This window comes from Desulfobotulus alkaliphilus, assembly GCF_007830435.1.
Lineage (GTDB): Bacteria > Desulfobacterota > Desulfobacteria > Desulfobacterales > ASO4-4 > Desulfobotulus > Desulfobotulus alkaliphilus.
Genome location: NZ_VLLC01000019.1, coordinates 1 through 57,671, shown reverse-complemented (window position 1 = coordinate 57,671; position 57,671 = coordinate 1). Strand labels below are relative to the sequence as shown.

Genomic DNA, 57,671 nt, shown 5'->3' with positions numbered 1-57,671 from the left:
GACAGCCTGTTCTCGTGGGAACCATTAACATAGATATTTCAGAATATCTGAGCAGGCTTCTTACAAAAAAAGGGATTCCCCATGAGGTGCTGAATGCCAAACAACATCAGAAGGAAGCTGAAATTGTGGCCCAGGCCGGTCAGAAGGGCAGGGTGACCATTGCTACCAACATGGCAGGCAGGGGAACGGATATTGTTCTGGGAGAAGGGGTCAGGGAGCTTGGCGGCCTGCACATCCTTGGTACGGAGCGTCATGAATCCAGGCGCATAGACAATCAGCTCCGGGGTCGTTCGGGTCGTCAGGGCGATCCGGGGTCTTCCCGCTTCTATCTGAGTCTTGAAGACGATCTTTTGCGTATTTTCGGTGGTGAACGCATCGGAAAGATTATGGACAGGCTGGGACTTGAGGAAGGCGAGCCCATTGAGCACCGTCTTATTTCCAGAGCCATTGAAAATTCCCAGAAAAAGGTTGAAGGCCATAACTTTGATATCCGCAAGCATATCCTTGAGTATGATGACGTGATGAACCAGCAGCGCGAGGTGATTTACCGTCAGCGCAGGGAGGCCCTGACCAGCGGGTCCCTGAAGGATTTCATCTCTGAAATGATAGAGGAAGTGGCTGAAGATACGGCTTATTCCTTCCGCTATGATCCTGTTCATGCGCCGCTTGTATGGGAGGATGTTGTGGAGGCCGTTGGACGTCGTTTTTTCTTTACCATTGAAAAGCCTGAAGAATTTGAAGAGACGGAGCATATACCCCAGGAAAAACTGGCAGAAATTATCAAGGATGCTGCTTTCAGGTTTTATGAGGCCAAGGAGGCCCTTGTGGGCGCAGAGGAAATGCGCCAGCTGGAGCGTTTCATTGTTCTCCAGACCGTGGATTCCCAATGGAAAAACCACCTCCTCAGCATGGATCATCTTAAGGATGGCATCGGCCTGCGGGGGTATGCCCAGCAGAACCCTCTGATCATGTATAAAAAAGAGGGCTTTGCCATGTTTCAGGATATGATTCAGCGGATCAAGAATGAGGTGACAGGCATTTTGTTCCGTGTCCAGATCCGCCGTGAAACGGAACTGGAGCCCCTGCCGGAACCAAAGCAGGAAAAACTTGTTTTTTCCCATGGTAAGGATGATGACAGCAAGGAGCCGCTGCGCCGGAAAGAAGCCAAGGTCGGGCGCAATGATCTCTGTCCCTGCGGCAGTGGGAAAAAATACAAAAAATGCTGCGGTTAAAAATACGCCTTAAAAATTAGTGAATAAAGAATGCGTCTTTGATCTTGCCCTTGACCTTGTTCCATAAAGGCTTAGTCTAAAAAGATCCCGGAAACAGATCCGGGATTTTTAACTGTACCTGTGGATACCGTAAAAGGTTGTAACTTCTGAGTAACTTCAAAAGTTACTTTATGACAAAACGCCGCAACACGGCGTGGGTTGCTGTTCAGCACAGTTTTCCAAGTACCATAGCTGCAAGACATATACACAGGCCCCAGGCTATTTGCCCGTGACGCAATCTTATTCGGGAGCTTCTTGTCCTGTGCGGAAGCGGCAAAAACTCCCCGCCACAGGCAGGATAAGCTTTTTGATTACCATGGCAGGCTTCAGCACGCTGCCTTTGTGGCGGCTCAGACAGTTTGCCGCTTCTTTCGCACAGGCCTGCAAAGCTCTGATCCGAAACGATTGCAATGTCACTTGCAAATAGCCACGGAGCCTTGCAACAGTACGAAGCTGCTGAATAATTACAAAAGGTTTTTAATAAGATAGTCTGTTTTTGTAAATTTTGAAAAAAGTTTTTTTAGTCTGTCATGGCATTGAGGAGCAGAAAACCAATGGGTGGGATGCATACGGAATTTGAAGAGTCTCTGGAAGAACTTCTTGGGGAAGAGCATGAAAAAGACCATCCCCCCCTTTATAAAGTGCTGCTGCACAATGATGATTATACCACCATGGATTTTGTGGTTGAGGTTCTCGTTGCAATTTTCCACAAGACACTGGAAGAAGCAACGGATATCATGCTGAGTGTCCATCGGAAGGGTGTGGGGCTTTGTGGTGTCTATCCCCATGAAATAGCGGAAAGCAAGGTTGAGGCCGTGACCCTCCATGCCAGGGCCCATGGATTTCCCCTGAGAACGACGATGGAGAAGGAATCATGATCAGCAAAGAGTTAAGTGCCACTTTGGGTTTTGCCGTACGTGAAGCAAAGAAACGCCGCCACGAATATGTCTGTGTGGAACATGTACTTTTTGCCATTCTTCACGATACCGAAGGGATTGAAATTCTGGAAGCCTGCGGCGGGGATATCCGGAAACTTAAAAAACGGCTGGAGACCTTTTTCCGGGAGCGTATGGAAAGTCTTCCCGATGATACGGACTATGTGCTGCAGCAGACCGTTGGTTTTCAGCGTATGATACAAAGGGCTGTCAATCATGCCCGGAGTGCGGAAAAAAACAAGGTCAGTGTCGGTGACATTCTTGCCTCCATTTTTCAGGAAAAGGATTCCCATGCGGCCTTTTATCTGGAGAGGGAGGGCATTACCCGTCTGGAGGTGCTGACCTACATTTCCCACGGTATGGAGAAAAATACTCCGGATGTCAGTCCTGATCAGAAAACGGCTGAGGCAGAAGGGGCAAAGGAAGATCCCCTTGGCAGTTATACCCTTGACCTTGTGGAACATGCGGCTTCAGGTCGCATGGATCCTCTGGTGGGAAGAAATGCTGAGCTGGAGCGGACCCTGCAGGTGCTTTGCAGAAGAAGGAAAAACAATCCGATTTTTGTGGGGGATCCGGGGGTGGGCAAAACCGCCCTTGCCGAAGGTCTGGCCCAGAGAATTTATAAAGGTGAAGTGCCTTTTTCCCTGAAGGAATGTCGGATTTTTTCCCTGGATATGGGTGCCCTGCTGGCGGGAACCAAATTCCGGGGGGATTTTGAGCTGCGCCTGAAAAAGGTCATAGAGGCTTTAAAAAAGCACAGGAATGCCATTCTTTTTATTGATGAGATTCATACCATTGTGGGTGCAGGGGCCACCAGTTCCGGTTCCATGGATGCCTCCAATCTTCTGAAACCTTCCCTTGGTTCAGGGGAATTCCGGTGCATCGGTTCCACAACCTATGAGGAATTCAAGAATCATTTTCAAAAGGACAGGGCGCTTTCAAGGCGTTTTGAAAAAATTGAGATCGCAGAACCCGACGAAGAAGCCTGCATCAAAATCCTTGAGGGGCTTAAGGACCGTTATGAAAAACACCATGAAATCACCTATGCACCGGAGGCCATAGAAGCGGCTGTCAAGCTTTCCGCACGCTACCTGAATGATCGCTTTCTGCCGGACAAAGCCATTGATGTGATGGATGAAGCAGGGGCCATGTATGCCCTTAAACGATCCGAAAGCCCGTCAGCCAGGCCGGTCATTACGGAAAAGGATGTGGAGGGTGTGGTATCCCGTATGGCTAGAATCCCGGCCAGAAGTGTTTCCGGTTCCGATAAAAAACGGCTCGGACGGCTGGAAGATCGTCTGAAGGATGTGGTATTCGGACAGGACACTGCCATATCAGCCCTTGTCACGGCCATCAAACGTTCCCGTTCCGGCCTTGGGAATCCTGAAAAACCCGTGGGGTCTTTTTTATTCACAGGCCCTACGGGGGTGGGCAAAACAGAGGTGGCAAGGCAGCTGGCTTCTGTCATGGGTATTCACTTTGTGCGCTATGACATGAGTGAGTATATGGAAAAACATGCGGTTTCCCGTCTGATCGGAGCACCCCCCGGCTATGTGGGTTTTGAGCAGGGCGGCCTTTTGACCGACGAGATACGCAAACATCCCCATGCGGTTCTTCTTCTGGATGAAATTGAAAAGGCCCATCCCGATGTTTTCAATATTCTGCTGCAGGTCATGGATTATGCAAGGCTTACGGATAACAACGGCAAGCAGGCGGACTTCAGAAATGTGGTGCTGATTATGACATCCAACGTGGGTGCCAGGGAAATGGCCACGGCTTCCATCGGTTTTGGTGCTTCAGCCAGAGATGATGCAGACAAGGGAAAAGCGGCTGTTAACCGTATGTTTTCTCCGGAGTTCAGAAACCGTCTGGATGATACCCTGACCTTTCTTCCCCTGGACCAGAAGGTGATGGAGCAGGTGGTGGAAAAGTTCATGGGGCTTTTGCGTACGCAACTGGCAGAACGCAGGGTGTCTTTGAGGCTCAGTGCCAAAGCCCGCCAGTGGCTTGCCAGAAAAGGCTATGATCCTAAATTCGGTGCAAGGCCCCTTGACCGTCTGATCCAGACGGAAGTCAAGGACAGGCTGGCCGATGCCCTGCTTTTTGGCGATCTGGCATCCGGCGGCACGGTTTCCATTGGTGTGAAGCAGGACAGGCTGACCTTCAGTTTTAAGGCTCTTCAGGCGGAAAGTCTTTAATACTATGCCTGTTTTCAGGTTGGACAGATCCTTACAGTTTCCACCGGTAGAATTTGCCGATAAAAGCGGTCTTCTGGCCGTGGGAGGAGATTTAAGCCTGCCACGTCTGCTGCTGGCTTACAAAGAGGGAATTTTTCCATGGTATGGAGAGGATGATCCCATTCTCTGGTGGTCTCCGGAGCCAAGACTGGTGCTTTTTCCCGATGCCTTGCATGTATCAAAAAGTCTTGACAAGCGTCTGCGCAGAAAAGATTTTTCCGTTACCATGGATAGGGATTTTGCAGGAGTGCTGAAAGCCTGCGCCACCATTCGAACGGAGCAGGGAGAGGAGACCTGGCTTCTGCCGGAGATGATAAGGGCATATCAGAAGCTCCATGAGGCGGGGTATGCCCATTCCGTGGAAACCCGTGACAGGGAAGGCCAGCTTTGCGGAGGACTTTACGGAGTCAGTCTGGGTCGTGTTTTTTTTGGGGAGAGTATGTTTGCAAGGGTGTCCGATGCCTCCAAGGTGGCACTGGTGCATCTGGTGCGCCAGCTGGATGCCTGGGGTTTTGATCTGATTGACTGTCAGGTGCAGACGGATCATCTCATGCGCATGGGAGCCGTTACCATGGGCCGCCGCCGTTTTTTGAGTATTCTGAAGGAAAGCCTGAAGCATCCCACCCTTAAAGGACCATGGAGACCGGACCTGGAGCCTGACAGTATGCATCGAAAAAGGGCTTAAGCGGTGAGATCTGTTCCGCTCATGTCCTTTTTGATATCATTAGAGGTGTCCGTCTGCCAGAAGGAGTGTCATGTCCAGCTATCTCTTTTATGACCTTGAGACCACAGGCCTGAATCCTGCCTTTGATCAGGTTCTGCAGTTTGCAGCCATACGCACGGATATGGCTTTTCAGGAGCTGGAACGCCATGAAATCCGTATTCGCCTGCGGCCCGATGTGCTCATTGCCCCCGGTGCCCTCATCACCCACAGAATACCTTTGGACGTGCTTGGCATGGGGGAGCTGGAATATGATGCCATACGAAGGATACACAGCCTGCTCAACACCAGAGGAACCCTTTCCCTTGGTTACAATACGCTCAATTTTGATGATATATTTTTAAGGTTTGCCTTTTACAGAAATCTCCTTCCCCCCTATACCCATCAGTTTTCTTCGGGTTGTTCCCGCATGGATGTGTTTCCCCTTACCATCTTTTACCATCTTTTCCGGCCGGAGGTTCTCAACTGGCCGGAGCTGGACGGCAGGGTCAGTCTGAAACTGGAAAATCTGAACAGGGAAAACGGTCTGGCTTCAGGCATGGCCCATGATGCCATGGTGGATGTGGAGGCCACTCTGGCACTGGCGAAGATTCTGGCTTCGGAAAAGGAGATGTGGGAGTATCTTGTTGCCGGTTTTGATAAAAAAAAGGACGGTTTGCGTCTGGATCAGCTGCCGGAGGCTTTTCAGTCTTCTCTTGGGATTCATTCCTATGGTGTGCTGACGGGCTCTGAACCCGGCTCAAAAAACGGGTATCAGGCACCGGTTCTGGGGCTGGGCCAATCCATTCCCTATTCCAACCAGAGTCTCTGGCTGCGTCTCGACACGGAGGATTTACAGAAAACGGATCCGGAGAATCCTGAGGCCACAAGCTTTGTCATCCGTAAAAGGAGCGGAGAGCCGCCCTTTGTCCTACCCCCTGCCTCCCGTTTCTGGGAACGTCTGGGGGACGAAAAAAACAGGCTGGCCGAAGAAAACATGGCGTGGCTGCGTTCCCGTCCAGATGTACTGGCGTCCATCGGTAAGTATCATCGTCAGTACCGTTATCCGGATATTGAGGGCATTGATCCCGATGCGGCCCTTTATCAGAAAGGATTTCTTTCAAAGGCCGAACAGATCCAGTGCAGTGATTTCCATACAATGGATCTTGCCGGAAAGCTGGCTTTTCTACCGGAAATTTCCATGGATCTACGAACTCTTGCGGCGCGTCTTCTTTTCAGGAACGGGCTGGGAGAGCAGCATCCCCTTGTGGAAGAAGCAGGCAGGCAACAGATGGCCAGCCTGACTGCCGGGGCTGGTGAGAGTCTGCCAAAGGACTGGCGGGGGGGGGGGCGCAGAACCGTTTACCATGTTTTTGATGAGATCAAAGAGATCCGGGCAGAAGGCAGGCTGGATGAAGAGCAGATACAGCTGCTTCATGCGCTGGAAGAAGATATGAAAAAGCGTTTTTCCCTTTGAAGCAGGCCTTGATTTCCATGCCTGTGTTGGTCCGTATCTGAGGGTTCAGAACCGTCTTTGCTGGATGGCTGCCAGACAGATGCACAAGTGCCACGTGGCTGCACAGGGATGTCCGTATAAAGATGAAAGGAGATGCCGGTGACTGAACCGGAAGTTTTGCATATGGAGATTCCCCCCAACGAAGGGGATCTTGGTATAACAGCCTTTATAGATGCGGAGCATCCGGAGATTCAGGCCTTTATCCGCAGACATGAAAAAAAAGGAGATCATAAGGCCACGGCCATTTCATTGTATACGGCGGTCCGGGATGACATTCGTTATGATCCTTATCGCATAGAATTTTCCGTTCATGGTATGAAAGCTTCCACAACCCTTAACCGGGGGTATGGCTACTGCGTGGCAAAAGCAGTCGTGCTGGCTGCCGCCCTCAGGGCTGCGGGTATTCCTGCCCGTCTTGGTTTTGCCGATGTTCGCAACCATCTCTCCACTGCCCGCCTGCGGGAGGTCATGGGAACGGATCTTTTCGTCTACCATGGCTATGTGGCCCTTTTTCTGACGGACCGCTGGATCAAGGTCACACCGACATTCAACCGGGAGCTTTGTGATCGCTTTGGTATTCAGCCCCTGGACTTTGACGGTGAAAACGATGCCCTGCTGCATCCCTTTGACATGCAGGGCAGGGAACACATGCGTTATGAAAAGGATCATGGTCTTTTTCAGGATTTACCCGTGACAAGAATTGTCAAAGCGTCTATGAAGGCTTATCCCCGGATGATGGCTTACCTTGAAAAGGGTGGGGCCGGGGGAGATTTTTATGCGGAAGCCGGAGGGAATTGACCGGGATGAACAATGAGTGTGTTTAGTTGCTATAATAGTCAATCTGATTACTACCCTGACTCAGCCACAGCTTGCTGGTCCGGTTATTGTCAGGCCCATGGTAAAGTTTTTTTGCACAGTCTGTGTAGATATTATTTTACTGTATCGTGTCCTGCAGTATGAAAGCAAGGAATCCTTATGCGTTTTACACATCTCAATATTCGGGATCTTATCCTTATAACACCAAAGGTATGGGGTGATAACCGGGGATATTTTATGGAAACTTTCCGTGAAGACCTCTTTCGAAAATATTGCTGGAACATAAATTTTATTCAGGAAAATGAGAGCCGGAGTAGCTATGGTGTGTTGAGGGGCCTGCATTACCAGCTTCCCCCCTTTGCCCAGAGTAAGCTAATCCGGGTCGTCGAAGGGACTGTTTTGGATGTTGCAGTGGATTTGCGTGAAGGCAGCCCCACTTTCGGGCAGCATGCGGCCGTTGAACTTTCTGCAGAAAACAGATGCCAGCTTTTCATTCCCCAGGGTTTTGCCCATGGTTTTCTTGTAACAAGCAGGATGGCCATTGTACAATACAAAGTAGATAATTATTACTCGGCAGAGCATGACTGTGGTGTTGCCTTTGATGATAAGGATCTTGGGATAGACTGGAAACTGCTTCCAAAGGATATTGTTCTGTCAGAAAAAGATAAATGTCAGCCATTGTTTCGTAATGCTGTTTATTTTAAAAGGGAAGATTTTTGATGCGCAGAGTTCTTGTTACGGGTGCTGACGGTCAGCTTGGGCATGCACTGGCCAGTATGTTGTACTCCCTTCCAAAAGAATTTTTTCCTGTCCTGACCGATCATGCCTCCATGGATATCACAGACGTGAAAAAAGTGAATGATATTTGTGAGCAGACGGACCCGGATATTATCGTGAACTGCGCTGCATATACTGCTGTTGATATGGCAGAAGTGGAAGCTCATCAGGCTTTTGCTGTTAATGAAAAAGGGGCTGCAAACGTAGCCATGGCTGCATTTCGCATGAAAATACCAATGCTTCATTTTTCAACGGATTATGTTTTTGATGGAAGTAATAATATTCCTTATACTGAAGAGGACTCAGCAGCTCCCCTTTCTGTTTATGGGCATAGCAAACTTGCAGGAGAATTTGCTGTTATGGCCACCTGCCCCTGGGCTGTTATTATCCGCACAGGATGGCTGTACTCCCCGTTCAGAAGTAATTTCTTTACGACAATATCAAGAATTGCCAGAGAAAGAGGGAAGCTTGAAATCATTTGTGATCAAGTTGGAACACCGACATATGCTAAGGATCTTGCCAGTGCTGCTGTTCATGTTTTTCGAAGCATGGATGGCCTGACCTGTGATGAGATGTATAAGTATAAAGGTGTTTATCATTATTCCAATGAAGGTGTGTGCAGTTGGTATGATTTTGCCTGTGCCATAGTTGATTTAGCAGGAATTACCTGTGTTGTTGATCCGATAGAGACAAAGGATTATCCGCAGACTGCACAGCGTCCCCATTTCAGCGTAATGAACAAGTCGAAGTTCAAAAACTGTTTTCATACAAAAATTTCTCACTGGCAACGATCTCTTGCTGCCTGCATGGAGTCTTCAGGTATCAGCAGTCAGTGATGGGGCTATTTAAATCTGCTGTATCAGGCAGGGATGTGTTCGAAAATAGAATAGGAATGTACTTACCCCAAAGCATTGAGTCGTCATAATTTATTATGATGGCCGGATGGAATCTGGGACACTGCTGTTAAATTTTTTTGGAGAGTTTATGGCTGTTTTCAGAATGAACTTTATAAAAATGAGCCGTTTTAACGAGCATGCTTTGCTTTTTTTGATTACAGGCTTCCTTGTGCTGATTCCCTTCGGTCGTTTGTCAGAAATTCCTCTGTTGCTGATGGCTATATATGGAGTCTTTGTTTTATCTGGTAAGGGCAGGCAGCTTATTCCCCGTGAGCAGCTGATACTTTTCAGCATAATATTTTTGGCCTTTTGGATACCCATACTTTTTTCTCTTTATGGCTCCGTGAATTCAGAAAGAACATTTCGGGTAGCATTGACTTTTCTCAGGCTTTATTTTTCTGGAATATTAGTGCTTTATGCATTTTGTTTTCCGGGCATGGCAGATCGGGTCCTGAAATGGTGCGCTTTCATTTTGGTAATATGGGTAGGAGATGGCCTGTTTCAGGCAGTATGGGGGTATAATCTTACAGGGAATCCACTCGGGACGATCGGCGGGCAGGTGACGGGTTTCTTCGGGAACAGTACCCATATGGGATCTTTTCTCGGGGTTCTTTCAGCATTGCTACTTGTTTATTCTCGTTTGAAATGGGCTTTAGTATGGCAGTTTTTGGTCTTTGCAGCCACGGCTGCTGTTGTCCTTATGGGTGGCAGCCGGATGGGCTGGCTTGGGTTTGCTTTTGTCGTTACTGGCTTATCGTTATGGATCCTCGCAAGGGGGGGGAGGAAAGTGTGGCCCAGGTTCGTTTTAATTATTGTCTGCGTGTCAGTCGTTTTTTCCGGAGCCTTTGTTTTTTCTCAGGCGGTATCGACCCGAGTTACACAGTCTTTGTTCTTGTTCAGCAAGGACAGAGAATTGGCAGATATGGCTTTGAGCGGTCGTTTGACCTTGTGGAGTACGACCATTGAAGTTATCAAGGCGAATCCTCTGAATGGGGTGGGTGCCAGAAATTTACGGGATGCTTATTCTTCGTATGCGGATCCGCACGACCGTTTCGTGGATAGAGCCTACCATGCCCATAATATTATACTTGATATAGCATCGGAAACAGGTATTATTGGTATCATTGGTTACATAATTGCCATGATCTGTATGCTGCGTGTATGGGTCAGGGCGAATTCCTATGAAAAAGAGCGGTTGCTTCCCTATGCACTGGCTCTTTTTGCGGTCTTTTTTCCCCTGAATACCCATTATGCAACCTATTCTGCTGCTTGGTCCACCACTTACTTCTGGCTTATTTCCCTGTTCTGTGCGGCTGCTGCCAAGTCTGGCTTTGCATTACCTGATGGGATGACTTCCCATGAAGCCGGGGAGACGGTAAGGATATGAAGGGAGGAGAGAATAAAACGATTCTTTGGTGGGGACGTTTCGATGCCTCCTACTCCAGGAACCGGATTTTGAGGAAAATTCTTCAAAATAATGGTTATAAAATTATTGATTTTATTCCTCGTATATCCAGACTAGGAGGTCTTGAGGCTTTTTTCAGGGTTTTGCCTGAAGTCGATATGGTATGGGTTCCCTGTTTTCGTCAGACAGATGTGGTTTCAGCCCGCAGATGGAGTGCCAAAAGAGGGATTCCGCTGCTTTTTGATCCCTTAATCAGCGATTATGATAAGCAGGTCTTTGAAAGACGAAAGTATGATGCACATTCTATAGTTGCAAAATATCTGCGTATGCGGGAAAGTACTTATATACAGTGTGCGGATATTCTTCTTGCAGATACGCCTGAGCACGCCTCTTTTTTTGTTGATGTTCTTGGGGCGGACAGGAAGAACACCTTTGTGGTTATCGTGGGGGCGGAAGAGGAGCTGTTTTTTCCTGACAGATCTGCCAGGGGGTTGAAGACGGAGCAGGATTTAAATCAGGAGCGCCCTTTAGATGTACTTTTTTATGGAAGTTTTATCCCTCTTCAGGGGCCTCAGTATATTGCCGAGGCCATTCATTTGTATGAAGGTCCCCCTGTTAGCTGGCATTTTTTAGGCGATGGCCCACTTCTTGAACAATGCAAGGCCAGGGTAAAAGAAAAAGACAATGTTTTTTTTGAAAAATGGACTCCCTATGATTCCCTTCCGGAAAGGATTCATAGGGCTGATATTCTGTTGGGAATATTTGGCGATACACCAAAAACTCAGCGGGTAATACCTAATAAAGTTTATCAGGCTATAGCATCGGGCAAGCCTGTGATAACGGCAAAAACACCAGCTTATCCTTCTTCATTGACAGCTGATGACGGCAATGGTTTTATCTGGGTACCTGCTGCCTCGCCTGAGCATATTGCCAGGGCTGTTGCCTGTCTGGCAAAGAATTCAGAGAAAATAAGGCTTGCGGGTCAGGCTGCCCGTGTTTCATTTGATCACCATTTTTCATATAAAGTAATCGATAAACAGTTATATGAGGCAATGGAGCATTTGAGCTGAAGCTGCTGCACTGCAGTTGTGTCCAGAGCCTGTAATAAAATATCAAACGCTCGGATATGGCAGTTGTAAATGTAATTCAGCTGACACTGAAATATGGCATTCGGTGTTTTTTTGTTTTAAAAGCTACTCATAATGCCTGATGACTCAGGTATAGCTTCTTTGCTTGTTTCTTTATTGCATCCTCACCACACGAAAACTGATATAACTGCGTTTTACACCGGGGTGAAAGGCCATGCGGTTGGCACTCCGGCTGTGTTCCGGGCTTTGAAAAAAGGCCCCACCCCGGACCACCCTGTGGCTGCCCCGCCTGGAAAGCGGGTCTTTGATGTCATCCACATAGGTGTCTGTGAAGACACCTGCCCTGCGGCTGAAACTGGAGCGGTTGTTGCAGGCATCAAGGCACCATTCCATGACATTGCCATGGACATCGTAAAGACCAAAGGCATTGGGTTTTTTAAGGGCTACGGGCCTGATGCTGAAGCCATGGGCAGGGTAGGCCTGCCCGGAATTTCCGCAGTACCAGCCGGATTCATTGAGTACGGGATCCAGAGGAATACAGGTGGTTTCTTGAATGGGACCATTGAAAAAGGCTGTCTGTGTTCCGGCTCTGGCCGCATATTCCCATTCCGCTTCCGTTGGCAGGCGGTAGCTGCGGCTGCCTTCCATGGCATTGAGCTGCTGGAGGAACTGAAGGGCATCATTCCAGGATACGTTTTCCACAGGACAGTCCCCGCCGCAGGACTGGGCGGAAGAAGGGGTTGTTCTCATCACATCAAACCACTGTTTCTGGGTGACCACAGTGGTGGAAATATAAAAGGCACGGGTAATGTGGACCGTGTGGAGGGCTTCATCCCAGTTTCTGCCCTTTTCCGTGGCAGGGCTTCCCATGGAAAAAGAGCCCGGCGGAATAAGAACAAATTCCATTTCCACGCTGTTGATGAAAGTTCCAGATCCATGGGCCTTGAGACATAAAAGGGACAGGAGAAACAGGCTCTGCAGGATTTTTTTGCGGTAATAAAGGGGCATATCCTGTCTCCTTTGTTTTAGTCACTGTTCAGCATATTTTGCCTATGCTAACCTTAATGATGACAATATGCCTGAAGAAACCTGACGGGTAAAGGTCTGAGTATGCAAGAGGGCAGAATGCTATTCCTGTCTTGTATTATTCTTAGTACTGGGAATTACATCTGGTTTTAGTTTTAAAAAAACGGTATCTTCCAGCATAGTATGATTTTTTATGGAGAGTTATTCTAAAAAACTACCAAGGTAAACTGCTATGCGCCTTCCTTTTATAAAAATGCATGTCTGCGGCAATAACTTCATTTTTGTGGATGAGCTGGGACGCGATCCCATGCCCGATGCCCTTATATCGGATCTGGCAAAAAAACTTACGGATCCGTACACTGGAGTGGGGGCAGACGGCCTGATCCGGCTGGGCGGAGTGAATCCATCGGATTCTTCTGGCATTTCCTTCCGGCTTCTGAAACCGGACGGTTCCGAATCCTTAAGCTGTGGCAATGGCCTTCTGTGTGCTGGCCGTTACCTTGCGGACCGCTATGGGGTGAAACAGACGGTTTTTCAGACCCAGATTCCCACGGGAAGGCCCGTTGCCGTTGTATCCGGAGAAACCGGTGGTAAACGCTGGATCCGTGTACCAGCACCCAGTTCCATACCTGATTTTCTTTTTCGCCTGGAACGCCATGAAGATATTGTCACTCCTGAAGGACGTCTTGTATTTAATTTGCAGTCCCGGAGAAAAGATCCATTGTTTATGGAGAACAGCGAAGATGAGCTTTCCTTTGTTGCAAGCCCTGTTTTTGCAGGAGAACCTCACCTTGTGGTAAGGGATTCTGGTATTGTTCCCAAAGAGAGGGCAGGCTGTCTTTTCCCTGAAATGGATGGTGCTGTGGAACTGCGCAGGGATTGGGGAAATCTTCTGCTCTGTCGTATGGGAGGACAGATTTCAGCCCAGTATCCGGGGTTGTTTCCTAAGGGGATTAATCTCATGGTGGCAAGATCATCCGGCGGTGGAGAAATAATCTTTTTCCGGTCGTTTAAAAGTGGAAATCTCAGGGAAACCATGGCCTGCGGAACTGGGGCTCTGGCATGTGCAGCCGTATTGGGAAAGGGTGATGCCATCCGCGTTGTACCTGAAATGGCCAGAAGGCATATGGGAGCTTTAGGATATACGATTATTCCAGGAAAAAATGAATGGTATATCTACGGTGATCCGGAACTGATCTGGGAGGGCATTTGGACTGGCTGTTCATCCTTCACGGGTGAAGTATGACAAATGGCAGGTATGCAGAAGTTATTCAGGGATTTTTTGTTTGTCCATCAAAAAAATGTATCTAATCTTTATTGAGGTGGTTATGCACTTTATCAAATCAACGATTCTGATTCTTGTAACGCTTGTGTTTTTTATCCCGGAATCATGGGCGGGGCAGTATCCCCTAACTCCTGTGACAAAAAACGGTGAAAAATGGCGTATAGGCTATCTGGAAGGCGGGATGTATCCTGACTATCAGATTATTTTTTTCAGGACCGTGCAGGGACTGATGGAGCTGGGCTGGATAAAATCCATGGACCTGCCGGAAACATACAATCCGGATCACAGAGAGGCCTGGCAGTGGCTGGCTGAAAATGCCCAGTCAGACTATATGGAATTTGTCAGGGATGCATTTTATACATCGGAATTTAAGGCTGATCAGCGTGTCCGGACAAAACAGGATCTGCTTGAACGGCTTAATAAAAAGAAGGATCTGGATCTGATTCTGGCCATGGGAACCTGGGCGGGGCTGGATCTGGCCAATGATGAGCATTCCATTCCCACTGTGGTGGCTTCCACCAGCGATCCTTTGGGATCGGGAATAATTAAAAGCGCTGATAACTCCGGATTCAAACATCTGCACGCAAAGATTGAACCTGACAGATATGTACGTCAGTTACGTCTCTTCCATGATATTATCCGTTTCAGGACCATGGGTATAGTTTTTGAGGATAGTCTTGAAGGCCGGACCTTTGCTGCTGTTGCTGATGCCGAACAAGTGGCAAGGGAGCGAGGATTTGAATTGAAAATCTGCCATGCCCGAAACAGTGATATTAGTCTGGAGCAGGCTAACCGGGAGGCCCTTGCATGTTATACAGAGCTGGCACCTCAGGTGGAGGCCATGTATATCACTGTCCATCGTGGTGAAAATCTGGATAATCTGTCCAACCTTTTAAATCCATTATTTAAAAATGAAGTAGCTACCTTTGCCATGCCGGGATCTGAGTTTGTAAAACACGGTGCCCTTCTGAGTATCGCCCATGCCGGTTTTGCCTATGTAGGCAGGTTTCATGCCGAGACAATTGCGAAAATATTCAATGGAGCTAAACCTGGAAGCCTTGAGCAGAGGTGGGCAGCGCCATCAAAAATTGCCATCAATTTGAAAACAGCTGAAACCATAGGATTCGACCCGCCCTTTGATGTTCTGGTTGCAGCCGATGAAATATATGATCATAAAGCTGAGGTTGGTAAGCAGTGATTCTTATATTTTCTGAGTAGTTAAAAGTTGCTTTGCATGCCTTGGTTTACCATGCATTATGGTTTTTGTTTGATAAGGGCTCAGATCGGGACAGCTCTTCTTTCAAGAATCAGTTTCCCTATTCTTTCCCTGAGAGATCCGCTCATATGGCTCAGGCGATCCAGGGCACGGTCTGCGCCGGTTTTTCCGGTTTGCAATACCCAAAGAGGATAATCCAGCATCCATTGATGCTCAAGATCAAGCCCTTGGGCAGCTGTCTCCACAACATTCATGCAAAGATCTTTGACTTTGACTCCATTATATTCGCCGTCCAGTGCGTTTTTTACAGCTTCGTTACGCAAACCCAGAAGATCTGTCCAACGATATTTTTCCATGAGTATGGCAGTCTGTTTAAGGTTTCTCATCAGCCCGTATTGCAGTGCAGATGGTGAGATGACAAGGGAACTTGAAATACTGGATTTATTAAGCCCGGTCAGTTCTCTGTCCGGGTAGTTGGCCCCGGCAGCCCGTCCTTCGAGATAGCAGAAACAGATAAAGGGAGCTAAAAATTCTTCCAGCTTATCTGGACTGCTGTTCAGAATTTCCATGAATTTGCCCGGATCTGGTCCTTTGCCGTTAAGACCGTAACGTATCCTGCAGTCTGTGTATTGGGTGAACTGATGATCAACCAGATGCCTGATATCCGGAATAATTCTTTTTTCGGTTTTCCTGAAAAAAGATACTCCCTGACATGGCCCGGATTTGAGAAAATCAAGAAGGGGTGGATCAGATGGAATGAGATACATATCCACAGGGTTTTTGAGGCTGTCGGTTTCTGAAATAAACCACATGCTGGTTCCGGGTCCGAACATCCATTTCAGGTAGTCGGCCAGGTTGTCAAAGGGTTTGGCAGGAGTCATGTGCAGCTTTCTGTCTCCCTGCATTCTGGAGCAATCCATTTGCCTTGGCCAGATGGTAAGTCTGTTTTCCTTGAAACCCGTAATTCTGCCAGCCTCAAAGGGGCTGTTGGCATAGAGGGCTATAAAGGCTGGTGCAAGACCCAGAAGACAATTCAGTCCTGTTACGGCATCCCCAAGATCTGTTTCAGTGCTTGGGCTGTTTTGTGCCTTGGCATCGAATCCGGCCATGTGGTTCCATCTGCGGTAAGCCGTCTGATACTCATAAATGGAGCGAGGTGCCCGCACAGAGCTGTAAAATGTCTGGTTTATTTTGACATCAGGATGCTCGCTGAAGTTTATGACCATGGCGTTTTCCTGCTCCAGGGCTGCGGAAATATCCTTAAGTTCCAGATTTATCAGGCTCTGAAGCTGATTCAAACTGTCTTTTTCCTGCCTGACAGGTCCAAGGGAGCTCTCAAGGTTGTTGAAACCATTGTCAATGGAGTGCAGACCCTGATCACACGTCAGCCCGTAGTCCCTGCCATGATATGTAAGCACTTCTCCCTTTTGTCCCCTTAATTCTCTGATCTGTTGCAGATTGCGGAAAAACGGACCCACAGGATGGGTCTGGCCAGTCTGGATATGGGCTGTGGGCATTTCAAGCTCAACACCAATGCAAGGAAAAACAGTGGATTCGCCTATGGTCATCTTTTGTCCTGTAAGTCTTCCTTTGCCATAAAAAGAAACAGAATGGAAAGGAGCATATAGCCAAACCCAAGAACTACCAGTCCCTGGGAGATTGATACTCCGGACATGAGTGCGCCCAGTGCCAGGGGACCAAGCATCTGTCCCAGCTTGTCCGCTGCCCGCTGAATGGCCATGGCTTTACCCATTCCGAACTCTTCGGTTGATTTGAGTTTTAAGGCAAAGGCTGTCTGGGCAGAACTGCCGATGCTGCTGGCCAGACCAAGAAGAAAGATGGCTATTACGATCACCAGAAAACCCTGATGAATATAGAGCAGGCTGAGCCCTAATCCTCCAAGGAGTCCTCCGGCCACAATGAAAGGTTTTTTGTTTTCTCTGCTGTCCACGATTTTACTTATCTGGGGCGCCAGATAAACAACGGAGAGACCATAGATCATAAGAACCCTGCCTATATCAGACTGACTCATGCCCAGCCCGTTCAGGTAAAGCGGTGTGGCAAAAAACAGAAGGCCCACCTGACAGATGGAAAAGGGGATAATGCAGAAAAAAATCAGGGCAAATACATTCCGGTCGGATATAAAACTAAGTAGGGAAGTGCCACTTACTGCAACTTCCGAAGGGAGCGGAGTAGCCTGTCCTTTAAAGTTCCGCATGAAAACCAGGAAGAATACGAGGGATGCCAGAGCGACAAGCATTCCCACCAGAAAGACCGGAGGATAGCCCGTGCGTTCAGCCAGTATGGCACCCAGAGCAGTACCGCAGATATGTCCGGAAAAAATTCCTGCTACAAAATGGGAGCTGCCTCTGGCCCTTGTGGTGGGGCTGCAATTGGTAAAGAGAAAACTCTGCAGAGCCATCCAGGAAAGCCCGTAACCCAGTCCGCATACTCCCCTTGCCAGTATAAACGTAATGCCATTATCGGCCATGGCACTGAAAAACAATCCAGTGGATGTCATCAGTATTCCGCAGACAAAAGGCGTACGCCAGTCAAGTCTGTCCGCCATGGCACCCGCAAGAAGTGATGCTCCCAAAGCGCAGAGCATTTCCAGGGAAATGGGCAGGCCCAGGATTATATTTTTTGGTAATCCCGGAATTGGCGTGTACAGTTCAAGCATCTGCAGAGGTACGAAGGACACCGGCATGGCAAATGCCAGTAAAAAAAGAAAAGCAGCGAACCTTGCCAGCATTAGATTATCCAGAACATCCTGGTCTGTATGGGGTTTGCTGGGATTTCTTTTTTTTCTTCGGATGTGGGATATCATAAAGTATATCTGTTCTACGATGAGCAGGGATGCAATGAGGGCAATGGTCAGGGAGTCTAAAAGCAGCTTTCTGATAAGTTTTCTCATGGATGATTTGTCCAGAACCGCCCGGATTTCTCCCAGAACCGAGTTGTCGCTGGTTCTTATAAGGGGTACTGTGACCCACAGATCCTCCTGCAATTTGCCGTTTTCTTGTGAGGAAATATCCTGCAGGACATGTTTTGAAGCATAGGCCTGAATATTTCCGGCGTTGTCCAGAATTTTCAGGGAGTCAATTTCAGGGTTGGTTTCAATCACTTCCATGAGATAGTCATCCATGCGGCTGATTCTGTCCAGAGCAATCCCGGATGCAAGGATACGCTCCATGGTAGATTTGAGTAGGTGGAGCTGGGCCTGAATTTTTTCTTTATTCAACTGAACGTGGTCTCTGTGGAATTGATATACGCTGATGCCTGCGAAAGCAGCCTGGGTGAGAACAATCACTGTAAGAACTCTGAAAAATATTATTTTGTGCAGGTCCTTGCCGTTAAGTTCCGGAATCCTTGCAAGGAGGATGAAGAGAAAACCCCCTGCCAGAGTCGCAATTATTGCGCCCAGTATCATCCTTTTTCCCCAGAAATCCCGGACTTCGGCTTTTATCTCATGCTTGTGGAATGAAAATACCAGATTGCCAGCCATGGAGCCGGTAGTTGCTGCTGTTCCCGTCCATGTTTCTGCAGGTCCGTTCAGGGGTAAAATTATCAGATAAGCATCACTGGTTTCTAAAATTTGCATGGATGGATCAGGGGATTCAATTCTTTTACCCTGTATTTTGGTTGAGGCAGGGTGGCTTTCGGACAGGGGACTGATGCTGTAGATTTGATTATGGTGTAGATCATAGATCTCTATGTTGGATAAGGTATGGTACATGGCTGCATAGCCAGCCATTTCCTTTTCAATGCCGATAAGGTTGTCTAAAGATTTTCCAAAACGAAGGGCGGCTTCAATTTTTCTCTTAAAATCTTTTTGTGGCACTGCGTATCCGGCAAGTTCCGAGGAAACAAAGATCTTTTCAAAGGAGTTGGAGACCAGAACTACCATGAAAGACAGGGAGAAAAAAAGAATAATGATGGACAGGATGATGATGCTCTGATTTTTTCTCACAGGGACGTTCCGTTATGATATGTTTTTTCAGCATTCTTAAGAAGTGGTAAAAGCACCTCCCAGATTCCTCTGTCAGCACTCCGGGCTGCCTGAAACAAATTGATGTCAGGACCTGCAAGGATGACTTTGTTGCCTGGCACTGCTTCAGATACATCGCTGACATCCAGCATGCTTTGGGTCAGAGCAGGCCTGCCAATGAGGGGGCACTTTATTCCATGTACGGCAGGGAGCAGTTTTCCGGGCAGCAGGCTGTGAAGGCCCTGATCAAAACCACAGTGAATGACTGCTACCCTTCCGTCATTTTGCATCTGATGGGAACCGTGGTAGCCAATGCAGGCATTTTGCTGCACATCCCTGATCTGAATTATTCTGGTTGAGATATGTGCTATGGGAGTCGGCTCTCTTTCCCATTCATGCACTCTTTCTGCATATCCGTAAAAGAGGGTGCCAATGCGCAGTGCATTCAGTCTACCGCTGCAGACCCTGTCCGGAAAACCAAGCAGTCCTGTGGAGCTACCCAGATGAACCATGTCCGGCATCAGGTTTGAATCTTCCAGTCTGTCAAGCAGGTCGTCAAAAATCCGGAACTGTTTTTCTGTAAATGCGTTGCTTCTGGCATCGTCTTGAAAGGAGCAGGCCAGATGGCTGTAAATTCCGTCTACCTGAATATGGGGGATGCGATCCAGCGTGTTCATGATCTCTTCAGCCTGATCAGGGGAAAACCCAAACCGGCCAAGGCCCGTATCCACCTTGATATGAACCCTGAATTTCTGGTCAGGGTCCGGCTTATGCGCTGCAAGTTTCAGGGCAAAATCAGCGTCCGCCACCGTGAGGCTGAGATCGTATTCAAGGGCATGGCTGGGGCTGGGGTAAAGGGGATCGTTCAGCGCCAGTACCGGGCAGTTTATGCCGGATTTTCTGAGGCTTATTCCCTCATCAAGTCCTGAAACCACCAGAGAGTGAAGGCCTGCTTCGGCCATGATCTTTGATATCTGAGACAGACCATGACCATAGGCGTTGCATTTGACAACGCCCATGATCTTGATGGTATCGGGTAAATGGCTTCGAACCAGAGCGATGTTTTTTTTTAAGGTTTCCAGATTTATTCTGGCAGCCAAAGGTGTCATAAATTTTCAGCCTCAGGGTACAGAAGGGGGAAACTGAAGTATCTGCTGAACAACTACCCAAAAAATTAAATAATAATTTAAAACTGAGACAAACAAAAAACTTTGAAATCTCTATCAGCTTTAAAAGGGTTCATACAAGAAATAAATTTAAGCTCTGATGCCATCATCCATAGACCATAAAAAATGTCAGGTTTTTTTGATCTATGATAAGATGTGATATTGATAACCGTTCAGCACATTTTATTATGTAATTCAGGTATTGTAATTTCAGTATTTTCGTACCATTGCAAGGCACCTTGGCTATTTGCAAGTGACGTTGCAATCGTTTCGGATTGCGTCACGGGCAAATAGTCTGGGAGCCTGTGCATCTGCATGGCAGTTATGGTTCTTAGTCAGTGAAGATGATGTTGAACAGTTACTGAAATTGATTTTTTATCCTGAGGATATCAGTTATATTATTATATGGTTTTAATGATAAAAATTTAAAGATTTACTCAGATTGATCCAGTTTGGAAAGACTGCGCCATGGTCTGGTTTTTTTTGCAGATGAAATGTACTGATTCCAAATGTATATATTGCTGATGGAGGATGGGTGAATGAAAGGGGTAATCAGGAATTCTTTAATTGTTACAGCATTCTGCATAGTTTTGTGGTTTCCGGGTGTATTTTTTGGGCTTTCCATGGTGCTGACCCACATGGTGCCGGACCGATTATCTCAGCTTCTGGGTCGGGCCGTTAGCATTGAGCAGATTCGTGTGAATCCCTTTACCCTCTCTGTCACGGTGCGGAAATTTGAGATCAAAGAAGAAGACGGGACTGATCCTTTTGTTTCCTTTGAGCGCTTTTATGCCAATGCGGAAATCCTCTCCCTGATTCAGCGAAGCCTGATTTTAAAGGCTTTGGAACTGGAAAAGCCGGAAATTCATCTGGCTCGTTTTTCGGATATGACATTTAATTTTTCAGATATTATTGAGGGCATTCAAAGTGTTTCCCCTGTGGATGCAGAAGCTGAAAAAACAGATTCTGAAGAACCATCCAGCCCCTTTAACTTTACCGTGCAGGATATCAGGATTGTAGATGGAAGTATTGAATACAGAGATCTTCCTGCGGACAAAACGCATCGCCTTGATCCCATAAACTGGCATCTGCCCCTGATTTCCAATACAGAGCACCACAGGGACAGTTTTTCAGAGCCTGCCCTAAATTTTGCTCTGGATGGGGCCCAGATCTCCGTTAATGTGTGGACAAAGCCCTTTAAAGACACCATGGAAACCCTTGTGGAACTTGGAGTGTCCGGTCTGTCCCTTCCCATGTATGCGACATATCTTCCAGAGGATCAGGTGAGATTTATGCTTGAAAAAGGCACTCTGGATCTGACGGGGCAAGTGTCCTTTCGTATGGAGGAAAACCCGGTAGTGGAGGTGCAGGGGGATCTGATTCTTTCGGATTTACATGTTATGGATAAGGCAGGTGAAGATATTTTCATGTTGCCCCGGCTGGAGTTGAGTCTTAACCCATCTCCAGTTCTTGAAAACCGTCTGCACATTGATACATTTTTGATTCAGTCCCCCGGACTTTTTGTTCAGCGCAGGGCAGATGGCAGCATCAGCCTGAATGATCTGATACCGGCTCCTGTTGATGCAGCTGATACATCTATTCCGGAAATGATGGTTGCAGAAGATGAAAAAAATAATGAAATCAGTGATGAAAGTGGCTTTCTGGTGGAGGTGGACACTTTTATTCTGGATGATGGCAGGCTGCAATTCAGGGATTCTGCAGTGCAGGCCGGAGGCAGAAAGCCCAACCAGTCTGCTGTGCTAACGGATATTTATCCCCTGCGCCTTGAGGTTTCTCCTTTTACCACGGTCCCTGATCATGCTTCGGTTTTTGATTTCAGTGCCGGGCTGAATGGGACGGCCCAGCTTGCCATGCAAGGTGAGATGACGCTGATGCCCTTTTCCGTAGAGAGTGATGTTCGCCTGTCCGACTTTTCCCTTTCCTGGCTTCAGCCCTATCTTCCTGAAAATATTAGGCTGGTGATCCTGGATGGCCTAGCTTCTGCAGAAACTCGTGTCGCCTTTGACATGGGGGAAGCCCCTGAATTTTCCCTTTCTCTTGGAGGTGATGCGGCAATCCTTGGCTTTGCATCGGAGGATGCGCAGGCAGGGGATGCCTTTCTGGGCTGGGAAGCTTTTTCCGTGAAGGGTATCCGGGTGGAGATGCATCCATTGCGTGTGGATGTGGATGAAATTGCCTTTAAGGGTCTGGACACCCGCATTACGGTGCTGGAAGACGGTGGTATGAACCTTGATCATATCTTTATCAGGGAAGAGAAGGATAAAACGAAAGGGGTCATCGGAGAGGAAAAAAATCCCGATGAAGCAGGGGATGCCGTTTCTGTCCGTATCGGTGCCTTTGTAATGGATGATGCGGATTTTCGTTTCACGGATCGCAGTGTTCTGCCCCATTATGATACCCGCCTGAATCTTGGGAATCTTCGCATTACGGGCCTGACATCCGAAGATTTCAGGGCTGCGGATGTCCATGCAAAGGGGGTGATTGACGGGTATGCCCCTCTGAAGGTTACAGGAACCATGAATCCTCTGAGTGACAATCTTTTTGTGGATCTGGAATTTAACCTTGCTAATCTGGAGATGGTTCCCTTTTCTTCGTATACGGGAAAATATATCGGCAGGGCCATTGAAAAGGGCAAGTTGAATATTGACGTGAAATATCACATTAAAGAGGGTGATATTCTTGCAGACAACCATATTCTTTTAGATCAGTTCACTCTGGGAAGAAGGGTGGACAGCCCCGATGCCATGAATCTGCCCGTGGGACTTGCCATCTCCCTTCTCAAGGATAGGTATGGCAAAATAGAAATTGACCTGCCCATCTCAGGAAGAACCGATGATCCGGAATTTGCCTGGGGCAAGCTTGTTCTGAGAACCCTTCAGAATCTCATTGTGCGGGCTGCAGCTTCACCGTTTTCTCTGGTGGCATCCCTGGTGGGCAGTGGCGAGGAAATGCAGCACATTGAATTTGAACCCGGAACGGCGGTTCTGGATGAGACAGCCCTTGGAAAGCTTCTGTCCGTCCGGACGCTGCTTTATGAAAGACCGGGACTGAGGATGGAGATTCTTGGATATGCGGATGAAAAAAGTGATACCCGCGCTCTGGCAAAACAGGAGCTGGAAAGAAGGCTCCGTATGCGGGCGTCGGCGGAGGGTATGATTTCTGATGATTCTGATATGGATGCTGAAACCAGACAGTATTATCTGAGATTGCTATATCAGGATGCCATGGCGGTCCGTGGGGAAGCAGATCCCGAGTTCAGTGAAGAAGGGGAGCTGGCCGTGGAAGAAATGGAAGAGCTTTTGATGAAAGGGGCGAATATCCGTACCGCTGATCTTTACCGCCTGGCCATGGAAAGGGCTGCGGCCGTCAGATCCCATATCCTTGAGGATGAAAAAATTGAAGCACAGCGGGTCTTTTTCAGGGAAGCTGACCGACCCCTGAAAACAGGCGATGATATCCTGAGGCCCGGTCGGGTGGAGCTGGGACTTCAATAGGTTTTTGATTCCCACGATCTTTCAGCCATACGCACCTCAAGTCAAATGGCATGGCCAGCTTTATATCCGTAAGGGATGCCCCTTTAAAACAGGGCCGTGGAAACATTGCGCAGGGGCAGGTCCTGCGCCTTTCCCCATCAGGGTGTTCCCTTTATTCCCTGAGCCTGACGTGAAATTTCTTCAATGATGGTGTGGTGCACATGAAGGGCCGTCTGTGGATCGCTGGATTCCAGTCTGCGGAGGGCAGTGGATGTTAAAAAGGACAGATGGGTATCGGTTTCTGCCACATAGGACAATGGACTGACCCATGGACCATAGGCTGCGAACTCGGCAAAAAAAGTGCCTGGTTCCAGTGCCCGCAGTGCATTGTGCTTTCCTTCAGCAGTGACCTCATACTCCCTTATTAGTCCTTTTTTCACAAAAACCATGGATTCCACAGGGTGCCCGGATCTGAAAATGACTGACCGGGCTTCATATTTCTTCTCTTCCAGAAAAGGATTCATTTTTTGCATCAGCTCTTCCACCTTTTCCTGACGGACAAGGCGGGTCAGCAGATCGTCGGAAACAGCATCAAAAAGAGATTCCTTTATTCTGTCACCCTGGAAGGTGTTTTGACGGGAATTCATTTCAATTTCTTCGAGAATTTTGTCTTCACTCCATTCCAGTGCCTTATTTTTATTGTCAAAAAATGAAATTTGTTTTTCCGTTTCACTGTCTGTTCCCTTAAGGATCAGTTCTTGAAAACGGGGTGATACTCCGGAAAAAAGTACTGTAATTCCGACCCCGGAAAGTTTCTGGAAAAGCCGTAAAAAATTATTGATGGCAGAAATGTCAAAACCTGTTACACCTTCAAAACCGATGATAACAAAGCGGGTGTTCTTATTTTCTGTTTTTTTCATTATGGCTGTGGCCAGCGTACTGACGGAGCCGAAAAAAAGGTAGCCTGCAAGATGAAAGATCTGGACCCTTTGGCCGTTTTGGATCAGCATACGTTTGTGGGGTAAGGATCTTTGTTTTGTACTGTGTGTTTTTTCAAGGTTTTCGGATTTTGTCAGAGTAGGGATACGGCTGAAGCGGATCACAAAAAGTACAAGGGTTGCCAGCAGACCGAAAAGTACACCTTCCAGATACCCGAAGATTCCAATAGTGACAAAGACGGAAAGAACCACGGTATAGTCTGCAAAGGGCATGCGGCTGCGGATATCCACGATGAAGTCCGAAAGAAAGGAAATTCCCAGCAGCATAAGGAATCCGCCTAAAAGGCCTTTGGGAAAGACCGAAAGAACCTGTCCTCCGAAAAAGATGGCGCATGTCAGCAGAAGGGCCGCTGTAAGGCCCACAAGTCGGGTATATGCTCCGGTTTTAAAGCCCAGCATGGAAAGACTGATTGCGTTATAACCCGCAGGAGCACCGGCAAAGGCTGCCAGCATATTACCACTGCCATTGACCACCAGTTCCCGGTTGATATCCATATCCTGCCGGGAAGCCAGTTCAATCCCGTTGGCGTTGAGCAGAAGACCGATCATGGCAATGAAAGGAATAATGGCAAGGGTGGGAATTTGTCCTGCAATGGCAGACCAGTCAACCCTGTAGATGTCTGTGAAACTGAAGGCTGGCCAGAGGCTTGAGGTGGAAAAGTCTGCAAAAAAAAGTCCCTGTTCTCTGGCTATATCCATATTGATACCTGATATAGGTAAAAATGCATGATATAGAAAAAGTACCACCAGCATGGAGCCCGGCATAATCATAAAATGGGACCAGCGTCTCATGCAGAAAAAGAGCAAAAATGCATATAATGTTCCCGGTATCCAGAGTATAAGATTTTCTTTTGCAATAAGAAAAGACAGTGAATCCTTTGTCATGGAAATACCGGTCATGACCTCCAGGCTGCCCTGGGTGAGAAGCCACCCCGTGCCCGCCAGAAAACCTGCAACAACCGGGTAGGGCATAAAGCGGAGTAGCTCTGCAAAGCGCAGCTTTGCGGCCAGAATAAAGACAAGGCCAGTTGCCAGACTGGAGATCATGAGTCCGGCCACAATGGTTATGAAAACCGCATCCGGGTCCGCCGTTATCATTGAGGCGGCCATGCCTGCGGCGGCACCTGTGTAAATGGCCGTTGGCGCATCCTGGGGTAAGGTGATGCTGGATCTGAATCCTCCAAAGAGGGCTGTAATACCAAGCAGAATTACGGAACCCGTAAGGGTCAGTCCCATGGCCCTTTGGGCGTGTATCTGCAACGGGCCTGCAAAGATCATGGCTGCAAATGAAACCTGAATAATCAGGCCCATGAGTCCTATAACAAGACCTATGCTTAAGCCGGAAAAAGCCCTTGATGAAGACAGATCTGTGATCAGCTCTTTAAAAAGAGAAGGAGATTGAAAAGAAGACATGGATGTACACCGATTTTAGTTGTTGTAGATATTGATAGCTTTTAGATACACTTGCACCTTGAGGTGTGTCAATCTCTGTTTTTAAGACATTTGTACGAAAGGAGACACAATTTCCATGATTAAATCTTCAGAGGGAAAAAGTATTGGAAAGCGGCCTGAACAGCAGGACAGTGTTGGCCGTATGCAGCTGGACAATGATTTTTATGTTTATGTGCTGGCCGATGGTATGGGCGGAGAGAGGGGAGGGCGTATTGCCAGCAGTACCATTTGTAAGGAATTTATGGCTTTTTTTGAAAAAAATAAGGATATGGATAATCCTGAAAAGCTTCTGGAGCAGGCGATGTCTGCTGCCAATGCGGCCCTGCGTGAAAAGAGGGAAGAGGACTATGATCTGATGGGAATGGGAACCACCCTGATCGGTGTTCTGCTCCATGGACCGAGTCGTATTTTTCATTTTGTCAGTGTGGGTGACAGTCCTTTATATCAGCTTTCTTCAGATGGTCTTAAAAGGATCAATGCCAACCATGCCTATATTGAAGAATTGAAAAAAATGGTTGAGGATGGACGTATGCATCCGGAAGAGCTTAAAACCGATCCGGCACGCAATGACATCACCAGCGCCCTGATGGGGGGCAATATCGAAGAGGTGGATTTTGGCACTGGCATACTTGAGTCCGGGGACCGGCTTCTGCTGGCCAGTGATGGCATACAGACCTTAAGTGACGGGCCTCAGGGAGAGATCGCAGCAATCTTAAAGGAGAAAAGGCGCGATTCTGAATCTGCCATCCTTGCTCTGTTGGATGCAGTGGCGGATAAGGAAGAACCTTATCAGGATAATACGGCACTGATTCTGGTGGCTTATGGAGATTAATGGTCTCTTTTCAAGAGTTTACCGTAGAATTATCAGTTTTGATAACGATTGAGCTGACGGATCTGGTCCAGCTGGGCATGGTGAATGAAGCGGCTTAAGATCTCTTCACTTTCTGGTTTCATTTTCAGAAACTGAAGGCCGACAAGGGCTGCATTTTCGTTGAAATGGTTATTGATACGGGCAATTGAAGCGATACATGCAACTTTTTCAATTATCACTTTTTCGTCTTCGGAATGTTTGAGGGCCATCCCCAAAGTAAACGTTGTACCTGTTTCAGTCTTCAGCAGTGGATTGGCCCGGTCAGCGTTTTTTTTGGGTACCACAATGCCTATACCTGTAATGGAAAGATCGAGAATGGAAAAATCTTTTCCAAAGGTGTATTCTCTATCTTTTAAAATCATTTTTGCAAAAATGGAGTAATTTTTCCCCGGAGACATGCGAAAGGCAGATCGGATATTGACTTCGCTTATCTTACCCATATACTCTATAAAAACAGCCTCTTCCTTCGTGTCTTTGGAAAGGGCGTAGTCTCTGCGAATTCCTGAAATTTTGCATTTGAGACCAAGCCGTTTTTTTTCTCTTTTTTCCCCCATCACGAGGATGGTCACATGCATCTCATCAAAGGAGGTATTGGGCAGGATACGTGGTGTGGTCTGGGCGATGATGAGTTCATTTTTTTTGTGGGTGGCATCATAAATAATGGACGCCCGGACCAGAGGTGAAAGGGAGTTCAGGTTGAAAACTACATCAATTCCCCTTCCCGGAGAAAATAGTTTTTCGGGGCTGTCCGTCATGGGTAAAAATCCTGGGGTTAATTCTGTTTAAAAGTTTGAATGTTTTTTTGCAGCTTCGATCTGCTGATGAATTAATATCTGCTGAGCTGCCGGATTTCCTCCAGCTGGGCTTCATGTATAAAGCGCATCAGAGATTCTTCTCCTTCAGATACCATTTTTATAAAATGCAGACCAAGGACACCGGCATTTTTATTATAATGGGGATTGGCTCTGGCAACCTTACCTGCACAAACTACCTTTTCTCTGGCGATTCTGTCTCCTTTGGGATAGCTGAGGACCATTCCCAGAGCAATGGGGGTGCCGTTTTTAAGATTTAAAAGTGCTGTATTGTCCGAATTTTTGTTTTTGGGGGCTACAAGGCCCACTCCCGTAACGGAAAGATCCCTGATGGAAAAATCTTTTCCGCAAATATACTCTTTTCCATTGTAGACCAGTTTTGCAAATACAGGAAAATTTTTACCCGGTGAGATCCGGTAACCGGATCGTATATTGATTTCCTGTATATCTTTTTCATGGTGGAGAAGAAGAACTTCCGGCTCACTGCCATCGGAAAGGAGATAGTTTTTTTGAAAGTCTTTGATCCGGCATTTGAAGCCATACCGTTTCTTGCCACCGCTTTTTTCCCGCATCAGGGTTGTGACATGCATCTCTTTAAATGAAGTTGTTCTTGAAATCGTTGGTATGGTTTGGGATATGATCAGCTCCTGTTTTGAAAAAGAGACATCCAGAAGCATGGCTGACCGAATCATAGGGGACAGGGAATTGAGATTAAAAACGACTTCAATACCTGTGCCGGGTAGAAGAGTTTTTTCAGGCTTGTCCGTCATGGCTTATCCTGCTTTAGGGTCCATTGATCCTGTTCTTTCTGGAAGAGTAATGCAGTCACATGATATAGAAATGTATCTATCACATAAAAAGGATGCAGGGCAAATAAAGATTTTTTTATTCGTTTTTGTTGTTACAGCCTACAAATTCTGTACAGAATTCAAAATCCTTAAAAAAAGTATTTTGCTTTTTCAAAGGGCGTGGGATTACATGGAGAGTCGTGGGCAAAGCTTTGATCAGAAAAGATTGCAAGGTACCGGAGTGGCTGCCTTCAGTGGTGCATCAAGGTAGAATTATTTTTGGTGCAAGGTAGTAGGCTTGTAAGTTTCATCAAATTTTGGCAGATTAACAGGAACTTGGATTTGCAGCAATGATTTTGGATCAGGGATGCGAATCCGCTCCGAGCCCGGAGACCTAAAAGGTGTCGGCCCGCCTCATGGATTCGGGACGGGGTGCAGCTGGAAACGGCTGTGCCACCCTGCTGGAAAGGAGTTCTCCTACCTAAGGCCGGTCTTTCTTTATGAAAGGAGGATCGCCATGTCTGATCGTATCCTGCGCATTGACATGACTTCCGGATCCACTGTTTTTGAACCCGTCCCCGAAGCGTGGGCAGGCCTTGGGGGCAGGGGGCTTACCTCTGCCATTGTAGCTGCTGAAGTGCCTCCGACCTGCCATCCTTTAGGTAAAAACAACAAGCTTGTCTTTGCCCCCGGTCTTCTATCCGGAACCAGGGCGGCCAACTCAGGTCGTCTTTCCGCAGGAGCAAAAAGCCCTTTAACCGGAACCATCAAAGAGAGCAATGCAGGTGGCACTTCTGCGCGCATGCTTGCCCTTATGGGTATTAAAGCCATTATTATTGAAGGAATGCCGGAAGAAAAAAAACTCTTTGGTATCCATGTTACCCATGACAGTGCCCGTATTGTGGAAACGGATATGGCGGGTGCCGGAAACTTCAGTGTGGTGGAAAAGCTTTCCGGGGAAGAAGGCGGCAAGGCCGGTGTGATTTCCATCGGTCCTGCCGGTGAAATGGCCATGCCTTCTGCCAATATTTCCGTGAAAGACCCCCAGGGCCGTGTGCGGAGTCTGGGCCGTGGTGGCCTTGGTGCTGTGATGGGTTCCAAGGGTATTAAATATTTAAGTATAGATCCTTCTGATGCGCCGGGTATCAGCTATGCCGATGAAAATGCTTTCAAGGAGGCTTCAAAGGTATTTGCCAAGGCTCTGACGGAACACCCTGTCAGTGGTGAGGGGCTTCCCACCTATGGTACAAATGTTCTTCTCAATGTCCTCCATGAAGCCGGCGGTCTCCCAACCCGGAATTTCCGTACGGGCAGTTTTGATGGACATGAAGGGATCTCCGGGGAAACCATGCATGCCCGCATTGAGGAAAGGGGTGGGGAGGGCAGGGTGCGCCACTCCTGTCATCCCGGTTGCGTGATCCAGTGCTCTCAGGTGTATCCCGATAAAAACGGCAAGGTAAAGGCCAGCGGTTTTGAATATGAGAGCGTCTGGGCCATGGGAGCCAACTGCGGTATTGATGATCTGGATGCCCTTGCCGAAGCGGATCATATGCTCGATGATATAGGTATGGATACCATCGAGTTTGGCGTTACAATGGGAGTTGCCATGGAAGCAGGCATTCTGTCCTTTGGGGATGCCTCAGGCATGCTGCGTATTCTCAAAGAAGAGGTGACAAAGGGCAGCCCCCTCGGCCGTCTTGTGGGTGCAGGTGCCGAATGTCTTGGTAAGGCCTATGGAATGCGAAGGGTTCCCACGGTTAAGGGGCAGTCGATTCCTGCCTATGATCCCAGATCCGTCAAGGGAATGGGTATTACCTATGCCACTTCCACAATGGGTGCCGATCATACGGCCGGTTACACCGTTACTTCTAACATTCTGAATGTGGGTGGCATGGTGGACCCCCTCAAAAAAGAGGGGCAGGTGGAGTTGTCCCGCAACCTGCAGATTGCCACGGCAGCCATTGATTCCACAGGACTTTGTCTGTTTGTGGCTTTCCCCGTTCTTGATATTCCGGAATCTTTCAATGCCATTGTGGATATGCTCAATGCCCGTTTCGGACTTTCTCTGACGGGGGATGATGTGTCAGCCCTTGGTACTTCCATTCTTAAAACCGAAAGGGAATTCAATCGCAAGGCCGGATTTACCGAGGCCGCTGACAGGCTTCCCGAGTTTTTCAGTGAAGAAACCCTGCCGCCCCATAATACTATCTGGGATTTCAGTGATGCTGAAGTGGATGCATTCTGGGAATTCTGATTTTTTAAAATAAACGAAAAGGGCCTGTCTTTATTTTGGCAGGTCTTTTTTTATGGAGGAATTCCATGGAAATAGGTGTCCGGCTTTTTGCAGGTTTCCGTAAAGAGCGTTTCCGGGAAAGCGCCATGGCCTGGGAGGCGGGGATGACTCCCCGGAGTATTGCGGGTCTTTTGAAGATTCCCATGGAAGAGGTGGGCATTATTTTTGTCAATGGTCGCCATGCGGATCCGGATCTGCCACTGCTGGCAGGGGATGTGCTTTCACTTTTTCCAGTGGTGGGTGGTGGATGATGAATCCTGAACAGTGGATTCTCCGGGAGTCGGACAAGGGGTTTTTATCCTTTGAAAAGCAGATTCAGATGGAAAAGAGATTCGGCCTTTCCCGTAGAGAAGCTGAAAAATTTGTTCTGGAGATGGGGCTGATGCCGGAACGGTATATCCGCAATCCCTGGGATGCGAATGCCCAGAAAAAACTTTTGCATTCCACCCTTGCCATTGTGGGATGCGGTGCTCTGGGATCGGCATTGCTTGAACAATGGCTGCGCCTTGGTGCGGGTGTTCTTAAGGTAATGGACCCGGATGTATTTGCACCTTCCAATCTGAACCGACAGATGCTTCTCCGGGAGTCGGATCTTGGGCGACCCAAGGTAGAGGTGGCGGCCCGGAGGGCTGCAGAAGTGAATCCGGCACTATATATTATAACTGTACAGGATGTTTTCTGTGATGGAACAGCGGATGAATTTCTTGATGGAGTGGATTTGGTGCTGGATGCTCTGGATAATATCCCTGATCGCCTTTTCCTTGAAAAAGCCTGCGCTGCAAGGGGGATTACACTGATCCACGGAGCCATATCCGGCTGGGCCGGACAGGTGGCGGTCTGCAGGCCGGGAGCGGGTCTGCTTTCCTTTATATATGGAAGAGCCGAAATTCATGAAAGCAGGGCCGTGGGGAATCCTGTTTTTGGAGTGGCTGCAACGGCAGGGCTTCAGGTGAGCCTCGCCTGCAGGGTGTTGATGGGGGAAAAAACCGGTTGCGGTCCCTGGTTTCTGGATTTTTCAGGGCCTGAATGGGTGGATATGGAGATTTTCTGAAACTGGAAAAGATTTATGAAACAAATAAAAAAAACCCACGGTTTTAAACCGTGAGCCTTTATTTTTATGGTAGCGGGGACCGGATTTGAACCGATGACCTTCGGGTTATGAGCCCGACGAGCTACCAGACTGCTCCACCCCGCAGCAACGAAAAACAGAATACCTATTTCGTTTTATGAAGTCAATACTTTTTTTGATATTCCTTCTGGGTTCAGGCAATTCCCAGAGATTTTCTGATATGGTTTTTCAGGGTTTCATAATCTCTTGTTACGGGAAACTGAGGAAAATCTGCCACCACATTGTCCGGCGGCTGGAAGAAAAATCCGAAATCCGCTTCCTTGAGCATGCCCGTATCATTATAGGAGTCACCAAAGGCCAGAACCGTATAATCCAGACTTTTAAGTGCCCGGACGGTTTTGCTTTTGGCATCTTTCTGGCGCAGTTTATAGGCTGTTATCTGCCCGTCTGCGGCAACTTCCAGCTCATGGCAGAACAGGGTGGGCTGGTTGAGTTTGGCCATGAGGGGGGCAGCAAACTGTAAAAAGGTATCGGAGACCACAATGAGCTGGCTCTTTTCCCTGAGCCATTGCACGAAATCCGCAGCGTCGGGTAAAGGTTCCATGGTGGCAATGACTTCCTGTATGTCCTGAAGCTTGAGTCCGTGGGTATCCAGCACCTTGAGCCTGTGGGTCATAAGCTCATCATAGTCTGAAATATCACGGGTGGTGAGGCGCAGTTCTTCAATGCCCGTGCGCTCGGCAACGTTGATCCATATTTCCGGGATGAATACGCCTTCCAGATCAGAGCAGATGATATGCATGGTGGTCCTTTTTTCTTTTCAGGTTCAGCAGCCTTTTATTTAAGATTCGGCTGCGGTTTTCCATGGCCTGTGTTTAAGAGGCATGGAAGTGTTATAAAATAAGGCTTCAGGATGGCAGCCACTTCAGGTATGGGCACAGCCGTTGGCCTGGGGGTCTTCTATGCGTATAAGCACAGGATCGCAGCCGATTTCCGGCAGTTCACGGATCTCACCTAAGGCTTTTCTCACATCTGCTTCCTTGGCCCGGTGGGTCATGAAGACCAGAGGAACGGCATCGGAAGCATGCCTTTCTTTCTGATGAACACTCATGATGCTGATGCTGTATTTGGCCAGAATGCCGGAGACCCTGGAAAGAACACCCGGCTGGTCTGCGGCGGAAATTCTGAAATAATAATGGGTCTGAATTTCGGAGATGGGAAGGACGGGTATCTTTCTGATATTTTTTGAAGGATAACCCAGTGCGGGGAGCCTGCCACCATCTTCCCTTTTCATGTCCCTTGCAATGTCGGCAAGGTCCGCCACCACGGCACTGGCCGTGGGCATCATGCCTGCGCCATGGCCGTAAAGCATCATTTCACCGGTGCAGTCACCAAAGATGCTCAGGGCATTGACAGAGCCACCCACCTGGGAAAGAAGGCAGTCTACGGGAATCATGGCAGGGTGTACCCTTGCCTCAATGCTGTCTCCGTGGTTTTTGGAAATGGCCAGAAGTTTGATACGGTAGCCGAACTGATCGGCATAAAGAATATCCAGAGGTTCAATGCGGGAGATACCTTCAACGTAAACACCTTCAAAATCAATCTCCATGCCGTAGGCAATGGCTGAAATGATGGCCAGTTTATGGGCCGCATCACAGCCTTCAATGTCAAGGGTGGGGTCGGCTTCGGCAAAACCCTTGATTTTTGCCTGCTCCAGGGCCTCTTCAAAGGAAAGGCCAAGGCGGGTTATTTCAGTCAGAATATAATTACAGGTGCCGTTGAGAATACCGGTCATGGCAAAGATACGGTTGGCCACAAGGTTTTCCCTTAAGGTCTTGATGATGGGCATGCATCCGCCCACACTGGCTTCATAGGCAATGGTCACGTTTTTTTGAAAAGCTTTGGCAAAAAGGGAGTTTCCTTCCAAGGCTAAAAGCTTTTTGTTGGCCGTGACCACATGTTTTCCCTGTTCCATGGCCTTTAGTATGGCGTCTTTGGCAAAACCCGTACCCCCAACCATTTCCACCACCACATCAATTTCAGGATCTTCCAGAATTTCAGATGCATCGGTGGTAAATACACCTTCGGCAAAGGTGACGGAGCGGGTTCTTTGGGTATCTGTGTCCGCAACTTTTTTGAGGACCATTTCCATGCCAAGGCGATCTTTGAGAATTTCCTGCTGATCCAGAAGGATACGAGCAACACCTTCGCCAACAGTGCCGCATCCGATCAGGCCGATTTGCATCCGTTTCATTCAAACTCCAGTGGGGTAAGAGGGAATCCGGTATTCATTGAAGATTTTCTGTACACTGGACTTTCCGGGCGTTATGCAGTACCGGAAAAGTAGATCAGAAAACCCGGACATACTTAAGCACCTAACTACAATAGCTTAGGTATGAAAGTCAAAAATTGTTTTGACTTTCAAGGGTTGCAGGGGTAATTTTTAAAGGTTTTTATATTGATTGTCCGTTTTTTATACTTAAATGATCTTTCGTGTTACGATGAGGACCCCGATGAGCAAGCCCTTGACCTATGCGGATGCAGGTGTGGATATTGACAAGGCCAACAGTCTTGTGCAGACCATAAAAAAAATAGCCAATAATACCCCCCGTTCCGGTGTCATGGGAGAGATCGGCGGTTTTTGTGGCCTTTTTTCCCTGAATCTCAGCAATATCGAGCGTCCTGTGCTGGTAAGCTCCACCGATGGTGTGGGAACCAAACTGAAAATTGCCTTTATGACGGGCAGACATGACACCATTGGTATTGACCTTGTGGCCATGTGTGTGAATGATATTCTGGTTCAGGGTGCAAAGCCTTTGTTTTTTCTTGATTATTTTTCCATTGGAAAACTTGAGAATGATGTGGCATCTGCGGTGATTCAGGGGGTGGCCGAAGGCTGTCGTCAGGCCCAGTGCGCCCTTATAGGTGGAGAAACTGCTGAAATGCCGGGCCTCTATGCAGAAGGGGAGTATGATCTGGCAGGTTTTTCCGTTGGTATTGTGGACAATGAAAAAATCATTGACGGATCTTCCATACGGGGCGGACATCAGCTGGTGGGCATTGCTTCCAGCGGACTGCATTCCAATGGTTTTTCTCTGGTGCGTAAAATTTGTTTTGATACTCTGGGACTTAAGGTGGACAGTTTTGTTGAAAGTTTAAACGCTGCCATAGGGGATATTCTTTTAACTCCCACCAGAATATATGTGGATTCAGTTCTTTCCCTTATAAAAGATCAGCCGGTTCATGGACTTTCCCATATTACGGGTGGAGGCATTACGGAAAATATAGTGCGGGTGCTCCCCCAGGCCTGCAAGGTGTGTATCCGTAAAGGAAGCTGGGATATTCCTCCGGTTTTCACCTTCCTTCAGGAAGCAGGCAATGTAGAGCTACATGAAATGCACCGGACCTTTAATATGGGCATTGGTATGGTGGCCATTGTGCCGGAAAAGGCAACGGCGGATGTTATGGATCGCCTGCGTATTCTTGGAGAACAGGCCTTTATCATTGGTGATGTGGTGGAACGCACCGGGGATGAACCCCAGGTGATGTGGATGGATTAAGTATCTGTTTTGTATCTGATATGGCCGGATCAGCCCCTTTAAGGGGCTTGTCCGGTCTTTTTTGTTTTTAGTCTGAATGGTATGTCAGTATATGAGGGGAAAACATGCGTATTCTGGGTATAGAGTCTTCCTGTGATGAAACCGCCGCAGCCGTTGTGGAAGACGGGGTGAAAATTCTGTCTTCGGAGGTGGCATCTCAGGTGGAAATTCACCACCGTTACGGAGGGGTGGTGCCGGAGCTGGCATCCCGCCATCATGTGGAAGCCATATGCCCCATGGTGGAGGCGGCCCTTGCCGCCTGCGGAATGGAGGCTGGGGATCTGGATGCCGTGGCCGTCACTCAGGGGCCGGGACTGGTGGGAGCCCTTCTGGTGGGCTTCGGATTTGCAAGGGCCTGTGCCTTTGGTCTGAACATTCCCTGTGTGGGGGTGCATCACCTGTTGGGTCATATCCATTCCGTTTTCCTTGAGCCGGAAAAAACTCCCCCGGTTTATCCCTTTGTGGCCCTTGTGGTGTCAGGGGGACATACGGGGCTTTATCATGTTCCCGATGCCCTGACCCTTGAGCTTCTGGGGCAGACAAGGGATGATGCCGCAGGGGAAGCCTATGATAAGATTGCTAAAATCATGGGGCTGGGTTATCCCGGCGGCCCGGTGATTGATGCCATGGCTGCAGAGGGTGAGGGGGGACGTGTTTTTTTTCCAAGGGCTTTTCTGGATAAGGATGGTTTAGATTTCAGCTTCAGTGGGCTGAAATCCGCAGTGGCACGTTTTCTGTCCGAAGACGGAGGCAAAACGTCCAGGGCGGACATTGCCGCAGCTTTTCAGGATGCTGTGGTGGATGTGCTGGTATCCAAGGCTTTTCTTGCCGTAGAAAAGATGGGGTGCAGGGATCTGGCCATTGTCGGCGGGGTGGCTGCCAACCGGGGCTTGAAGAAAAAGGCTGCTCAGGAGGCGGATATGCGGGGGATCCGCCTCCATATGCCCTCTCCCTTTCTCTGTGGAGACAATGCCGCCATGATTGCCGCAGCCGGATATCATTATCTTCAGGCAGGAAAAGTTCTCGGGCTGGATGCCGATGTTTTTTCAAGGGCCACGGATCCTGGCCGTGTGGCGGTGCGGCACAGGTAGGGTCGGTTGTCTTTTGGGATTTCAGCAATGGAATTTTAGTACCAGTGCTTCGGTGCGTGCTTGCTTGTGGGTGGCCCTTGCATAAGGCACAGAGGCTGTTTGTGAGTGACATTGCAATCGTTTCGGATTCCGGCACTCAAGCCAAAAACCCAAAGCCTGCGATGAAAACAATGGGCTTTTGCGAGCTTGAGTGCCGGAGTGCTATAAAAGCGGCAAACTGTCTGAGCCGCCACAAAGGCAGCGTGCTTAAGCCTGCCATGGTAATCAAAAAGCTTATCCTGCCTGTGGCGGGGAGTTTTTGCCGCTTCCGCACAGGACAAGAAGCTCCCGAATCCGGCACTCAAGATCCTTGAAGCACTTTTGCTCCCGTAAAGGGCTTGAGCTTTTCAGCTTGAGTGCCGGATTGCGTCACGAACAAATAGGCTTTGTGCCTGTGCAATTGTATAATGGGATGACAATCCCATGGGAAAAATGTGTTGAGCAGCAATGCGCACCGAGCTACGGCATCATGTCATAGAGTACTTGTCAAGTTACTTACAGGTTGCATTATAGATTCTTCCGGAAGTTCAGGTAGTCCTCAGCACTCTGCTCCGGTGCCTCCAGCATGGGGAGATGCCCGATGCCCTCCATGAGAATCAGGCTGGATAGGGGTAAAAGACCATGGAGTATTTCTGCATTCCCCGGATGAAGGACTCTGTCTTCTCTGCCCCACACGATGAGGGCCGGTGTATTAAGTTCTTCTATCTTTTCCCTGACATTGCTGCTGAGAATATCTTTAAAAATCTTTTTTTCCAGCCTTGCATTTTTCATGCGTTCTCTGGCAATGACCCGCAAAAAAGCCTTAGGCGTGTAGGGTGCTTTTTCCATGACAAGGGAGGGGAGGCTGAAAATATCTTCTTCCTTTTCAATGATCAGGGGGTTTTGGCTGTCCGTGTCCGCCGTCATGGTTTTCCATGCGTCTGCGGTGGGACCGTCCCAGAGACCTCCGGGATTTAAAAGCCAGAGGCTTTCCACCTGATCCGGATACATGGAAGCATAAACCATGGCAATCTGTCCGCCCATGGAACTGCCGCCCATATGCATGCTGGTGATCCCAAGGCCTTCTGCCAGCCTGTGAAGCCTTTCTGCCTGTTCTTCCGGGGTGTAGGAGGCTCCCTCCGGTCTGGCGGATTCTCCAAAGCCCGTATGGTCCGGTATGATGACCCGGTAGTGCGGGGTTAAAAAACGGGCAATTCTTGTAAAGTTATCCTTGTCAGCCCCGAAACCATGGAGCAGCATCAGGGGGGCTCCCTGCCCGCCTTCCAGATAAACGTAGTGCAGGTCCCTTCCAAAATGGATTTCTTTCCGGATCAGGCCGGATTTTCTGCGTTCCGCATCCAGGGCGAAATCAAGGCTTTTTTCTGGAAAAAACTGAACCATTCCAAAGGGAATGGCTGCAAGGATGAGCAGAATACCAAGGATGATTCCGGCTGTTTTCAAGGAAAAACTCCTTTTTGTGAAATTGTTCCGGGATATTGACCCGATGCTTTGGGATGCGTATCATAAATAAAGAGTGAAAGATTCAGTATTTTATCAAAGGAGGATTGCCATGCTGCCATCCATAGGAGCCGGAGCCGCTGCCATGAGAGCCATTGGAACCCGTTTTTCTGCAACGGCCCACAATGTTGCCAATGTGAATACCGACGGTTTTCGTCCACAGGATGCCGTCCTTGTGGAAGGGCCGAAGGGTGCCGGGCCTGAGGTCCATGTGACTCCCAAAAAGGCCTTTCCCGCAGAGCCGCCCGCTCTGCAGCAGGGTGTGGCTGGCAGGGCAGAGCCTCCCCTGCTTCCTTCCCAGACCGATCTTGCCAGAGAAACCGCCCATTCCATCAAAGACAGCAGAGGCTATGAGGCCAATGCCAGACAGGTCCGGGTGAGTGATGAAATGATGGGCAGCCTTCTTTCCATCAGGGAATAATTTTTTCACTTTTCCGGTTTTCCATGCGACCCGTCTGCTGGGAGATGGACCTGTAATCATAATAATCTGTTGTGCCGCCGCCCCGTGTGTTGCCACCGGGGCGGTTTGTGTTTCTCTGCCAGGTGGGGTGATTCTGTTTTTTTTGCTCCCGCATTTCATAGCCGGGATAATTATGTCTGTTGCCCGGCGGTGTCCAGTCCGGGTTGGGATGTCTTGGAATATTCTGGGCAAAGAGGAGGTCGGGGAATAAAAAAAGGCAGATTCCCAGTATTGTCCCTGCAATTTTCATTTTTTCCTCCCTTGTTTTTTTGGGTTTCAGTCTGTCTGGCCGACCCGAAAAGGACAGCGGTTTTCTGGTTTCCGTATTCTTCATCTTCGACAGATTGCATTTTTTCTTTATTTTAAATATTTGTACAGGGATTTTTTAAGAAAATAAAGCGGATGCCCTTTTGGTCTGGCTGATTTTTTGCATAATGTAAGCGTGAAACCATCTGGCAGGGCATCTGAAAAAGTCCTTGAATCAATATAAAGAAATATTATGGAATAGCGCTTATGGCTCTGAGTATCATGTGGATACCCAAAGATAAACAGCACATACCACTTCTGTCTTCTTTTCTGGAAGGAAAGGAGGTGGCGCTGCATGTCTATCCTCCGGGAAGTGCCGAACCCTTTACCTGGGATGCGGATCTTGTGATCTGGCAGATGCCCTCTGACCCTGTATTGGCCCAAGCTCTGCAGGGCCGTGTGCGCAGCCTTTCCGGTCACTGCAATCTTGTTATCCTCGGGGAACCGGAACAGGAAGAAGCCATGCTGGGGTGCATGGACTTAGGGGCTGTGGATCTTCTGTTTCTTCCCCTCAAGCCCTGGGAAATCCATGCTTTGCTCCGGCGGTATCTGCAACGGGTAAAAAATGCTCAGGAGCTTTTACGGATGGAGCGTTTTTTTCACAATGCCCCTTGTTATATCACCATTCAGGGCAAGGAGTGCAGCGTCCGGGCGGTCAATCGTCGTTTTCAAAAGGATTTCGGTGTGAAGGCAGGGCTTCCCTGTTATATGGTATACAGGGATGACCCTCAGGTTCGTTCGGCGCCCTGCCCCAGTTGTCCATTGAAAAAAACCATACAGGACGGAATCCCCCACCAGTCGGAGATGCTTATGATCAACCGAAAGGGAGAAGAGATGAGGCTCCTTGTATGGACTGCCCCTGTGTATGATGAAAGCGGAAACTTTCAGGAAATTATGATGGTAAGTACGGATATCACCAATTTTTACAGGGAAAGGGAACACCTTTCCCATCTGGGGCTGATGATTACGACTCTTTCCCACAGCATTAAAGGGCTTCTCACGGGCATGGACGGTGGGCTTTATCTCATGAGCTCTGGATTCAGGAAGAATCGTATCGAAGACATGGAAGAGGGTTTTGAAGCGGTCAAACACATTACCGGCCGTTTGCGAAGTCTCGTACTGGATATCCTTCTCTATGCCAAGGAGAGACCCATGGACTGGGAGCGTATGGATGCCATGAGTTTTCTGGAAGATGTGTTTCAGACCATGGCTCCAAGGATACGGATTCAGGGGATATCCTTTGTTTCCTATTTTGACTCCGGCCTTGATTTTTTTGATGTGGATGCGGGAATTTTCAGGACCGCCCTGATCAATCTCCTTGAAAATGCCCTGGATGCCTGCATGGCAGATACAACAAAGGAAAACCACCGCATTGAAATGCACGGGAAGGAATCCGGGGATGGTAGTGAAATCTTCATTGAGATCCGGGATACGGGCATTGGTATGGATGAGGAGACCCGCAGACGGATGTTTACCATCTTTTTTTCATCCAAGGGCCGCAGCGGTACAGGGCTAGGCCTGTTTATCACAAGCCGCATCATTCATCAGCATGGTGGCGACATCCGTGTAGTTTCTGCACCCGGAGAGGGTGCGGTATTTACCCTGCGTATTCCCAAAACCCGGCGGCAGGATGCTGAGGAAACAGAAGGGATTCCCCGTAATCATGTTTAAAGGCAGAGGGTTTTTTTCTGTGTCCTGAAAACAGGACTTTTCTTGTTTTTGTCCGGAAAACCAGCCTTTTTGCTGTCGTTGTTTTTTAAGAACCTGGCCCTATGGTGCGTTTCAGTTATGTATGGCACTGAAAAGTCTTCAGGTGTGGAATTTTTTGCTGAGTGTTGCCACTGACTTCTTTCCTTTCGTGTAAAATCCGGGTTTTATTTTTTAAACTATCCCCTTCAGGGCCTTTGTGGCCCGCTATTTGCTATTAATCTTCTGGATTACGAGTGGCGTCTGCGGATGTACCGAAAGCGGTGTGTTCTGCATTCCAATCCAGCCGATGGTTTTTTGAACCCATCGTATTTCTGAGGAGATGCGCCGATGAAGCAGAAAACAATGATGAAAGCAGAATGGGACTGGCAGACAGGGCGCCGTATTGTAGCCGATCTGAACCAGTGGAAAAAAGCGTATGGTTATGTGGAGGTGCCTGTTATCAGGCCCGATGGTGAAGGGGCTGCTGCCATTGTCCGCACGGATGAGGCGGAATTTTCCATTGTTTCTTCAGAAGGGCTTTGGGAAGGCCGCTGGGACAAGATCTGGAAGCTGCGCTATGGCGCAGACCATCGTCTTTCCGCACTGGTTGCAGAAATGGGTGCCTGGTCCATGGCTGTGGATGATGAGGTCTGGGAAGAGAGTTTTGATTTTTTATGGACTCCCATGCAGAGCTCTGATGGCAGGCATATGGCCGCATCTGTGCAGCAGGGGCGGCAGTATGCTGGGGTACTGGACGGAATAATCTGGGAAAAAACATTTTTTGCCATCAATGATCTTGCCATGGCACCGGCCGGAGATCGGCTTGCCGCTGTGGTGCAGACCGTCGCCCTGCAGGAGGGGGATATTGAAAAGTTCCAGAGCGGCTGTTTTACCGTTGCCGTGAATGGAGAAACCTGGCACCAGAATTTTGTAAATCTCTGGGATGTCCGCTTTTCGGCAGACGGTCTTCACGTGGTTGCAGCGGCCCGGTCCAGCCTCTATGATTATACGGTGGTTGTGGACGGAAAAAGTTGGAACCAGCGTTTTGACGGTTTATGGGAGCCCCTTTTTCTGAAGGATGGCAGGGTGGCTGTACCGGCGAGATCCGGAGGCAAATGGCAACTTGTGGCGGATGGCAGCCCCCTGTGGTCCCGGACCTTTGCCCAGCTCTGGCAACTGGTGACAGATCCCGTATCCGGAAATGTGGCAGGTGTTTGTGCCCCGGAGTTTGGCAAGTGGACACTGGTGGCGGATGACAGGGTCTGGGGACTGCGCTTCGGGGATATGGTGATGGATCCTGTTTTCAGTCCGGATGGCAGGCGTCTGGCATGCACGGGTAAAAACGGGAATGCCTGGACCCTTGCCTGTGATGATAAGGTCTGGGATCATGGTTTTGAGCAGATATGGGCACCGGTTTTTTCTCCGGACAGTGCCCATGTGGGGTGCCGTGTCCGGGATAAAGGCCGTTATGCTGTTTATGTGAATGGAAAAGCCGTGGTTTCAGGTCTTGATTTTGCATGGGACCCGGTATTCAGTCCGGATGGAAGGCGGGTGCTGATCCGTGGTGTGGGCGGTGAAGGGGACCTTGCGGGCAAGGTCTTCCGGGAAGTGCTGGAAATCGGCTGAGTCATGTGTGAACGAAAGACTGCATTTTCGTTTAATCGCTGAAAATGTCGGGACCAGGTACTTTAAAAACCGCTCCCGGAACTTGATAAAGGAGGTTCCATGACCCTGCAGACCCTTTATGCCATTATTGCCGGTCCTCTGGCTGTGCTGGCGATCACAGGCTTTGTCCTTGGCTGTGTGTACCGCATTGTTATGGCGGTACGGCAGACGGCATCGGACCGGATGGTCATTGAGTATTTCCATCCCCGCTATGCCCTGCGTTCCATTTTCAGATGGCTTACGCCCTATGCCACCGTGAATATGCGGCGTCATCCCATTATGACCCTGGTGACCTTCATTTTTCACCTGGGCATGGTTGTGATGCCCTTTTTCATTTTTGCCCATATGCTCATGGTTTATGAAGCCTTTGGGCTTTCATGGCCCACCCTGCCGGATGTTTTTGTGGAATGGATGAGCTGGGCCGTGCTCCTTGCCCTGGTTTTTTTTCTGGGCCGGCGACTGATACTGCCCGAGGTGCGATACCTCACAACCCCTTCGGATTATCTGATTCTCTTTATGGTAGCCCTTCCTTTTTTCACGGGGATCTGGGCCTATAAGGGATGGTGGGCCGCTGAATGGGTTACCCTTCTCCATATGCTTTCAGGAGAAGTCCTTCTGGTGGCCATCCCCTTTACGCGGCTGGGGCATATGGTTTTATTTTTTATGACTCGCGGTTATATGGGCTCTGAATTCGGCGGCATCCGCCATGCCCGGGACTGGTAAGGGAGGCGCCATGACACAGCAGACGGTAAAGGTAAAAAACAGTATTGTGGATGACGGCATTGAGGCGGGCCTTGCACGCCTCACGCCGGAACGGATTGAGTCCGTTATTCAGCGGGTGCTGAACCGTGAGGCAGGAGCACGTCTGAAAACCTATGCAAGGACCTGTGTACACTGCGGTCTCTGCTCCGATGCCTGCCACCATTTTGTCTCCATGAACCGGGATCCGAAACTTTCTCCTGCGGGCAAGGTGAAGCGGACCATCGGTGTGATGATGCAAAAAAAAGGGAAGGTTTCTACCGATTTTATCAGGGAAGCGGCCATGGTGGCCTACAGCGAGTGCAATCTTTGTAAAAAATGTGTGCTGTACTGTCCCTTTGGTATTGATGTGGGGTACCTCATGACCCTTGTGCGCCGCATCTGTCATCTCCTTGGCGTGGTTCCCCGTTATATGCAGGATACGGCCCACAGCCAGTCCGTGCATTTCAATCAGATGTGGATTAACGGGGATGAGTGGGTGGATACCCTTTTCTGGCAGGAAGAGGAGGCCAGGGATGAGGTGCCGGATATCCGCATTCCCGTGGATAAGGAAGGTGCGGATATCTTCTATTCCGTCATTGGTCCGGAGCCTAAGTTCCGTGCCCAGCTCATTTATCAGGCAGCCGTGATCTTTGAGGCCGCAGGTTCAGACTGGACCATGCCCGGTTCTCCGGGCTGGGATAATTCGGATCTCTGCATGTTCAGCGGAGACAATGAAATGATGGGCCGTATCAAAAGGGCCCATTTTGAAGCTGCCGCAAAACTCCGGGTGAAAAAAATAGTCATGGGAGAGTGCGGTCACGCCTTCCGTTCCGTATATGATGTGGGCAACCGCTGGCTGGGCTTTAAAATGCCGCCCATTCCCGTTATCCATGCCGTTGATTTTTATCATGATCTTGTCTGTAACGGAAAGATCCGGATTGCAAAAAAATTCGCCCAGCCCATTACTCTGCATGATCCCTGCAACATAGCAAGGGGCATGGGACTTTATGAAAAGGCAAGGGAGCTGGCCCACGCCCTCTGCGATACTGTGGTGGAAATGACCCCCAACCGGGAGCACAATATCTGCTGCAATGCCGGAGGCGGGATCATCAACTGTGGTCCTCCCTTTAAAGATAAGCGGGTGGAAGCCAATTCCGTGAAGGCCAAGCAGCTTTTTGATGCCAAGGCCATGGGAGCGGAGGTGGTCATTGCTCCCTGTCATAACTGCCATGGAGGTCTTGAAGACATCATTCACCATTATGGCGTGGAAATGGAGCTGAAGTTTTTCGGTGATATCATCTATGAAGTCATGGAGAAGCCAGAATGAGACATGAAGGAGTGCATATGCTTAAAAAATCCCTTGCTTTTCTATCTGTTCTTGGCATCCTTGGCCTGATTGTATTTTCTCTGAATGCCTTTTCCGGTATTGATGAGGGAACGGTGACGGACCCGGCCTTTGAGCGGAAAACCCGTGGAACTGTAGCCTTTGACCATGATATGCACATGGATGCTCCGGGTGTCATGGACTGTGCCACCTGCCACCATTATTATGAAGATGGTGTCCTGATCGAATTCCAGTCTTCGGAAGGATTGAGCTGCTCAGAGTGTCATATGGGGTCGGGCGGGGATACCCTGCCACTGATAGAAGCCTATCACCAGCAGTGTCGCAGTTGTCACATAGAACAGCAGGCCGGTCCTGTTACCTGTGCAGGGTGCCATGTAAAGCCCTGACCCTGTGTTTAATGGCAGGGAAGGGAAGAGTGTATGTTGTCCGGGGCTGAATATTTTTATGGGTCTGGCAGATGGTTTCGGGCATAAGATATCATTGCCCCGGACATTGTATCCCACTGGAGGAGGTAGGGCATGCGTAAAAAAATCATGGTGGTGGATGATGACCCCATTATCCGTAAATATCTGATGAATGTGTTCAATGATAACGGATATGAGGCCTGTGGTGCGGCATCTGGACCGGAGGCTTCTGAGCTTCTGGAAAAGGAAAAACCGGATCTCATTACTCTGGATCTGGAAATGCCCGATGAATGGGGGCCAAGGTTTTACCGCCGTATGACAAAGAATCCTGAGTTTGCAAAAATTCCGGTTATTGTGATTTCCGGGATGCAGAGTCGGCATCTTTCCATTAACAAGGCCATTGCTTATCTGGACAAACCCTTTGATCCGGAAAAACTGATCGGTATCATCAAAAATACCATTGGCTGATTCCATTTCCGGGCTATGTATACTTTAGATGGCCATCTGTGAAGCATTTGAAAATTGGATTGTTATTCTGATTTTTTTAATGAGACCCTCACCCCAACCCTCTGGCTTCGAGAACCTCAGCCACCACCCAAGGGGAGAGGGAGCCTTGAGGATGGCTGTTTTTCTCCCCTCTCCCTCCGGGAGAGGGGCCGGGGCCTTGCCCGGCACACAGGCCAAAAACTGGACTTATCCAATGCACTGAAGACTGTTGGCCTGAGTGCCGGGGTGAGGGAAGAAAGTAATAAAACCAAAATGTTCATCATTTTGTTTCAAAAATGACCGAGCGGAGTATAAAATCGCTGATTTTCGGCCAGAAAACAGTCATAAAAATTATTGACAGGCTTTTTTTTATCATGTAAGGGTTGCGCTTGTTGTCGGGAAGTGGCTCAGTCTGGTAGAGCACAGCGTTCGGGACGCTGGGGTCGCTGGTTCGAATCCAGTCTTCCCGACCAGATTTGCATATCAGCATGCAGACTTTGCAATCTGCCCGTTTTTTTATGTTGCAAATGAAAAAAGAATCCAGATTCGCCCTTTTACAGGCATATTCCGGATCAGAAATAACCTGCCATAACGTCATATCTACAATCTCACGGAGTGAGTCCCATCATTACCCTGCCTGTATGGCTCGCCCACTTTGAGCCGAATTTCAGAACGGTGGAAGAACCTTTATGGCTTCCGCCGTTTCTTTTTTTTAAGTCGGGTTTTTGGATGGATGCTCCCAGGTGTATCTTTGGTGTTTACCCCGTCTGCCATGGAGAGAACCCTGTCTTTTCAAGGCCTCCTTTCAGCGGACGTAATTATTCAGCACAGTTTATTTCGAACTGCCAATGCTGTAATTGCAGCAGCTTCGTACTGTTGCAAGGCTCCGTGGCAATTTGCAGGTGACATTGCAATCGTTTCGGATCAGAGCTTTGTCCGGCACTCAAGCTCTAAAACCAAAGCTCGTCATGTAAACGATGCAGCCTTTTCAGGCTTGAGTGCCGGAGTGCTAATAAGAAGCGGCAAACTGTCTGAGCCGCCACAAAGGCAGCGTACCAAGGCCTGCCATGGTAATAAAAAACTTATCCTGCCTGTGGCGGGGAGTTTTTGCCGCTTCCGCACAGGGCAAGAAGCTCCCGAATAAGATTGCGTCACGGGCAAATAGCCTGGAGCCTGTGCATCTGTCTTGCAGCTATGGTACCTGGAAAACTGTGCTGAACAGTTACCAGAGGACAAGCAAAGATGCTTGCCAAAAAATTACACTTGCTATAATTATCATTTCTGTGGATTAAATCCCTTGTACTGTGGCATTGCAACAAGGCTGCAGTGGGTTTCTCCCGGGATTGTCGATACCTGTATCCGAATCGGTTTGCACTTATATCATTGTCCCGTCATTATGAAATTCTGCGGGAATCAGAAGGGATTGAAAGACTATGGATGTTTCAATTAAAATCCTTGTGGTAGATGATTTCGCCACCATGCGGCGCATACTGAAAAACATTCTCAAGCAGCTTGGCTTCACCAATATAACCGAAGCCGATGACGGCACAACAGCCCTTGAAGCCCTTTCAAAGAACAGCTTTGACCTGATTATTTCAGACTGGAACATGCCCAAGATGACCGGCCTTGAGCTGCTTAAAAAGGTCCGCTCCGATCCTTCCTATAAAAATATTCCCTTTCTGATGGTTACGGCGGAGGCACAGAAACAGAATGTGGTTGAAGCTGTACAGGCGGGTGTTTCCAATTATGTGGTAAAACCCTTTACGGCAGAGGCCATTGCCGAAAAACTTGAAAAAATAATCTCCTGAAAACCTGAGGGAGGGGCTGTTTTTTTAATATGGGCAGGCTGAAGGTCTGCCCATACGCTTTGTTTTTTATCATCCAGATACACTCAGCAGACCATATGCGACCATCAGATTGTTTCCCCACGGAGTACCATGCTGCAGACTTTTGTCCATCTTTACCTCAAAATATTCTTATTGCTGACGCCCTTTTTTGTCCTTTCCGTCTTTCTTTCCATGACAGCGGGTATGGGGAAAAGTGAGCGCAGAAAAATTGCCAGCAAGGTCACCATTGCTGTTCTTGTGGCATCCTTTGTACTTTTTTTCTTTGGCCACTATATTTTTCTTGTATTTGGAATCACCATAGATGCCTTCCGCATTGGAGCCGGTGCCATTCTTTTTCTTTCCGCCGTTACCCTTGTGCGGGGACCGGCTCCCGGTACCCCCTCTCCTGTAAATGAAGGGGATTTTTCCGTTGTCCCCCTGGCCATACCCATCACCGTTGGTCCGGGAACCATTGGTGCCCTTCTTGTCATGGGAACAGGATATGAAACGCTGACGGAAAAAGTTACCGCCTGCATGTCCCTCACGGCTGCGGCACTTTCCGTTGGAGCCCTGCTCTGGTCTGCAGGAGGGGTGGAGCGTATCCTTGGGCGCCTCGGGCTTTCCATACTGACCAAACTGACAGGCCTTTTTGTTGCTTCCATTGCGGCCCAGATTATTTTTACGGGTATTCGCAATTTCCTTGGTCCTCTGCCATGAAAAAAGATGGTTTTGGGCGTATCATCGCCCTGATTGCCCTTTTATCGGCATTTCCTCCGTTGGCCACGGATATGTACCTTCCGGCCCTTCCCACCCTGCAGGCCCAGTGGAATCAGCCCCTGAGCATTGTCAATCTGACCCTTGTTGCTTTTTTTGTTACCTATTGTTTTTTTCTTCTGGTTTACGGTCCCCTTTCCGACCGTTTTGGCCGGAAACCGCCCCTCATGGCAGGCATTGCCATTTATGTGGCGGCCTCCTTTCTTTGTGCTGTGGCGCCTTCCATCTATCATCTGATTGTCTACCGGGTGCTTCAGGCTTCCGGTGCGGCAGCCGCATCTGCCATTGCTCTGGCCATCATCAAAGACCGTATTCCCGGACAGAGGCGGGAGCAGGCCATGGCCCATGTGGCCATCATTACCGCACTGGCCCCCATGATCGCCCCTGTGATCGGCGGGCTGATCATGATCCGGTTTTCATGGCCATGGATTTTTGTTTCCCAGGGGATTCTCGGATTGGTTTCCTTGGGAGGCGTCGCCATGATGCAGGAGTCTCTGCAAAAAACGGGGGTTCAGGTTTCTTTCATGCGCCGTTATCTGGGCGTGGTGAGAAACCGTCGTTTTTTGCGTGTCGTGATGGTCATTTCCCTTGTGGGGCTTCCCCTTTTTGCCTTTATCGGTGGTTCATCGGATATTTATATCAGCACTCTCGGGCTTTCCGAGAGCCAGTTCGGGTTTTTGTTTGGTGCCAATGCTTTCTGTTTCATGGTAGGTTCTTTCTGCTGTTCACGGCTGGTCCGGAAGGCTGGCGGGATGCGTCTGATGAGTATCGGGTTCTGCGGAATTTTTATTGGTGGTGCTGCCATGGTTTTTCTGCCCCTGCCCGGAGCCATGCAGATGGCCCTTCCCATGGCGCTCATTACCTTCTGCATTGGTTTAAGCCGTCCACCCTCCAATAATATTGCCCTGGAGCAGGTGGATGTGGATACGGGCAGTGCTTCTTCCATTCTGATTTTTATCTATTTTGTCATGGGAGCCTTTTCCATGTTCTTTATCTCCCTGGACTGGAAGAATAAAATGCAGGTCATTGGTACCCTGGCTGCATGCAGCGGGGCAGGGTGCTTTGTCTGCTGGCAGCTTTTAAAGCCCCATCTTCGCATGCCTGTCATGGAGCAGAAAAGAAAAGCCCCCTGATATCAGGAGGCTTTTGCTTTGTTCTATCCTTCAGCCATCATCTCACTTTCAGAGATTTTCGGATCGAATCATAAGGCTTAATAGTTGGTGGGTTTCAGCTCAAAATGTGCCTGAGGATGGGCACAGGCAGGGCACATATCTGGGGCCTTGTCGCCCGTATGCACATAACCGCAGTTGCGGCAGGCCCAGGTTGTATCTGCTTCCCTTTTGAAAACCCGTCCGGCCTCGATGTTGGCGGCAAGGGCCTTGTAGCGGTTTTCGTGGTGCTCTTCGGCGATACAGATTTTCTCAAAGACGATGGCAATGGCTTCAAAACCTTCCTCACGGGCAACTTTGGCATATCCGGGATACATGGAGGTGAATTCCTCGTATTCGCCCTGAGCGGCTGCCTTGAGGTTTTCAAGGGTGTTTCCGATGACACCGGCCGGGAAATTCCAGCGGACTTCCACCTCTCCGCCTTCAAGGAACTTGAAGAAGCGTTTGGCATGTTCCTTTTCCTGATTGGCCGTTTCTTCAAAAATGGCGGCAATCTGTACATAGCCTTCTTTTTTGGCCTGTGCTGCAAAATAGGTGTAGCGGTTTCTTGCCTGGGATTCACCTGCAAAAGCTGTCAGAAGGTTTTTTTCAGTCTGTGTTCCTTTGATGGACTTCATTCGTCATCGCTCCTTTGATAAATTGAAGGTTCATTTTACTTATGGTTCCACTTGAAGGGGATTTTGCCTGATGTCTTCGGGAATATCTGATTGCTGACATTCCGGACATAAACCCCTGATCTCAATAATGACTTCCTGTATATAATAGTCTGTTTTCAGTTCCCGCAAAAGAAATTTTTCCAAAAGATTTTTTTCCGGGAGATCTTCCAGACTGTCACAGGATGTGCATCGTATATGTGCATGGGGCCTTGTGTCTCCATCGTAGCGTCTCGGTCCTGTTCCCGTATCAATTCTTTGAATATAGCCATTCTCACTTAAGCTTTCAAGGTTACGGTACACGGTTCCAAGGCTGATGTTTGGCAGTTTGTGTTTTACATTCCTGTAAATTACATCTGCTGTGGGATGTTTTTTTGTACCCATCACCTCTTCAAGGATAAGGCGTCTTTGGGGACTGAGGCGGATGGCACCCAGTTTATTTTCTGTTTTTTTTTCCAAAACACCACTCCTTGCAGTAACTGCCCCTGAAGGGCTTCCCCGTCAAGTTTCTAGTAATGATTACTATTAAGTTTTCGGGCTGTCAAGAAAAAACTTAAGGATGTACCTGTTCCATGATTTTTTCTGCAAGCATATCCAAGGCCTTACCATGGGCAGCGATGAGGGCGGCCGGGCTGGTGTTTTCTGCCATTACATTAAAATCAAAGGATTTTTCTTTCTCTTCTTTTGTTTTGTGCACAAAGCCAAAGATACCGGCAAGCCGGATATTTCCTTTTATGTCCGATGAAAAATCAAGGATCTGTATGCGTATGCGCAGCTCACCCCCTGCATAGACATTGCTGATATCTACAGGAATTACGCGGAAGCCCGGAAGCCCCCTGTCCAGTCTTGCCGACAGGGACTCCCGGAACAGTCGGTCCAGCGGGGCGGCCCATCTGTCACGTTCATGGATGATGATTTCCGTTTCTGAGTTTCTGGTAACAAGCTGCGGCCTGTCAAGGTGTCTGGGCAGGCTTGTGGTTTCTATGACCAGAATGTGCGTTCTTTCATTTTTCTGTACAGGCGGCTCACTGATGCCCAGATGATAGATCCTTGGCTGGGGTGTTGCCGTACATCCGGATAATAAGGGAATCATGGGAATCAGAAGTACAGGAATCAGGCATCCGGCTGCCCTGTTCTTTAAAAAAACGGAATATGCTGTTTTTATGAAGAGATGGATTGTTTTTGCTGCCATGGTTTTCTCCTTTTACTTGCCGTAGATCAGGGTATCCGGTCTGGCTTCTATGCTTTCAGCAAGGATACGGATGGCCCGCGCCGATTCCGCAAGCTCCCTTGCCGCCTGACTCAGATCCCTGTACAGGGGGCTTCCCGGCTTCATTCCGTCAAGGCCTTCATTGAGGCCTTCAAGGGTCATCTGGATGGCAGCAAGAACCTCCTGGCTGTATGCCAGCAGGGGCTTGATGTCTTCGGGAATTTCCTGCAGGCCTTTGAGCAGGGCCTGTGCTTCTTTCATGGTGGCAATGGTATTGCCTGCAATGCCTTCCATGGGGAGCTTTTGAATGCGGTCGAATACGGCCATGGCTTTTCCCGCAAGCTGGGTAAAGGGATGGGGGAGGGTGGGGATGACGGGAAGGCCTTCTTCTGTATAGGAAAGTTTTCCCGAAGGGTTATCGCTGTCCATTTCCATGGAGATAAAAAGCTGGCCTGTGAGCATGTTGCCCATTTCAAGCCTTGCCTTCAGTCCCTTTTCCAGCATTTCCATAAGGTGTGTTTCTGCCTTTGCATGGTGGTTGCCCATCAGTATTTCCGGAAGAATGGATATTTTAACGGGAATTTGGATACTGTCGCTGTCCTTGTCATAGTAAAGCCTGACACTGAGAACCTCACCGATCTGTACCCCTTTATAATCCACGGGAGCGCCGGGATTCAGACCCCGTATGGAGCTGTCAAAGTAGAGGACAAATTTTTTCCCCATCTGCATGGATCTGGATCGGATTTCCCTGAAGCTGGGGAAAAGATGGAAGGCATCCTCGTTTTTTGCAGAGCTGGCAGCAGGGTCAGGGTTATCAAAGGCGATCCCGCCCACCAGCATGGATTCCAGGGATTCGGATTGAAACCTTATACCGTCTGCACCAAAGGAAAAATCAATGCCCGAGTCCCGCCAGAACCGGCTGGATGCGGTAACATGGGCATCGTAGGGAGATTTTATGAAAACATCGAGCAGAATTCTGTCATGATTTCCGAGGATGGTGCGGGCTTCCACGGTGCCTGCGTGAATTTTTCTGAAATAGACGGGGGTGCCCACTTCAATGCCGCCGGAATCCGTTTCAAGGAGAATGCGAAGACCCGGTGTTTCAGAAGGAGTAATGGGTGGATTTTCAAGGCCCGTAAAGACCGTTGCCGGTTTTCCGCTTCCCGGTTCTATGGCAATGTAGGCCCCTGAAAGAAGGGTGTTGAGTCCGGATATGCCCTGTCTGTCGATGCGGGGACGGACGACCCAGAAGCGGCTGTCTTCGGTAAGGTAGGGCAGCACCTCCCTCGCCACACGGACATGCACCATGATATGGGAAAGATCCTGAGAAAGCTCAAGGCTTTCCACGGTGCCGATGGTGAGATCCTTGAAGCGGAGCTGGGTTTTGCCTGCCACCAGACCGGATGCGGTTTCAAAGCTGACGGTGATGAGAACACCGCGCTGGGCATAGTGCTGGAAAAGGAGCCAGCCGCCCATCAGCATGGCCGCAAGGGGGATCAGCCAGATCCAGAAGCGGCTTTTCGCCATGGTAATTTCAGGAAGTTCTGTGTCATGACCGTTCATTGTTGTTTTTTCCCTGAAGCGTTGCGTCCCAGAGCAGTCTGGGATCAAAGGTTTCTGCGGCAAAGAGGGTGACCACCACCATGGCGGCAAAGGCTGTGGCTGCAATGCCGGGCTGTATGGTGGCAAGGCTTCCCATCTGTATCATGGCAGCCAGCGTGGCGACCACAAAAACATCCACCATGGACCATTTGCCTATGAATTCAGTGATTTTATATATTTTTGCAAGATCTGTTGGATAATTATTTTTCCGGAAATATACGCTGCCTGTGAGACAGAGAAGGGCCAGCAGTTTTGCCAGGGGAATAAAAACGCTGGCAAAAAAAACAATGGAGGCAACGGCATAGGCCTTTGTTTCCCACAGGAGGATCACCCCACCAATGATGGTACTGTATATGGTGGTTCCAAGATTTTCCGTAATCATGATGGGATAGAGGTTAGCCGGAATATAGAGTATAAAGGCCGTGGCGGTCAGGGCAAGGGTTCTGTTGATGCTCTGGGGAATTCTGTTATGCAGGGGGCTTGCACAGCGGGTGCAGCGTTTTGGCCCTGCCCTGTGGATGCGGGTGCAGGTATGGCAGGGAACAAGGCCCGCTTCCATGGCCCGTTTTCCCGGCAGAGGGGCAGGATGGAGACCCGGGGGGCTCAGCCTTTGCCACATATCCCTTACGGGGATGGTGGCAAAGGAAAAACGGATGAAAAATACCTGGATACAGAAGGCCCAGAATCCCTGAAGCAGGTGAATGTCTGCCATATGCATGGCTTTTACCAGAACCACAAGAATACTGATAAGATAGACATCGGTCATATCCCAGAACCGGATGCGGGAAAAGGCTTTGAGCATAAAACGGTAAAAGGGGGGTTTGGTTTTATGATAGAGAAAGAAAAGCAGGTAAACGAGAATCAGAATTGAAGTCAGCGGTGCAGCAATGAGAAGAAGCCCCGTAAAGATGGCAAGGGGCAGCATCTGGTGCTGGATCAGGATGATAACGGCAGAGGGCAGGGAAATGGTCTGGTGCTGTCCGCCAAAGCCGATGGCAATAAAAGGAAGGGTCATGGCAATGACCCAGGCCACAAGGGCTGTGAGGCAGAGGGCCAGCGGCAGGGCAGTTCCGTACAGGCATCTTCCGGTAAGGCGGGTGCTGCAGTTTTTACAGAGCGCCACCTGACCGGGCAGAAGGTGGGGCCGGATATGTAGGCGGTCGCAGGACGGGCAGGCAATCCAGTCCCGGTAAAAAAAAGGAGTTGTCATTAAAAGCCTTTCTTGATGAAGCCATAGGATCATTTTTTGTAACTGTTCAGCACCGTTTTCCGAAGACCATACCTGCAAGACAGGTGCACAGGCCCCAGGCTATTTGCAATGTCACTTGCAAATAGCCACGGAGCCTTGCAACAGTACAAAGCTGCTGTAACTGGAGCATTGGCAGTTCGGAATAAACTGTGCTGAATAATTACCATTTTTTTAAAAAGGGCTTTTGGAAAGACCGCTTGTGTTTTGACGGAAGTACGGGGCTTTTTGTTTTGTTGTGAAAGTCTCTGGATGACAAAAAGTCCTTTCAGAATTACAATACACAAATATGATGATTTTGCCAAAGACAGGAAAAAACATACAGGGCTTTCTGAACGGTATCCTGGAAAGTGGAGGGTGAAAATTCTTATGAAACATGTACTCATCGTAGGTGGAGGCTTTGTCGGCCTCAACGCGGCAAAGATCCTTGGAAAATCAGGCAAAGTGCGGGTAACCCTGATTGACCGAAGAAATTATCACCTTTTTCAGCCCCTTCTCTATCAGGTTGCCATGGCCGGTCTCAGCCCTGCGGAAATTGCAGCCCCCCTCCGGAGTCTTCTTTCCGGCTATCCCCATGTGCGTGTTCTTCAGGCGGAAGCCCTCTCCGTGGATGCCGGTGCCGGGAAGGTGGAAACCAGCATTGGCAGCATCAGCTATGATTATCTTGTTCTGGGCTGTGGTGCCCAGCATGCCTATTTTGGCAACGAAGAATGGGAACCACTGGCTCCGGGGCTGAAAACCATTGAGCAGGCCACAGAAATCCGGCGAAGGATTCTTTATGCCTTTGAGAAAGCGGAATCCACCGATAATGTGGAAGAAAAAATGAAGCAGCTCACCTTTGTGGTGGTGGGAGGCGGTACAACAGGGGTGGAGCTTTCGGGGGCCATCGGTGAGATGAGCCGTTACACCTTTTCCAAAGATTTTAAGAATATTGATCCGAAACTGACAAGGGTGATTCTGGTGGAGGCTGGTGAGCGGATTCTTCCTGCATACCATCCGGATCTTTCGGCAAGGGCCACAAGGGATCTGGAATCTCTGGGGGTTCAGGTCTGGACATCCAAGCGGGTTGAAGCGGTGGATTCCGATGGTGTAACCATTGGAAAGGAACGCATACAGGCGGCTACCGTGATCTGGGCTGCGGGCATACAGGCCTCGGAAATCAATCGTTCTCTGGGGCAGGAAACGGACTGGCTGGGGCGTGTTACTGTCAGACAGGATCTGAGCATCGAAGGGCACCCTGAAATTTTTGTGGGGGGAGATCAGGCGGCTTTCATACCGGAAGGTGCTTCCGAGGCACTGTCCGGGGTTGCTCCGGTGGCCCTGCATCAGGGCCGGCACATTGCACGGAATATTCTTTGTGATATCGCAGAAAAACCCCGCAGGGACTTTAAGTATTTTGATAAGGGCCAGATGGCGACCATCGGAAGAAGCCGGGCTGTGGTGGAAGCCGGCAAAATTCGTTTTTCGGGTTTTTTTGCCTGGATCACATGGCTGTTCATCCATATTTATTTTCTTACGGGCTTTAAAAACAGACTCTTTGTGGTGCTTCAGTGGGCAGGAGCCTATTTTACCTTTAACCGGGGTGCCCGCCTCATTGTGAACAAGGAATGGCAGTTTTATAAGCCCAGAAAAAAAGAGCCGTTTCCCAAGGATGATGCAGGGGAGCAGAAAAAGAATTTCTGATCCGTGCAGGCGTTGGGCCTGCCCCTGTGAATGGTTTTTACGGCCCCTTTTTTGTGTAGGGGCACCCTTTACGGGTGCCCACCCGCTAACATGCGTAAAATCTGATTATACAATTTCCATGATTGAGGTTCGTATGGCTGAAAGCCTCTGGAAATCAGATCCTGTCTTAATTTCTGGCCGGATTGTCAGGCGCCATCCCGGAACCGGAACTGCTGAGGCTCCGGCCTGTTCTGGCTTCTTTTCTTAAAATATTCAGGTAGAGGGGATAGGCATCGTTTTCTCCGTGGGTCATGAGAACGTAGGGGTACCAGCCATGGGGCCCCCTCAGATAACCGGCCCGTGTTCTCACATCGGAGAGGGTGCCTGTTTTAAACCAGCCCTGGCTTTCCCTGCGCATCAGGCTCATATAGGGGCTGAAGGCGTGAAGGGCTTTGAGCATTTCCCTGGCAGTGATCTGGTTTTTCCTTGATAGTCCTGACCCTTCCTCAACCACAAAGCCCTCTATGCCCAGCTTGTTTTTAATATAATCAGAGAAATAGATTCCTGCCTTTTCGAGGCTTAAGGGGCCGGTATGACTGGCATCCTGCAGGGCCGTTGCCAGCAGCAGTTTGTTGGCCACATAATTGTTGGAAAAGGCCATGAGCTGATGAACGATGTCCGTAACGGTAAAGGGTGAGGCATATGTCAGTAGCAGGATATCCGGAATTGCAGGGGCGCTGTACCGGAAAGCCGTTTCAGTTTTTTCAAAGGTAAAGCCTGCTTCTTCAAGGAAGTAACGGAGCATGGCAGCGGCATAGTGCATGGGAAAGTCATTGTCAGAGGGCAGGGCAATGCGTCCCGATGCCAGGCGTGAGTCCCTGACGGGAGTCATAACCATGGGTAAAAGGGGTGTTTCGTTTTCTGCGGAAATGAAATGGCCCTTTTCTGTTTTAAAGGCCACGGAGTTGAAGTTCACGGCAAAGGGGGTCAGGGGAGCGTTGTAGCTGCGCCGGGAAAGGGGGTTGATGCCGTCCACGGGCAGTTTTTTTTCAAAGTTGGATATGTCAATGATAATTCCCTGAAAATTTCTTTCAGGCGTGGATGCTGCCAGACGGTTTACCATGTCTCTTATGGGATTGGAGGTCAGCAGGGGATCTGCACTGGCCCCTATGACCAGAAAGTTTTCTTTGTCTTTGCTGATGGATGTGGAAATGCGGTAGTCCGGTCCCAGTGTTTCAAGGGCATAAAGGGACGTCAGTATTTTAAGAATGGATGCAGGGGTCATGGTTGCATTGGGGTTGGTGGCACTGAGAATCTCGCCTCCGGGTGTTTCCAGAATCCACGCCTTTTGTCCCCCCTGCCTTTCCGCAGCTGAACCTGAGGGCAGAAAGAGAAAAAAAAGTATCAGAATATAAAGAAAACGCATGGTTTATCCTTTCTCATGCATCCGGTATTCATCTGCTGCGCATGCGGCTGTCCAGGGTGAGTGTGACGGGTCCGTCATTGATCAGGGATACGGCCATGTGGGCCTGAAATCTGCCCGTTTCAACCCGGAGACCCCTTTTTTTACATGATTCCACAAAATGCTGATAAAGGGGAATGGCCGTTTCCGGTTTTGCCGCATCCGTAAAGGAAGGGCGGCGGCCTTTGCGGCAGTCCGCCAGCAGGGTAAACTGGGAGACCACAAGGATTTCCCCTGCAATATCCATTAAGGAGCGGTTCATTTTTCCTTCTTCATCTTCAAATATCCTTAAATGAAGAATTTTATCCGAAAGGAATATGCTGTCTTCAAGATCGTCTTCTTTGGCAACGCCCAGCAGAATGAGAAGGCCCTGACTTATTTTTCCTTCCACAATGTCATCAATGCGGACTTCTGCGGAGCAGACCCGCTGCACAACGGCAATCATGGCAGATGAACTCCTTTGGAACTTTTACAAACATTTAGGTAACTTCTGAGTAACTTGAATTTAGTTCTTTTAATTCAAAAGCTTAAAAAATTACCAATTATCCATCACTGATCGAAATTAGTTTGAATCCTGCACAAGTTACTCTATGACAAGACGCCCTAGCAGGGCGTGAGCTGCTTCTGAGTAACTTCAAAAGTTACT

At 48.9% G+C, this 57,671-nt stretch carries 50 protein-coding genes, 2 tRNA genes and 1 riboswitch (1 of these 53 running past the window's edge); of the genes, 33 read left to right on the top strand and 19 right to left on the bottom strand.

Annotated elements, in window-relative coordinates; all coding sequences use genetic code 11:
* The 10 genes from secA to LZ24_RS11760 form a co-directional block, all read left to right on the top strand.
* Positions 1-1,232: the 3' end of a preprotein translocase subunit SecA gene (gene secA / locus LZ24_RS11805; protein ID WP_144685508.1), read on the top strand. 1,291 nt of this gene lie to the left of the window's left edge; 1,232 of the gene's 2,523 nt are visible here — the last part of the coding sequence; the start codon falls outside the window, past its left edge; its stop codon occupies positions 1,230-1,232.
* Between the two features lie 593 nt (positions 1,233-1,825).
* Complete coding sequence (clpS, locus tag LZ24_RS11800) at positions 1,826-2,149, top strand: ATP-dependent Clp protease adapter ClpS (protein ID WP_144685507.1); 324 nt, start codon at positions 1,826-1,828, stop codon at positions 2,147-2,149.
* A complete protein-coding gene (gene clpA / locus LZ24_RS11795; RefSeq protein WP_144685506.1) occupies positions 2,146-4,404 on the top strand; it encodes an ATP-dependent Clp protease ATP-binding subunit ClpA in 2,259 nt (752 codons plus the stop codon). Before clpS ends, clpA begins: the two co-directional genes overlap by 4 nt.
* Positions 4,405-4,423: 19 nt before the next feature.
* Positions 4,424-5,128, top strand: coding sequence for a leucyl/phenylalanyl-tRNA--protein transferase (aat, locus tag LZ24_RS11790; RefSeq protein WP_246118591.1), 705 nt, complete (start codon positions 4,424-4,426; stop codon positions 5,126-5,128).
* Between the two features lie 70 nt (positions 5,129-5,198).
* Complete coding sequence (locus tag LZ24_RS11785) at positions 5,199-6,620, top strand: exodeoxyribonuclease I (RefSeq protein WP_144685504.1); 1,422 nt, start codon at positions 5,199-5,201, stop codon at positions 6,618-6,620.
* Positions 6,621-6,758: 138 nt separating this feature from the next.
* The gene (locus tag LZ24_RS11780; protein WP_246118590.1) at positions 6,759-7,457 is read left to right on the top strand and encodes a transglutaminase-like domain-containing protein; all 699 of its coding nucleotides are present in this window, start codon (positions 6,759-6,761) and stop codon (positions 7,455-7,457) included.
* A 177-nt stretch (positions 7,458-7,634) separates the two neighbouring features.
* Positions 7,635-8,195, top strand: a complete 561-nt coding sequence (rfbC, locus tag LZ24_RS11775; RefSeq protein ID WP_144685503.1) for a dTDP-4-dehydrorhamnose 3,5-epimerase — start codon at positions 7,635-7,637, stop codon at positions 8,193-8,195.
* The gene (gene rfbD, locus LZ24_RS11770; RefSeq protein ID WP_144685502.1) at positions 8,195-9,088 is read left to right on the top strand and encodes a dTDP-4-dehydrorhamnose reductase; all 894 of its coding nucleotides are present in this window, start codon (positions 8,195-8,197) and stop codon (positions 9,086-9,088) included. The genes rfbC and rfbD overlap by 1 nt, the downstream gene beginning before the upstream one ends.
* A gap of 106 nt (positions 9,089-9,194) precedes the next feature.
* Positions 9,195-10,535, top strand: a complete 1,341-nt coding sequence (locus tag LZ24_RS11765; protein WP_144685501.1) for an O-antigen ligase family protein — start codon at positions 9,195-9,197, stop codon at positions 10,533-10,535.
* On the top strand, positions 10,532-11,623 hold the full coding sequence (locus LZ24_RS11760; RefSeq protein ID WP_144685500.1) for a glycosyltransferase: 1,092 nt from the start codon (positions 10,532-10,534) through the stop codon (positions 11,621-11,623). Before LZ24_RS11765 ends, LZ24_RS11760 begins: the two co-directional genes overlap by 4 nt.
* Positions 11,624-11,794: 171 nt before the next feature.
* On the opposite strand, the gene LZ24_RS11755 is transcribed toward LZ24_RS11760, so the two are convergent.
* Positions 11,795-12,649 carry a formylglycine-generating enzyme family protein gene (locus tag LZ24_RS11755; RefSeq protein ID WP_144685499.1) on the bottom strand — a complete coding sequence of 285 codons (855 nt, stop codon included), beginning with the start codon at positions 12,647-12,649 and terminating at the stop codon, positions 11,795-11,797.
* Between the two features lie 250 nt (positions 12,650-12,899).
* Here LZ24_RS11755 and LZ24_RS11750 point away from each other — a divergent pair, with 250 nt between their 5' ends.
* Complete coding sequence (locus tag LZ24_RS11750; RefSeq protein ID WP_144685498.1) at positions 12,900-13,913, top strand: diaminopimelate epimerase; 1,014 nt, start codon at positions 12,900-12,902, stop codon at positions 13,911-13,913.
* Between the two features lie 82 nt (positions 13,914-13,995).
* Entirely contained in the window at positions 13,996-15,150 is a 1,155-nt protein-coding gene (locus LZ24_RS11745; RefSeq protein WP_144685497.1) for an ABC transporter substrate-binding protein, read from the top strand.
* A gap of 80 nt (positions 15,151-15,230) precedes the next feature.
* Here the strand turns inward: LZ24_RS11745 and LZ24_RS11740 are convergent, their stop codons facing one another.
* Genes LZ24_RS11740 through alr form a run of 3 tightly spaced genes read right to left on the bottom strand, consistent with a single transcriptional unit; the run spans position 15,231 to position 20,265 of the window.
* Positions 15,231-16,736 carry a glutamate-cysteine ligase family protein gene (locus LZ24_RS11740; protein WP_144685496.1) on the bottom strand — a complete coding sequence of 502 codons (1,506 nt, stop codon included), beginning with the start codon at positions 16,734-16,736 and terminating at the stop codon, positions 15,231-15,233.
* Complete coding sequence (locus LZ24_RS11735) at positions 16,733-19,138, bottom strand: MFS transporter (RefSeq protein WP_144685495.1); 2,406 nt, start codon at positions 19,136-19,138, stop codon at positions 16,733-16,735. Before LZ24_RS11735 ends, LZ24_RS11740 begins: the two co-directional genes overlap by 4 nt.
* Positions 19,135-20,265: an alanine racemase gene (alr, locus tag LZ24_RS11730; RefSeq protein ID WP_144685494.1), complete on the bottom strand. Its 1,131-nt coding sequence runs from the start codon at positions 20,263-20,265 to the stop codon at positions 19,135-19,137. Before alr ends, LZ24_RS11735 begins: the two co-directional genes overlap by 4 nt.
* A gap of 596 nt (positions 20,266-20,861) precedes the next feature.
* On the opposite strand from alr, the gene LZ24_RS11725 reads away from it, so the two are divergent.
* The gene (locus LZ24_RS11725) at positions 20,862-23,837 is read left to right on the top strand and encodes a DUF748 domain-containing protein (RefSeq protein WP_144685493.1); all 2,976 of its coding nucleotides are present in this window, start codon (positions 20,862-20,864) and stop codon (positions 23,835-23,837) included.
* Positions 23,838-23,974: 137 nt separating this feature from the next.
* On the opposite strand, the gene LZ24_RS11720 is transcribed toward LZ24_RS11725, so the two are convergent.
* Positions 23,975-26,227 carry a SulP family inorganic anion transporter gene (locus LZ24_RS11720; protein WP_144685492.1) on the bottom strand — a complete coding sequence of 751 codons (2,253 nt, stop codon included), beginning with the start codon at positions 26,225-26,227 and terminating at the stop codon, positions 23,975-23,977.
* Between the two features lie 115 nt (positions 26,228-26,342).
* On the opposite strand from LZ24_RS11720, the gene LZ24_RS11715 reads away from it, so the two are divergent.
* On the top strand, positions 26,343-27,098 hold the full coding sequence (locus LZ24_RS11715; protein ID WP_144685491.1) for a PP2C family protein-serine/threonine phosphatase: 756 nt from the start codon (positions 26,343-26,345) through the stop codon (positions 27,096-27,098).
* A gap of 32 nt (positions 27,099-27,130) precedes the next feature.
* Here the strand turns inward: LZ24_RS11715 and LZ24_RS11710 are convergent, their stop codons facing one another.
* Positions 27,131-27,892, bottom strand: a complete 762-nt coding sequence (locus LZ24_RS11710; RefSeq protein WP_144685490.1) for a PilZ domain-containing protein — start codon at positions 27,890-27,892, stop codon at positions 27,131-27,133.
* Positions 27,893-27,963: 71 nt separating this feature from the next.
* Entirely contained in the window at positions 27,964-28,719 is a 756-nt protein-coding gene (locus LZ24_RS11705) for a PilZ domain-containing protein (protein WP_144685489.1), read from the bottom strand.
* On the opposite strand from LZ24_RS11705, the gene LZ24_RS11700 reads away from it, so the two are divergent.
* The 4 genes from LZ24_RS11700 (at position 28,718) to LZ24_RS11685 (ending at position 32,081) form a co-directional block, all read left to right on the top strand.
* Entirely contained in the window at positions 28,718-29,008 is a 291-nt protein-coding gene (locus LZ24_RS11700) for a hypothetical protein (RefSeq protein WP_144685488.1), read from the top strand. The genes LZ24_RS11705 and LZ24_RS11700 overlap by 2 nt on opposite strands.
* Positions 29,009-29,103: 95 nt before the next feature.
* Positions 29,104-29,225: riboswitch (molybdenum cofactor riboswitch) on the top strand.
* 29 nt (positions 29,226-29,254) lie between these two features.
* On the top strand, positions 29,255-30,991 hold the full coding sequence (locus LZ24_RS11695) for an aldehyde ferredoxin oxidoreductase family protein (protein ID WP_144685487.1): 1,737 nt from the start codon (positions 29,255-29,257) through the stop codon (positions 30,989-30,991).
* A gap of 65 nt (positions 30,992-31,056) precedes the next feature.
* Positions 31,057-31,281: a MoaD/ThiS family protein gene (locus LZ24_RS11690; protein WP_144685486.1), complete on the top strand. Its 225-nt coding sequence runs from the start codon at positions 31,057-31,059 to the stop codon at positions 31,279-31,281.
* Positions 31,278-32,081, top strand: a complete 804-nt coding sequence (locus LZ24_RS11685) for a HesA/MoeB/ThiF family protein (protein WP_144685485.1) — start codon at positions 31,278-31,280, stop codon at positions 32,079-32,081. Before LZ24_RS11690 ends, LZ24_RS11685 begins: the two co-directional genes overlap by 4 nt.
* Before the next feature lie 67 nt (positions 32,082-32,148).
* Here the strand turns inward: LZ24_RS11685 and LZ24_RS11680 are convergent.
* From LZ24_RS11680 to LZ24_RS11670, 3 genes are all read right to left on the bottom strand, one after another.
* Positions 32,149-32,225, bottom strand: a tRNA-Met gene (locus LZ24_RS11680).
* A 67-nt stretch (positions 32,226-32,292) separates the two neighbouring features.
* Entirely contained in the window at positions 32,293-32,901 is a 609-nt protein-coding gene (gene thrH / locus LZ24_RS11675; RefSeq protein WP_144685484.1) for a bifunctional phosphoserine phosphatase/homoserine phosphotransferase ThrH, read from the bottom strand.
* Between the two features lie 123 nt (positions 32,902-33,024).
* Entirely contained in the window at positions 33,025-34,353 is a 1,329-nt protein-coding gene (locus LZ24_RS11670) for a homoserine dehydrogenase (protein WP_144685483.1), read from the bottom strand.
* A gap of 259 nt (positions 34,354-34,612) precedes the next feature.
* Between LZ24_RS11670 and purM the strand changes: the two genes are divergently transcribed.
* From purM to LZ24_RS11655, 3 genes are all read left to right on the top strand, one after another.
* Positions 34,613-35,659: a phosphoribosylformylglycinamidine cyclo-ligase gene (purM, locus tag LZ24_RS11665; RefSeq protein ID WP_144685482.1), complete on the top strand. Its 1,047-nt coding sequence runs from the start codon at positions 34,613-34,615 to the stop codon at positions 35,657-35,659.
* A 104-nt stretch (positions 35,660-35,763) separates the two neighbouring features.
* Positions 35,764-36,789 carry a tRNA (adenosine(37)-N6)-threonylcarbamoyltransferase complex transferase subunit TsaD gene (gene tsaD, locus LZ24_RS11660; protein WP_144685481.1) on the top strand — a complete coding sequence of 342 codons (1,026 nt, stop codon included), beginning with the start codon at positions 35,764-35,766 and terminating at the stop codon, positions 36,787-36,789.
* Positions 36,790-36,890: 101 nt separating this feature from the next.
* Entirely contained in the window at positions 36,891-37,142 is a 252-nt protein-coding gene (locus tag LZ24_RS11655) for a hypothetical protein (RefSeq protein WP_144685480.1), read from the top strand.
* Between the two features lie 193 nt (positions 37,143-37,335).
* Here LZ24_RS11655 and LZ24_RS11650 read toward each other — a convergent pair whose 3' ends face one another.
* The gene (locus LZ24_RS11650; protein ID WP_246118589.1) at positions 37,336-38,268 is read right to left on the bottom strand and encodes an alpha/beta fold hydrolase; all 933 of its coding nucleotides are present in this window, start codon (positions 38,266-38,268) and stop codon (positions 37,336-37,338) included.
* Between the two features lie 109 nt (positions 38,269-38,377).
* On the opposite strand from LZ24_RS11650, the gene LZ24_RS11645 reads away from it, so the two are divergent.
* A complete protein-coding gene (locus LZ24_RS11645) occupies positions 38,378-38,746 on the top strand; it encodes a flagellar basal body rod C-terminal domain-containing protein (RefSeq protein WP_144685479.1) in 369 nt (122 codons plus the stop codon).
* Here LZ24_RS11645 and LZ24_RS11640 read toward each other — a convergent pair.
* Positions 38,736-39,035 (bottom strand): hypothetical protein, encoded by a 300-nt coding sequence (locus tag LZ24_RS11640; protein ID WP_144685478.1) that lies wholly within the window; start codon positions 39,033-39,035, stop codon positions 38,736-38,738. The genes LZ24_RS11645 and LZ24_RS11640 overlap by 11 nt on opposite strands.
* Before the next feature lie 263 nt (positions 39,036-39,298).
* Here LZ24_RS11640 and LZ24_RS11635 point away from each other — a divergent pair, with 263 nt between their 5' ends.
* The 10 genes from LZ24_RS11635 (at position 39,299) to LZ24_RS11590 (ending at position 49,154) form a co-directional block, all read left to right on the top strand.
* The gene (locus tag LZ24_RS11635; protein WP_144685477.1) at positions 39,299-40,762 is read left to right on the top strand and encodes a two-component system sensor histidine kinase NtrB; all 1,464 of its coding nucleotides are present in this window, start codon (positions 39,299-39,301) and stop codon (positions 40,760-40,762) included.
* Between the two features lie 366 nt (positions 40,763-41,128).
* A complete protein-coding gene (tmcD, locus tag LZ24_RS11630; protein WP_144685476.1) occupies positions 41,129-42,406 on the top strand; it encodes an electron transfer complex subunit TmcD in 1,278 nt (425 codons plus the stop codon).
* A 99-nt stretch (positions 42,407-42,505) separates the two neighbouring features.
* Positions 42,506-43,168: a TmcC family electron transfer complex membrane anchor subunit gene (tmcC, locus tag LZ24_RS11625; RefSeq protein WP_246118588.1), complete on the top strand. Its 663-nt coding sequence runs from the start codon at positions 42,506-42,508 to the stop codon at positions 43,166-43,168.
* Positions 43,169-43,178: 10 nt separating this feature from the next.
* Positions 43,179-44,513, top strand: coding sequence for an electron transfer complex ferredoxin TmcB (gene tmcB, locus LZ24_RS11620; protein WP_144685475.1), 1,335 nt, complete (start codon positions 43,179-43,181; stop codon positions 44,511-44,513).
* A gap of 17 nt (positions 44,514-44,530) precedes the next feature.
* Positions 44,531-44,917: an acidic tetraheme cytochrome c3 TmcA gene (tmcA, locus tag LZ24_RS11615; RefSeq protein ID WP_186443098.1), complete on the top strand. Its 387-nt coding sequence runs from the start codon at positions 44,531-44,533 to the stop codon at positions 44,915-44,917.
* Between the two features lie 132 nt (positions 44,918-45,049).
* Positions 45,050-45,403: a DVU0259 family response regulator domain-containing protein gene (gene divK, locus LZ24_RS11610; RefSeq protein WP_144685473.1), complete on the top strand. Its 354-nt coding sequence runs from the start codon at positions 45,050-45,052 to the stop codon at positions 45,401-45,403.
* Positions 45,404-45,817: 414 nt separating this feature from the next.
* Positions 45,818-45,894 (top strand) — tRNA-Pro (locus tag LZ24_RS11605).
* A gap of 960 nt (positions 45,895-46,854) precedes the next feature.
* Positions 46,855-47,229, top strand: coding sequence for a chemotaxis response regulator CheY (locus LZ24_RS11600; protein ID WP_144685472.1), 375 nt, complete (start codon positions 46,855-46,857; stop codon positions 47,227-47,229).
* Between the two features lie 129 nt (positions 47,230-47,358).
* Positions 47,359-47,964: a MarC family protein gene (locus tag LZ24_RS11595; protein ID WP_144685471.1), complete on the top strand. Its 606-nt coding sequence runs from the start codon at positions 47,359-47,361 to the stop codon at positions 47,962-47,964.
* Positions 47,961-49,154 carry a multidrug effflux MFS transporter gene (locus tag LZ24_RS11590; protein WP_144685470.1) on the top strand — a complete coding sequence of 398 codons (1,194 nt, stop codon included), beginning with the start codon at positions 47,961-47,963 and terminating at the stop codon, positions 49,152-49,154. The genes LZ24_RS11595 and LZ24_RS11590 overlap by 4 nt, the downstream gene beginning before the upstream one ends.
* A 77-nt stretch (positions 49,155-49,231) precedes the next feature.
* On the opposite strand, the gene rbr is transcribed toward LZ24_RS11590, so the two are convergent.
* The 5 genes from rbr to LZ24_RS11565 all read right to left on the bottom strand — a co-directional run bounded on the left by rbr (position 49,232) and on the right by LZ24_RS11565 (position 53,865).
* Positions 49,232-49,807: a rubrerythrin gene (gene rbr, locus LZ24_RS11585; RefSeq protein ID WP_144685469.1), complete on the bottom strand. Its 576-nt coding sequence runs from the start codon at positions 49,805-49,807 to the stop codon at positions 49,232-49,234.
* Between the two features lie 39 nt (positions 49,808-49,846).
* On the bottom strand, positions 49,847-50,302 hold the full coding sequence (locus LZ24_RS11580; RefSeq protein ID WP_222427620.1) for a Fur family transcriptional regulator: 456 nt from the start codon (positions 50,300-50,302) through the stop codon (positions 49,847-49,849).
* Between the two features lie 94 nt (positions 50,303-50,396).
* The gene (locus LZ24_RS11575) at positions 50,397-51,035 is read right to left on the bottom strand and encodes a PqiC family protein (protein ID WP_144685468.1); all 639 of its coding nucleotides are present in this window, start codon (positions 51,033-51,035) and stop codon (positions 50,397-50,399) included.
* Between the two features lie 12 nt (positions 51,036-51,047).
* Positions 51,048-52,616: a PqiB family protein gene (locus LZ24_RS11570; RefSeq protein WP_144685467.1), complete on the bottom strand. Its 1,569-nt coding sequence runs from the start codon at positions 52,614-52,616 to the stop codon at positions 51,048-51,050.
* Complete coding sequence (locus LZ24_RS11565) at positions 52,603-53,865, bottom strand: PqiA/YebS family transporter subunit (RefSeq protein WP_186443097.1); 1,263 nt, start codon at positions 53,863-53,865, stop codon at positions 52,603-52,605. The genes LZ24_RS11570 and LZ24_RS11565 overlap by 14 nt, the downstream gene beginning before the upstream one ends.
* A 405-nt stretch (positions 53,866-54,270) precedes the next feature.
* Between LZ24_RS11565 and LZ24_RS11560 the strand changes: the two genes are divergently transcribed.
* A complete protein-coding gene (locus LZ24_RS11560) occupies positions 54,271-55,584 on the top strand; it encodes an NAD(P)/FAD-dependent oxidoreductase (protein WP_144685465.1) in 1,314 nt (437 codons plus the stop codon).
* Between the two features lie 166 nt (positions 55,585-55,750).
* Here LZ24_RS11560 and LZ24_RS11555 read toward each other — a convergent pair whose 3' ends face one another.
* Both LZ24_RS11555 and dtd read right to left on the bottom strand, forming a co-directional pair.
* A complete protein-coding gene (locus LZ24_RS11555; protein WP_144685464.1) occupies positions 55,751-56,989 on the bottom strand; it encodes a D-alanyl-D-alanine carboxypeptidase in 1,239 nt (412 codons plus the stop codon).
* A 28-nt stretch (positions 56,990-57,017) separates the two neighbouring features.
* Entirely contained in the window at positions 57,018-57,470 is a 453-nt protein-coding gene (dtd, locus tag LZ24_RS11550) for a D-aminoacyl-tRNA deacylase (RefSeq protein ID WP_144685463.1), read from the bottom strand.
* Positions 57,471-57,671 lie beyond the last annotated feature (201 nt).

Bases quoted from the DNA above. Each gene is read 5' to 3' on its own strand.
- tsaD (WP_144685481.1), top strand. From the start codon at position 35,764: ATGCGTATTCTGGGTATAGAGTCTTCCTGTGATGAAACCGCCGCAGCC.
- LZ24_RS11575 (WP_144685468.1), bottom strand. From the start codon at position 51,035: ATGGCAGCAAAAACAATCCATCTCTTCATAAAAACAGCATATTCCGTT.
- LZ24_RS11640 (WP_144685478.1), bottom strand. From the start codon at position 39,035: ATGAAAATTGCAGGGACAATACTGGGAATCTGCCTTTTTTTATTCCCC.
- LZ24_RS11690 (WP_144685486.1), top strand. From the start codon at position 31,057: ATGGAAATAGGTGTCCGGCTTTTTGCAGGTTTCCGTAAAGAGCGTTTC.
- LZ24_RS11590 (WP_144685470.1), top strand. From the start codon at position 47,961: ATGAAAAAAGATGGTTTTGGGCGTATCATCGCCCTGATTGCCCTTTTA.
- LZ24_RS11725 (WP_144685493.1), top strand. From the start codon at position 20,862: ATGAAAGGGGTAATCAGGAATTCTTTAATTGTTACAGCATTCTGCATA.
- LZ24_RS11695 (WP_144685487.1), top strand. From the start codon at position 29,255: ATGTCTGATCGTATCCTGCGCATTGACATGACTTCCGGATCCACTGTT.
- LZ24_RS11600 (WP_144685472.1), top strand. From the start codon at position 46,855: ATGGATGTTTCAATTAAAATCCTTGTGGTAGATGATTTCGCCACCATG.
- LZ24_RS11785 (WP_144685504.1), top strand. From the start codon at position 5,199: ATGTCCAGCTATCTCTTTTATGACCTTGAGACCACAGGCCTGAATCCT.
- LZ24_RS11670 (WP_144685483.1), bottom strand. From the start codon at position 34,353: ATGAAACGGATGCAAATCGGCCTGATCGGATGCGGCACTGTTGGCGAA.
- clpS (WP_144685507.1), top strand. From the start codon at position 1,826: ATGGGTGGGATGCATACGGAATTTGAAGAGTCTCTGGAAGAACTTCTT.
- LZ24_RS11595 (WP_144685471.1), top strand. From the start codon at position 47,359: ATGCTGCAGACTTTTGTCCATCTTTACCTCAAAATATTCTTATTGCTG.
- LZ24_RS11710 (WP_144685490.1), bottom strand. From the start codon at position 27,892: ATGACGGACAGCCCCGAAAAACTATTTTCTCCGGGAAGGGGAATTGAT.
- LZ24_RS11635 (WP_144685477.1), top strand. From the start codon at position 39,299: ATGGCTCTGAGTATCATGTGGATACCCAAAGATAAACAGCACATACCA.
- LZ24_RS11765 (WP_144685501.1), top strand. From the start codon at position 9,195: ATGGAATCTGGGACACTGCTGTTAAATTTTTTTGGAGAGTTTATGGCT.
- rfbD (WP_144685502.1), top strand. From the start codon at position 8,195: ATGCGCAGAGTTCTTGTTACGGGTGCTGACGGTCAGCTTGGGCATGCA.
- LZ24_RS11565 (WP_186443097.1), bottom strand. From the start codon at position 53,865: ATGACAACTCCTTTTTTTTACCGGGACTGGATTGCCTGCCCGTCCTGC.
- LZ24_RS11700 (WP_144685488.1), top strand. From the start codon at position 28,718: ATGGCTTATCCTGCTTTAGGGTCCATTGATCCTGTTCTTTCTGGAAGA.
- LZ24_RS11755 (WP_144685499.1), bottom strand. From the start codon at position 12,649: ATGCCCCTTTATTACCGCAAAAAAATCCTGCAGAGCCTGTTTCTCCTG.
- purM (WP_144685482.1), top strand. From the start codon at position 34,613: ATGAGCAAGCCCTTGACCTATGCGGATGCAGGTGTGGATATTGACAAG.
- LZ24_RS11570 (WP_144685467.1), bottom strand. From the start codon at position 52,616: ATGAACGGTCATGACACAGAACTTCCTGAAATTACCATGGCGAAAAGC.
- alr (WP_144685494.1), bottom strand. From the start codon at position 20,265: ATGACACCTTTGGCTGCCAGAATAAATCTGGAAACCTTAAAAAAAAAC.
- LZ24_RS11685 (WP_144685485.1), top strand. From the start codon at position 31,278: ATGATGAATCCTGAACAGTGGATTCTCCGGGAGTCGGACAAGGGGTTT.
- thrH (WP_144685484.1), bottom strand. From the start codon at position 32,901: ATGCATATCATCTGCTCTGATCTGGAAGGCGTATTCATCCCGGAAATA.
- LZ24_RS11750 (WP_144685498.1), top strand. From the start codon at position 12,900: ATGCGCCTTCCTTTTATAAAAATGCATGTCTGCGGCAATAACTTCATT.
- LZ24_RS11645 (WP_144685479.1), top strand. From the start codon at position 38,378: ATGCTGCCATCCATAGGAGCCGGAGCCGCTGCCATGAGAGCCATTGGA.
- tmcD (WP_144685476.1), top strand. From the start codon at position 41,129: ATGAAGCAGAAAACAATGATGAAAGCAGAATGGGACTGGCAGACAGGG.
- LZ24_RS11720 (WP_144685492.1), bottom strand. From the start codon at position 26,227: ATGTCTTCTTTTCAATCTCCTTCTCTTTTTAAAGAGCTGATCACAGAT.
- tmcC (WP_246118588.1), top strand. From the start codon at position 42,506: ATGACCCTGCAGACCCTTTATGCCATTATTGCCGGTCCTCTGGCTGTG.
- divK (WP_144685473.1), top strand. From the start codon at position 45,050: ATGCGTAAAAAAATCATGGTGGTGGATGATGACCCCATTATCCGTAAA.
- rbr (WP_144685469.1), bottom strand. From the start codon at position 49,807: ATGAAGTCCATCAAAGGAACACAGACTGAAAAAAACCTTCTGACAGCT.
- LZ24_RS11560 (WP_144685465.1), top strand. From the start codon at position 54,271: ATGAAACATGTACTCATCGTAGGTGGAGGCTTTGTCGGCCTCAACGCG.
- LZ24_RS11715 (WP_144685491.1), top strand. From the start codon at position 26,343: ATGATTAAATCTTCAGAGGGAAAAAGTATTGGAAAGCGGCCTGAACAG.
- rfbC (WP_144685503.1), top strand. From the start codon at position 7,635: ATGCGTTTTACACATCTCAATATTCGGGATCTTATCCTTATAACACCA.
- LZ24_RS11740 (WP_144685496.1), bottom strand. From the start codon at position 16,736: ATGACCATAGGCGAATCCACTGTTTTTCCTTGCATTGGTGTTGAGCTT.
- LZ24_RS11745 (WP_144685497.1), top strand. From the start codon at position 13,996: ATGCACTTTATCAAATCAACGATTCTGATTCTTGTAACGCTTGTGTTT.
- LZ24_RS11760 (WP_144685500.1), top strand. From the start codon at position 10,532: ATGAAGGGAGGAGAGAATAAAACGATTCTTTGGTGGGGACGTTTCGAT.
- LZ24_RS11555 (WP_144685464.1), bottom strand. From the start codon at position 56,989: ATGCGTTTTCTTTATATTCTGATACTTTTTTTTCTCTTTCTGCCCTCA.
- tmcB (WP_144685475.1), top strand. From the start codon at position 43,179: ATGACACAGCAGACGGTAAAGGTAAAAAACAGTATTGTGGATGACGGC.
- tmcA (WP_186443098.1), top strand. From the start codon at position 44,531: ATGCTTAAAAAATCCCTTGCTTTTCTATCTGTTCTTGGCATCCTTGGC.
- dtd (WP_144685463.1), bottom strand. From the start codon at position 57,470: ATGATTGCCGTTGTGCAGCGGGTCTGCTCCGCAGAAGTCCGCATTGAT.
- clpA (WP_144685506.1), top strand. From the start codon at position 2,146: ATGATCAGCAAAGAGTTAAGTGCCACTTTGGGTTTTGCCGTACGTGAA.
- LZ24_RS11705 (WP_144685489.1), bottom strand. From the start codon at position 28,719: ATGACGGACAAGCCTGAAAAAACTCTTCTACCCGGCACAGGTATTGAA.